This is a genomic window from Cryptosporangium minutisporangium, assembly GCF_039536245.1.
Classification (GTDB): domain Bacteria; phylum Actinomycetota; class Actinomycetes; order Mycobacteriales; family Cryptosporangiaceae; genus Cryptosporangium; species Cryptosporangium minutisporangium.
In genome coordinates this window covers 1-49,316 of the sequence record NZ_BAAAYN010000054.1, presented here as the reverse complement: position 1 = coordinate 49,316, position 49,316 = coordinate 1, and the positions used below count along the sequence as shown (strand labels likewise).

The window sequence follows — 49,316 nt, the reverse complement described above, 5'->3', positions numbered from 1 at the left end:
CCGGCGGCCGCCGCCGGCGCACCACCGCCCACCACCGCGACCCCGGCACCCGTCCGCAGCGCTGCCGCACCGGCCGACGCCGACCGGGCCAGCACCTCCTGCAGCTGCGCACCGGACTCGCGCGGGACGGTCACCCGATGGATCTCGTACCGGTGCCGTCCGCCCTGATACCCCGACTCCACCGTGGCCGACGGCGCGATCGCGGCGAGCGTGGACACCAGGCGGCGCGCGGCCGCATCGGTGTCGAACTCGGCGAGAAGGCCCGGCTCGTCCGCCGCCCAGTGCTCCGGACGGGGGTGATGCACGGTGGGGCGGGTTCCCGGCGAGCGGCAGATGCCCGGCCGCGCCGCCGTCCGGACGAGCATCGCCGCTTCGAACGGCGCCCACGCCGGATCCAGCGGTGCGCGGACCATCGCCGCGCGCACTGCGTCCACCTCCGAGCGGATCATGGTGACCTCCCAGCCCAATCGCGCTCAGCGAGCGCGTCCACGGCCACCTGCTGTCCGCACCCGGTGACGGACGGTCGACGAACCGTGGCCCGTTCTTCCGCTGACGGAGAGCATCCGCGCAGCTCGTCCGCGAAGCCGCAGATCTGAGGAACTTCTGAGGAGTCCGCTTCTGGTCGGCTAAGCACAGAAATCCCCTGGAAACAGCTGCCACTTCCGCCCCAGACCGGGTGTCACCACCGGAAACCTGGGATTAACTGCCGGGCTGCGTCTGGTTTCCGTCCCGCCGGGAGCAGCCGACGCACTAGCGTGACCGCGTGCACTCCGACGCCGGCAACAGCGGTACGCCGCTGCTCCGCAAGCTCGGCGTGCAAGCCGGCCACTCGGTGTGGCAATTCGTGACCCGCCTCGCCGATCGGTAGACCGTTGCATCCTCCCCACCACCCCGGCCGGATCGTGGTCAGCAACCTGACCAAGCGGTTCGGTGCGATCCGCGCGGTCGACGACCTCTCGTTCACGGTCGAGCCGGGCACCGTCACCGGCTTCCTCGGACCGAACGGCGCAGGCAAGACGACGACGCTGCGGATGCTCCTCGGCCTGGTCGCTCCGACGCACGGCATCGCGACGATCGGCGGCTACCGCTACGCCGACCTGACGCGGCCGCTGGAGGTCGTCGGCGCGGCGCTGGAGGCGTCCGGGTTCCACAAACGCCGCACCGGACTGGCGCACCTGCGCGTCCTCTGCGCCGCGGCCGGGTTGCCCGCGCGCCGTGCGGACGAGGTGCTCGATCTGGTCGGCATGTCCCCGGCCGCCGGCCGGCGGGTAGGCAGCTACTCGATGGGCATGCGCCAGCGGCTCGGGCTGGCGCAGGCCCTGCTCGGCGATCCCCGCGTGCTGATCCTGGACGAGCCCGCCAACGGTCTCGACCCGGCCGGGATCAGCTGGCTGCGCGAACTGCTCCGCTCCCTGGCGGCCGCGGGCAAGACCGTGCTCGTCTCGTCGCACCTGCTCAGCGAGGTCGAGCAGACCGTCGACGACGTCGTCATCATCGCGGCCGGGCGCAGCGTCCGGCAGGGTCGCGTCGCCGAGCTCAAGGCACAGGCGCACTCCGGCGTCCGGGTGCGCACACCGCACGCCGACCGGTTGGTCCGCGCCCTCCCCGGCGTGCCGGTGCGAGCCGCGGGCGAGCCCGGAGTCCTGCTGATCGAGCGCGTGCACGCCGCGGACATCGGTCGGGTGGCGCTCGCCGCGGGCGTGGAGCTGCACGAGCTGACGCCGCTCCAATCCGACCTGCAGGAGCTGTTCCTCGCCCTGACCAACGAGAAGGCCACGATCCGATGATCGCCACCGTCCGTAGCGAGCTGTTGAAGATCCGGTCGCTCGCGGTCGGCTGGGCGACCGCGATCGGCGTGCTCGTCGTGACGCTGCTCGCCCTGGCGTTCTGGTACCTGATCCTGCAGGCCCAGACGACGTCGGAATACCTGGACGACAGTCCGGCCGACGTGAAGGAGAGCGTCTACACCGCGGGTCAGTACTTCGGGCTGCTGCTCACGATGATCTTCGGAATCACGATTGTGACCAGCGAATACGCCCACCAGACGATCACCTCGACATTTCTCGCCACGCCGAAGCGGAGCCGCGTGGTACTGGCGAAAATTGTCGCCGGGCTTTTGTTCGCGCTCGTGTTCTTCGCGATCAGCTCGGTGCTGGCGGTCGGCGGCGGCACCGCGATGCTCGTCTCGCTCGGCGTCCCGGTCGGGGCCGGGCTGGGTACCGGACTCGGCGCCGTGGCCCTCAACGCGCTGGCCTACGTCGTCTGGATGATCTTCGGCGTCGGCATCGGGACGCTGATCCGCAACCAGGTCGTGGCCGTCGTCGCGGCGATCGTGCTCTACCTCGCCGAACTCGGCTCCGGCCTGGTGTTTCCGCAGCTCGCGTCCGCCCTCGACCAGGACTGGATCGCCAAACTGCAGTACTACCTGCCGGGCGGGGCCTCACGCGCGATGACGTCGCTGGTCGCCACCGACGACGCGCCGGTCTGGTGGATCGCCGCGCTCGTCCTGCTTCTCTACGGCGTGATCACGACGGCGTACGGCACGTTGATCACCGCCGCGCGCGACGTCAGCTGACGTTGCTGAACACTGAACCGATTCGGTTGAGTGACACGGTTGGGACCCGAGTGTCGTGTTGCACTCGAAATCCCTTCCGCTGACCGGGCGCGCTCGGCAGCCAACACCGCTCCGGCGTAGCCTGGGCAGTTGCGGCGGCGGGGTTACCGTGCCGCTGTGGGCTCAGTGGAACCTTCCTCTGAACTCATCCAAAACGAACGAACCGTACGCACGAGTAGCTGAGAAGAAGGCGAACACGCGGCCGTGTCGACGCAGAGCAGCACCTCATCGCAGACCGAGGATTCCCTGGCGGCCTTCGGGGCCAACGAATGGGTGGTCGAGGAGATCTATCAGCAGTATCTCGCCGACCCTGCCAGTGTCGATCCGGCCTGGCACGAGTTCTTCGCCGATTACAAGCCGACCGGCGTCGGGAGCACGAGCGGCCCGGCCACGGACGAGAACGGCACCGTGCCGACCGCCGACCGCGCGGACGGGCGGGCCGGCGGCTCGACGTCCTCCTCGAACGGGGCGGCGCCCTCTCCGGCGACGCTCGCGAGCAAGGCGGCCCCTAAGCCGGCACCGCCGAAGCCCGCTCCGAGGCCCGGACCGGCCCCGACGGCGACCTCCACTGGATCAGCCGGAGGCACGGCGGCCAAGTCGGCGCCACCCAAGCCCGCCCCGGCGAAGCCAGCTCCCGCGAAGGCGGCCGAGAAGGCACCCGAGCCGAAGGAGGCCGGGCCCGTCACCAAACCGATCCGGGGCGCGGCGGCCCGGATCGTCCAGAACATGGAGGCCTCGCTCGAGGTCCCCACCGCGACGAGCGTGCGCGCGGTCCCGGCGAAGCTGGTGTCCGACAACCGGATCGTCATCAACTCCAACCTGGCCCGCTCGCGGGGCGGGAAGGTCAGCTTCACCCACCTGATCGGCTGGGCGCTGATCAAGGCCGTCGCCAGCCACCCGGAGATGAACAACTCCTACACCGAGGTGGACGGCAAGCCGGCGCTGCTCATGCCCGACCACGTCAACCTCGGGCTCGCGATCGACCTGCAGCAGAAGGACGGCAGCCGCTCGCTCGTCGTCGCCAGCATCAAGAAGTGCGAGACGCTCGACTTCTCGCAGTTCTGGCAGGCCTACGAGGACATCGTCCGACGCGCCCGGAACGGCAAGCTGACCACCGACGACTTCGCCGGCACCACGATCAGCCTGACCAACCCCGGCGGCATCGGCACCGTGCACTCGATGCCGCGGCTCACCAAGGGCCAGGGCACGATCATCGGCGTCGGTGCGATGGAGTACCCGGCCGAGTTCTCCGGCATGTCCGAGGAGCAGCTCGCGGCGGCCGCGGTCAGCAAGATCATCACGCTGACCAGCACCTACGACCACCGGATCATCCAGGGCGCGCAGTCCGGCGAGTTCCTCAAGCGGATCCACCAGCTGCTGCTCGGCGCCGACGGCTTCTACGACGAGATCTTCGCGTCGCTGCGCATCCCGTACGAGCCGGTCCGCTGGGTCCGCGACGTCACCACGGTGCACGAGGGTGAGATCGACAAGACCTCCCGCATCCTCGAGCTGATCCACTCCTACCGGGTCCGCGGCCACCTGATGGCCGACACCGACCCGCTCGAGTACCGGCAGCGCCGCCACGCCGACCTCGACATCCTCGAGCACGGCCTGACGCTCTGGGACCTCGACCGCACGTTCCCGGTCGGCGGCTTCGCCGGTAACCGGACGATGAAGCTGCGCGAGATCCTCGGCGTGCTGCGCGACTCGTACTGCCGCCGCATCGGCGTCGAGTACATGCACATCCAGGACCCGGCGGAGCGGGCCTGGATCGCCAAGCGGGTCGAGGTCAAGCACTCCAAGCCCGACACCGTGACGCAGAAGCGCATCCTGGCCAAGCTGAACGAGGCCGAGGCGTTCGAGACGTTCCTGCAGACGAAGTACGTCGGCCAGAAGCGGTTCTCGCTCGAGGGCGCCGAGGCGGTCATCCCGCTGCTGGACGAGGTGCTCCAGGCCTCCGCCGAGGAAGACCTGGACGAGCTCGTCGTCGGTATGGCGCACCGCGGCCGGCTGAACGTGCTCACGAACATCGTCGGCAAGCCCTACGAGAAGGTCTTCAACGAGTTCGAGGGCAACATGGACCCGGAGTCCACCCAGGGCTCCGGCGACGTGAAGTACCACCTGGGCGCGGAGTCGAAGTACACGACCCCGGACGGCCAGCACACGATCAAGGTCTCGCTGACCAGCAACCCGAGTCACCTGGAAGCGGTCAACCCGGTCCTGGAGGGCATCGTCCGCGCCAAGCAGGACGTGCTCGACAAGGGGCTCGAGGGCTTCACCGTGCTGCCGGTGCTGCTCCACGGTGACGCCGCGTTCGCCGGCCAGGGTGTGGTCGCCGAGACGCTGAACCTCTCCCAGCTGCGCGGGTACCGCACCGGTGGCACCGTTCACGTCGTCGTCAACAACCAGGTCGGCTTCACCACCGCCCCGGCCTACTCGCGGTCGAGCTTCTACTCGACCGACGTGGCCCGGATGATCCAGGCGCCGATCTTCCACGTGAACGGCGACGACCCGGAGGCGTGCGTCCGGGTGGCGCGGCTGGCGTTCGAGTACCGGCAGGCGTTCCACAAGGACGTCGTCATCGACCTGGTCTGCTACCGGCGCCGGGGGCACAACGAGGGCGACGACCCCTCGATGAGCAACCCGGAGATGTACGCGATCATCGACAACAAGCGGAGCGTCCGGAAGCTCTACACCGAGGCGCTGATCGGCCGCGGCGACATCACCGTCGAAGAGGCCGAGGAAGCCCTCAAGGACTTCCAGGGCAAGCTGGAACAGGTCTTCCGCGCCACCAAGGACGCCACGCAGACGTCCCGCCGGGAGCCGAAGCTGCAGCCGAACCCGTCCGCGCAGCTCGTCGAGACCGCGGTGCCGCTCGAGCAGATCCACCGGGTCGGCGACGTGCACGTCGAGTACCCGGAAGGCTTCCACCCGCACCCGCGGGTCAAGCCGCTGATGGAGAAGCGGCGGAAGATGTCCCGCGAGGGCAACATCGACTGGGCGTTCGGCGAGATTCTCGCGCTCGGCACGCTCGTCGCGCAGGGCAAGATCGTGCGGCTGGCCGGGCAGGACTCCCGCCGGGGCACGTTCGTCCAGCGGCACTCCGTGCTCATCGACAAGGAGAACGGGTCCGAGTTCACGCCGCTCGACCTGCTCGGCGCGCGCAACGACCAGGGCACCGGCCGGTTCTTCGTGCACGACTCGCTGCTGAGCGAGTACGCCGCGATGGGGTTCGAGTACGGCTACTCGCTGGCCCAGCCGGACGCGCTGGTGCTGTGGGAGGCCCAGTTCGGCGACTTCGTCAACGGCGCGCAGACCGTCATCGACGAGTTCGTGTCCTCCGGTGAGGCGAAGTGGGGTCAGCGGTCGAGCGTCGGCCTGCTGCTCCCGCACGGCCAGGAGGGTCAGGGCCCGGACCACTCGTCCGGCCGGATCGAGCGCTTCCTGCAGATGTGCGCGGAAGACAACATGACCGTGGTCGACTGCACCACCCCGGCGAACTGGTTCCACTTGCTTCGCCGGCAGGCGCTGTCGGGCATCCACCGTCCGCTGGTCGCGTTCACGCCGAAGTCGCTGCTGCGCCACCGGGCGGCGGTGTCCTCGCTGGAGGAGTTCACCGAGGGCAGCCACTTCCAGCCGGTCATCGACGATCCCGGCTTCGAGGGCGTCAAGCCGGACCCGGCGAAGGTGAAGCGGGTGCTGCTCTGCTCCGGCAAGGTCTACTACGACCTGGCCGCGGCGCGGGCGCAGCGCAAGCTCGACGACGTCGCGATCATCCGGCTCGAGCAGCTCTACCCGCTGCCGGTCACCGAGGCGCGGGCGGCGCTCGACCGCTACCCGAACGCCGAGGACCACGTGTGGGTCCAGGAGGAGCCGGCGAACCAGGGCGCCTGGAGCTTCGTCGCGCTGAACCTGCTGGAGCAGCTCGAGGGCATCCGGCTCCGTCGGGTCTCCCGGAAGGCCGCGGCGAGCCCGGCCGTCGGGTCGAGCAAGGTGCACGAGCAGGAGCAGAAGGCGCTGATCGAGGCAGCGCTGCCGACGAAGGCCTGAGGCGTGTACTTCACCGACAAAGGCATCGAGGAGCTGGCCGAGCGTCGCGGGGAAGAGACCGTGACGCTCGGCTGGCTCGCCGAGCAACTCCGCGATTTTGTCGACCTCAACCCCGAGTTCGAGATCCCGATCGAACGCCTGGCGACCTATCTCGCGCGCTCCGACGAGGACGACGAATAGCCCGATGCGTTCCTGGCTCGCAACCTCCGCCGCACTCGTCCTGAGCATCGCTCTGGGCGGGTGCGGCCTCCTTCGGTCCGAGGACGCGGATCCCCCGGCCACCGCGTCCCCGGAGCCCTCCGCGACCGAGGCGCGCGAGGGCCGATTACTGACCGCGGCCGAGGCGGAGCGGGCACTGCCATCCATCGTGGAGATCGACGGCGCCGGATGGACGATCGACCCCGGCCTGCCGCGTACCACCACCAATAGTGGGAGTCCCTCGACTTACGTCAGCGCCACGTCGGCCGATCCACCGGTATGCCTTCCGCTGCTCGATCCGGAGGTCGACCGGAACCGGGGGCGGGCTGCGGTCAAGTCCGAGATCTCGTTCTCCAGGACGACGGCGAGCGGGACCAAGACCACGGTCACGTTCCTCGTCGAGTCTTGGCGGAACACCGCGGACACCGTCCAGCCGGAGGAGGTGGACGTGCTCGCCGGCCAGTGCGGCTCGTTCACCGGCCGAGACGCGAGCGGGGAGTACCGGTGGAAGGCCGTGCGGATGCGCCCGTTGCCACTCGGTGGCGAGCAGACCGCGTTCCGGCTGACCACGCAGGTAAAGGGCGTCACCGTGTACGTCACGACGTTCGAGGCCAAGGTCGACCGAAACGTGATCACGATGATCCACGTCGGCACGGAGTTCGACGACCCGCTCGGGACGTACTGGCCGACCCTGCAGAAGCTGTTCGGTCGGTTGGCCACCTGACGTTGTGCGTGGTGCACAAGTGGTTGCAGGGGCCTGTGCAATCTGCGATGGCAAGGTCCACTATGGTGCGCCGACATGTTCACTCGCACGAGTTTGTTAGTGGCCACTGCGGCGCTCGTCGGCGCCGCGCTGGCCGGATGCGGAAGCGAGAACGACTCCCCCGCGGAGGCCGAGGACAAGCCCGCTGCCTCCGCGTCTGCGGCGGCACCGGCCGACAAGCCGGAGGGCCGCCTGCTCACCCCCGCCGACGCGAAGGCGGCGCTTCCGACCGTCTCCGAGATGCCGGGTAAGGGCTGGACCTCCACCGCCGTCTCCACGGAGGAGAGCAGCCCGACCGTGACGCCGGCGAAGTGCGCTCCGGTGATGAACGAACTCTCCACCGACTTCGGCGGCTACAAGCCGAAGCTTGCCGCCAAGGAGGGCGTCAAGTTCACGAACCAGGCGACCGGCCAGACCGAGCTGCTGTTCGAGGTCGCGTCCTGGACCAACGAGGCCGACGCCGGACTGCCGCTCGCCGCGGCCGAGCTCGCCGACGACTGCAAGTCGTTCACCGCGACCGACGAGGGGACGACGCTCGAGTTCACCGCGGAGCGCCTCACCCCGCTGCCGATCGGTGAGAAGCAGGCCGCGGTGCGCCTGACCGCCAGCTTCCAGGGCACCAAGATTTACCTGACGGTCTTCGAGGCGAAGATCGGCCACAACTTGATCAGCATGGTTCAGACCAGCCCTGAGTCCACCGACCGCGCGAACGAGTACAAGCCCATCGTCGAATCCATCATCGCGGATCTGCAGAAGGCCGCCTGAGACCCCGGCAGCCCTGCGGCCGTCCGGGGCGACGCTCCGGACGGCCGCGCCGCGCGAATTAGTTGCATCCCGCCCCCTAACCCTCCCAGCATTTGCTCAGTAGCGTGAACGAGTGTTCACTCGCTCGGCTGCCTTAGCCGCCGTCACCTGTGCCCTGGCTCTCGCGCTCACCGGGTGCAGCAACGACTCCGATCCCGCTACCGAGCCGGCCGCCGACGGGAAGGCGTCGGCGTCCACCTCTCCCTCCCCGAGCCCCAGCGAGGCGCCGGAGGGCCGCCTGCTCACCGCCGCCGAGGCGAAGGCCGCGCTCCCCGCCGTGACCGACCTGCCCGGCAGCGGCTGGCAGGCGACTCCGATCCCTCCCGACAGCGGCGAATCCAAGGTCGAGCCAGCCTCCTGCGCCCGGCTCTGGTCCGAGACCGCGACCGACCACAGCGGCTACAAGCCGAAGATCGCGGCCGTGGAGAGCACCGGCTACGGCACCGAAGCCACCGGCTTTACCGAGGTTTTCTTCGAAGTCGCGTCCTGGACGAACGCCGCCGACAGCGGGCTGCCGATCGAGGCGAGCTCGGCCGTGGACGAGTGCGCGTCGTTCACCGTCACCGACGACGAGAGCACCGACCGGATGACCGCGCGAAAGTTGACGCCGCTCGCGCTCGGTGAGAAGCAGGCCGCGATCCAAATGTCGTTCACGGTCGAGGGGACACCGGTCTACCTGACCTGGTGCCAGTTCGCGGTGGGGCACAACCTGATCTCGGTGGCCCACGGCAGCACTGCGGCCGGCGATCCCCAGAAGACGTTGGAGCCCGCCATCCGAGGCATCCTCACTGACCTCGAGAAGGCCTGACCCCGAGCGAACGCGGATCGGGCTCGCTCCGGGAGCCCGATCCGGCTTCGCTCACGCCGTGACGACGACCTTGCCGAAGACATCGCCCGCGTGCAGGTGGGCGAACGCGTCCCGGACGTTCGCGAGCGTGAACGTCGAGTCGATGATCGGGCGCAGGCCCGTGCGTGCGCAGAGGGCGAGCAGGCCGGCCAGCTCCTCCGGCGACCCCATCGACGTCCCCAGCACCGAGATGTTGTGGAAGAACAGCCGACGCAGGTCGAGCCGCGGCAGGTGGCCCGACGTCGCTCCGGACACCACCAGCCGGCCGCCCGGCTTCAGCGACTTCTGCGAGTGGTCGAACGTCGCCTCACCCACGGTCTCGATCACGCAATCGACGCGCTCGGGCAGCCGAGCACCACTTTCCACCGCGACCGCGCCGAGCTTCTCGGCTCGCTCCCGCTTCGAGGCGTCCCGGCTCGTCGCGTACACGGTCGCGCCGAGCGCTACGCCGATCGCGACCGCCGCCGTCGCGACGCCACCGCCGGCACCCTGCACCAGGACGGACGAGCCCGGCCCCACCTGCCCGCAGGAGACCAGCATCCGGTACGCGGTGAGCCACGCCGTCGGTAGGCACGCGGCCTCGGCGAACGAGAGCTCGGCCGGCTTGGGCACCAGCGAAGCCCGCGGCACCGCGACCTTCTCGGCCAGCGTCCCGGGGAACTTCTCCGAGAGGATCGAGGTCTTCCCGGTCGCCGGGTCGGCGACCACGGGGTAGACGACGACCTCGTTACCGTCGGGGTCGCGGCCGGCGGCGTCGCAGCCGAGGATCATCGGCAGCGCGTCCTCGCCCAGGCCGACGCCCTTCAGCGACCAGAGATCGTGGTGGTTGAGAGCACTGGCGACGACGTCGACCACGACCCAGCCGTCCGGCGGGGTGGGATCCGGTACGTCTCCCACCTCGAGAGCGGAGAGCGGATCGGCGTCATCGATACGTGCGGCGTATGCGGCGAACACGACCTGACACTACCGGCGGGTAGGCTGATCGGGTTGTGAACCGTCACACGTATCGGCAGGTGCTCGGCCACTTCGCGACCGGCGTCGTCATCGTCACCGCGGCGACCGTCCCGGGCCCGGTCGGGCTGTCGATCAACTCGTTCACCGCGGTCTCGCTGGAGCCGCCGCTGGTCGGGTTCTTCCCCGCGGTGACCTCGCGGTCGTGGCCGGCGATCGAGCAGGTCGGCGCGTTCTGCGTGAACATGCTCGGGGTCGACCAGGAGCCGCTGGCCCACCGGTTCGCCGGAGCGGTAGCCGACCGATTCGCGGGCGTCGGATGGCGTCCCGCTCCGATGTCCACCGCTCCGGTGCTCGACGGCGTCATCGCCTGGATCGACTGCGCGCTGGAGTCGGTGAGTCCGGCCGGGGACCACCTGTTCGTGACCGGCCGCGTCACCGCGGCCGGGCTGCGCGCCGAGAACGACCCGCTGGTGTTCGCGCACGGCCGCTATCGCCGACTCGCGCCGGACGGCTGGGGCGGGCCGGACGGCTCGGGCTTTGCGGACGGCTAGCACTTCGGACGGCTAGGACGACGCCTGCGCGAACACCTCGGCGATGAACGGGCGCAGGACCACGGCGACGTCCTGTACCGCGCGCGACGTGTCGCCGCTGGCCACCGTGGCGTGGCTGATCGCCAGCCGGACGATCGTCTCGGCGAACACCCGCACGTCGCCCTCGGCGAGCGTCGGCCAGTGCGCGTCGATCACCGCGATCAGCCGCTCCCTCGCCACCTCGATGACCGGCAAGCTCTGGGTGGTGACCAGCGGCAGGAGGTCGCTGCTGCCGTCACCGCAGAGGATCGCCTTGACCATCAGGTTGTCGGCCGCGCCGGTGAGGAACGCGTCGAGCGCTGCCTCCACCGCCGCGTAGGGGTCGTCGGCGTTGCCCGCGACCGCGTCCTCCACCGTGCCGAGGAACCGGTCGGCCTCCCGGAGCACGTAGTGCTGCGCGAGTTCCTCGCGCGAGCCGAACAGCTGGTAGACGGTCTGCCTGCTCACCCCGGCCGCGTCGGCGACGTCCGCCATCCGGGTCTGTTGCCAGCCTCGGTCGCGCACCAGCACCTCGACCGCGTCGAGCACGGCCTCGCGCATCCCGGCGCGGGCCCGCTCGACGTACCGGCGCCGGCCCTCGGAGGAGCCGGCGCCGACGAACTCGTCCGTACTCAAGGAGTGTCCGCCGCGAGCTGACCGCCGGGCCGGGGGCCGTACCGGGCGAGCAGGCGAGCGCGGGCGGGCGCGTGCAGGTTGGCCCGGTCGAGGTCACCGTCGTAGTGGGCGATCACCCGCGGATCCATGATCCGGTGCCAGAGCGGAGGGAAGAGCGCCACGACGATCATCGTGGCATAGCCCGCCGGAAGCTGCGGCGAGGTGTCGAACGTGCGGAGGATCTGGTAGCGCCGGATCGGGTTCGCATGGTGGTCGCTGTGCCGCTGCAGTTGGTAGAGGAACATGTTGGTGACCAGCCGGTTGGAGTTCCAGCTGTGCTGCTCGTCCACCTTCTCGTAGCGCGAGCCGACGCGCTCCCGCCGCAGCCCGTAATGCTCCAGGTAGTTGACGACCTCCAGGAACGAGAAGCCGAGCACTGCCTGGGCGATCAGGAACGGGATCAGCCCGGGTCCGAACGCGACGGTGAGCGCGACGAACAGCACCAGCGTCATCACCCAGGCGTTGAGCACGTCGTTGCGCCAGGTCCAGGGGTTGCGCTTCCGTAACGTGAATCGGCTGCTCTCCAGGTGCCACGCCGATTGCAGGCTGCCCCACACCGTGCGGGGCCAGAAGCGCCAGAACGTCTCGCCCAGCCGGGAGCTGGCCGGGTCCTCCGGCGTCGCCACCCGGGTGTGGTGCCCGCGGTTGTGCTCGACGTAGAAGTGCCCGTACGCGGTCGGCGCGAGCGCGATCTTGGAGAGCCAGCGCTCCAGGTTCTCCCGCTTGTGGCCGAGTTCGTGGGCGGCGTTGATCGCGATCCCGTTGACGGTGCCGACCGAGACCAGGATGCCGAGCAGGCCGACCCAGCCGAGGTCGCCCTGTTGCCACTGCCAGGACCCGAGTACCAGCCCGCCGAGCTGGAGCGGCAGGTAGAGGTAGGTGAGCCAGCGGTAGTACCGGTCGGCCTGCAGCGTCTTCGCGGCGTCCTCCGGCGGGTTTCCGACGTCGTCACCGCCGACCATGTCGACCAGCGGGATCAGGACGAAGACCAGGCCGGGCGTGAGCCACCACCAGCCCTCGACGCCGGTCTGCGACACGATCCCGTAGCTCAAGAACGGAAGGATCGGAACCATGATGGCCGACGGCCACAGGTACCGGCGACCGTCGCGCCACGTGGCTCTGCTGGTTTCGGTCGTCATGTGGTGGGTCCTCTCCGATGAGGCGGGAGCCGGACCTCGACACCGTGCAATGGCATCGAAGCGCTGACTCGACTGTGGCAGCGATCACCCGCGCTGACAAGAGACTTGGAAATGTCAGCGGAACTGTCACGATCCGGATCTGTGTCGCTGACCGCGACAAGCGCTACTCTCCGGTACACGTGACGGCTGCCACACCCTCGGAGGGACCATGACCGCAGCGGGAAACCAGGGACCGTACGCCGCGACCGGACGCCAGCCGTCCCCTCCGTGGCTGGGCGCGCTCACCAGCGGGCTGACGTTCCTCGGTGCGGCGTGGCTACTCGCTTACACGCTGCTGGAGGTGCCGCCGCTGGAGGCACTGGGCGCCTGGAACTACGTCGGCATCGTGGGGCTGGTCGTCGTGGTCACCCTGCTGGGGAAGGTCTGGCACGGTGCCGACTACGTCCGCCCCACCCGCACGTCCAGGGTCTGAGCGCACGGCCCGCCCAGAACGACGCTGACAGGCGAGCGCGAGGCATTGAGACCACCGCGAGGTCGAGCCCAGCGGAAGCTGCCTCGCGCGGCGCCTGACAACGGCGGATCAGTGGTTCGCGGCGGCCTCGCGCTCGACAGCCAGCGCCGCTCTGGGCGGGCTCCAGGTTCGAGCAACTACTCCGCGCCTGGCGGCGCTTCAACAGCGGTCAGAGCCGGGCGACTCCGTCTTTGCGGGCCGCGGCGGCGACCGCTGCCGCGACGGCGGGCGCGACCCGGGGGTCGAACGGACTCGGGATGATGTGGTCGGCGCGCAGTTCCGACGCCACCACCGCAGCGAGCGCCTCCGCGGCCGCCAGCTTCATGCCTTCGGTGATCGCGGTCGCCCGGACGTCGAGCGCGCCACGGAAGATGCCCGGGAACGCGAGCACGTTGTTGATCTGGTTCGGATAGTCGCTGCGACCGGTGGCCACCACCGCGGCGTACTTGTGCGCGACGTCCGGGTGCACCTCGGGGTCGGGGTTGGCCATCGCGAAGATGAAGCTGTCCGGCGCCATCGTCGCCACCGCCGACTCGGGCACCTTGCCGGCGGAGAGCCCGATGAACACGTCGGCGCCCTTGAGCGCGTCCTCCAGCGAACCGGTGATGCCGTTCTTGTTGGTGATCGCGGCCAGCTCGCTCTTGACCGGGGTGAGGTTGCTGCGGCCGAGGTGGATGATGCCCTTCGAGTCGGCCACCGCGATGTCACCGACACCAGCGGCGAGCAGCATCTTCGTCACCGCGACACCGGCGGCGCCGGCCCCGGAGACGACGACCCGGAGGTCAGCGAGCGCTCGGCCGGTGAGTCTGGCCGCGTTCTGGAGCGCGGCGGTGGCGACGACCGCGGTGCCGTGCTGGTCGTCGTGGAACACTGGGATGTCCAGACGCTCGGCCAGCATCGCCTCGACCGCGAAGCACCGCGGCGCGCTGATGTCCTCCAGATTGATGCCGCCGAACGAGGGCGCCAGGCGGACGACGGTCTCGACGATCTCCTCGGGATCGGTGGTCGCGAGGCAGATCGGGATCGCGTCGATGCCGCCGAACTTCTTGAAGAGCACCGCCTTGCCCTCCATCACCGGCATCGCCGCTTTGGGGCCGATGTTGCCCAGCCCGAGCACGGCGGTGCCGTCGGTCACCACGGCGACCGTGCGGGACGCCCAGGTGAACTCGTCGAAGAGGGCCGGCTCGGCGGCGATCGCGCTGCAGACCCTGGCGACGCCGGGCGTGTACGCGATCGAGAGGTCGTCGCGGCCGGCGAGCGGGATCGTTGCGGCGATCTCCATCTTGCCGCCACGGTGAGCGGCGAAAACAGGGTCTGGGGCGGCGGCGATGTCCTCCGGGGCGGAGGGATCGATGGGTAGGGCGCTCACGGGGGCTCCTCGACTTCGGGTGTGCGGCGGCGACGACGAGCACGGCTCATCGCCCGGCAGTGCGGCATGACCCCACGGTCGTGGGTGCGGCGTCGCGTCACCCGGGGGTCGCCCGGAGATAACACAGGATTCTCGCACGGGTGAATCGATCAGGTGTACCACGTGCTGGGACTCCAGTGCGTTGTTCACTGGGTCTCGGCGAGATCCGTCCTGGTCAGAATACCGATGCGGCGGAGCGGCCAGCAGCGTGCCACAACGCGCCCGTAGACCTCGGCCGGACCGTACCGACGCGAGTCGTCGGCGACCGCCTCGTTGTCCGACGCCAGCCACCAGCCGCCACCGACCCGGCGGACGGCCCGCTTGACGACGAGCAGGTCAGGGCGGGTGGGGAACGCACCGACGACGACGTCACCCGCGCGGATGCGGCCGGTCCGGCGCACCAGGATGTGGTCGCCGTGTTTCAACGTCGGCACCATCGACGGACCGCTGACCAGGATGTGCACCCACCGCGAGCGTCCGAGCGACCGCTCCGCTGCCGTTCCGGGTTCCGACGGGGTGGGTGCGGCGCCCGGCTGGGCCATCCGTCACCACCGGCCTTCCGCTCGGAACCGTCCGGGAACCCTGCCCGCGTCGAAAGCGCGCCGCTTAACCGGGAGTAGGGTTCGGGTCGTAGTCGTTCGTCGGACGCATCATCCCACCGGAGGACTGAGACCATGCGGTTGCCGCGCTTCCTTGCGCCGCGCACTGTCGCACATGCCCACTGCGACCTGCCCTGCGGCGTCTACGACCCGGCCCAGGCCCGGATCGAGGCGCAGTCGGTGAAGGCGATCATCGAGAAGTACCAGGCCAACGAGGACCCGGTGTTCCGCACTCGGGCCATCCTCATCAAGGAGCAGCGGTCGGAGCTCGTCAAGCACCACCTGTGGGTGCTGTGGACGGACTACTTCAAGCCGCCGCACTTCGAGAAGTACCCGCAGCTGCACACCCTGTTCAACGAGGCCACCAAGCTGGCCGGCGCAGCCGGCGGCAAGGGCACGCTGGACGTCGCGGTCGCCGACCAGCTTCTCGGCAAGATCGACGAGATCGCCGAGATCTTCTGGGAGACCAAGAAGGCGTGACGCCTAGCACGGACGACACGGCGTCGGCCGCCTCCGCCTCGGTGGAGGCGGCCGACGCTGCCGTTCCGTCCGACCACTCCGCGCTCTACCTGGTTCGCCACGGGGAGACCGAGTGGTCGAAGTCGGGACAGCACACGAGCCGGACCGACCTCCCGTTGACCGAGGTCGGCGAGGCCGCAGCCGTCGCACTGCGGCCGCTGCTGGTGGAGCTGCTCGGGAACCGAGCACCGGCGCTCGCCCTCTCCAGCCCGATGAAGCGCGCCAAGCACACCGCCGAGCTGGCCGGCATCTCCGTGCAGATCGACGACGACCTGCGTGAAGTGGACTACGGCCGGTACGAGGGCATCACGACGCCGCAGATCCGCGAGCAGGACCCGGGCTGGACCGTCTGGACCGGCGCAGTACCCGACGGGGAGACCGCCGAACAGGCGGGCCACCGCGTCGACCGGGTGCTGGAGCGGGTGCGGAGTGCACTGCCGGACGGGCACGTCGTCCTCTTCGCGCACGGCCACATCCTGCGGGTGCTCACCGCCCGTTGGCTCGGACTGCCCGCCTCCGAGGGCAGGCTGTTCGCGCTGAGCACCGCGACCGTGAGCGTCCTGGACACCGAGCACGGCCGCCCGGTCGTACGTCGGTGGAACCTGCCCGCGAGCTGGTCGTGAACTTTCCTTTACGCGCGGCCTCCCCCGGCGGCGCCGAACTCGTCCGACCGACCGGCCGCTGACCCGATCCGCGACACGCCGACGCGGAAACAGACTCTACGGGCGTGTCACGCGCTTCTGTCGACACCGATCACGATTGCTACTCGCGTGTGGACTCCCCTCGGACCGTCCCGGGCCGTAAAGTGCGGGCGGGGGAACACCGCATAGCGCGACAAACACACGGTCGGAGCACGACCGTGGAAAGGTCGGGCACATGGTCGCGCTCGCGGGAGTGCGCCGCAGAGCGCGACCGTGACAAGGTCGGGCGCGGCCCCCGACGGCACACGGGGAGGGGTGGCGTGGAGGCGAGGGCAGCGCAGCACCGCGGCGGCGCCGCGGCCGGCCAGGCGTCGAGCTCGGGCGTTCTACTACCCACTCCGGACGTGCCGATCGCCGGCTACGTCCCTGGCTCGCGCGCCCCGGGCGACCCCGCCGCCGGGCTCACCACCGCGCCGAGCTCGACGGACCGGCCGGGAAGCATGGCCGCGCCCGACGCCACGGACCAACCCAGCGCCACGAAAGGGCTGAGCAGCGTGGAGGGTGGGCGTGTGGAGGGCGGCCCGGACATCGTCCTGCTGACCCTGCCGGCCAACAGCGTGTACCTCTCCGTACTGCGTACCGCCACCGCCGGTCTCGCCGCCCGCCTGCACTTCACGCTCGACGAGATCGAGGACCTGCGCATCGCGGTCGACGAGGCCTGCGCGATGTTGCTGAACGGCGAAGAGCTCCCCGACTCGGAACTGCACTGCCGTTTTACATTGACCCCGGACGAGATCGCCGTCACCGTGACGCTCCCTGGCGTCCGCCGCAGTCTGCCCCCGCAGAACACGTTCGCCTGGCAGGTGCTCACCGCCCTGACCGGCGAGGTGGACGCCGAGGTCAGCAACGACCAGCTCACCATCGGGCTGGTCAAGCGGCGGAGCCGCGCCTCGTGACCAGCGCGAGACGCCCGGGTTCCGCGAGCCGCAACCCGTCCTCGGACCCGGTGGTGCGTCCAGCCCGTCGTCGGGCCGGACGGAGCGAACCGACCCAGCACGACCCGTCCCGGGTGCCCGTTCCGGCCGGTCCGGTCGACGACCGCACCACCGACGAGGGGCCGACCGACGAGCGCCCGCCGCTGCGACGCGCGCCGCTGCGACGCCAGGCGTCGGTGGCCGACTCGACCGACTCCGGCGACACGTCCGACGTCGTGCTCACCGGGGCGGAGCGAGACCGCTACGCCTCCCATGAGCTGTTCCGGCGCCTGCAGGCCTGCGTGCCCGGCAGCCCGGAGTGGCGGACGCATCGGGACGAGCTGGTCCGCCGTCATCTGCCGCTCGCGCACTACCTGGTGCGGCGGTTCGCCGGGCGCGGCGAGCCGATGGACGACCTGATCCAGGTCGCCACGATCGGGCTGATCAAGGCCGTGGACCGCTTCGACCTCGAACGCGGGGTCGAATTCTCCACATATGCGACCCCGACCGTCGTCGGCGAAGTCAAACGCCACTTCCGCGACCGCGGCTGGGCGATCCGCGTTCCCCGGCGCATGCAGGAGCACACGCTGGCGGTCTCCCGGGCGACCGGCGACCTGTTCGGCCGACTGTCTCGGTCCCCCACGATCGCGGAGCTCGCCGGGTACACCCAGTTGACCGAGGAAGAGGTCCTGGAGGCGATCGGATCCGCGCACGCCTACACGACCGTTTCGCTCGACGTCGAGCTGGCCGACGATTCCCCCGGCGGCGCCGCCCACCCGGCGGCCGGGGATGCGCAGGCCGCACTGGAGAACGTCGAGCACCGGGCGTCGTTGCGGCCGCTGCTCAGCCGGCTCACCCCGCGCGAGCGGCAGATCCTCGCGCTCCGATTCTTCGCGAACATGACCCAATCGGAAATTGCGGCAGAGATCGGCGTCTCACAGATGCACGTGTCCCGGTTGCTCAGCCGGACGTTGGCACACTTGCGTGAGGGTCTGGGGCACGCAGAGTAGTGACCGTTTCGTGACCCCCAGTAACCGGCAGATCAGGCGTTCAGGGCCTGTCGGGACGCCGGGGCCACGATGAGCGCGACGCAGGCGACGACCGACGCACCGATCAGCCCACCGAGCACCTTCACCCAGGTATCGCTGTCGCCGGTCACCATGAAGAACACGACCGGGATCGCGCACAGCTGGAGCGCGACGGCCAATCCCCGGCCGGCCAGGCGCCGGTGGACCAGCAGCCGCCCGGCGACGAACAACGCGCCTGCCGCCACCAACGGGCCGGCGATGATCCAGGCCGCCCACTCGAGCTGGTCGGTGCCGTCGCGGATCAGGCCGACGATCTCGGCGACCGCGAGCAGGGCAACGAGCACCGCCTGAATCCAGAGCACGAGGACGCCCACGCGCAGCGTCAGCGGGCCGTCGTCCGGAGTCGCACCGGCGCCTCCCGGGCCCGACGCGTCGACTTCGGCGGCTTCGACAGCGGGGTCTGGACGGTCTGTCACAAGCTCAAGCCTACCGACAAGTAGAGTCGCCACCATGCGTGCACTTCTGGTGGTCAACCCTACCGCCACGACCACTCGGCCACGCACTCGTGAGGTGCTGGTGTCAGCGCTCTCGACCGAACTCGACCTTGAGGTCGCGGAGACCACTCACCGCGGCCACGCCATCGAACTGGGGACCCGCGCCGCCCGCGAGAAGTTCGACGTCATCGTGGCCCTGGGGGGCGACGGCACGGTCAACGAGGTGGTCAACGGGTTGCTCGTCGACGGTCCGAGCGGCGACCTGCCTGCACTCGGCGTGGTGCCCGGCGGGTCGGCGAACGTGTTCATCCGCGCACTCGGCGGGCCGCGCGATCCGGTGGACGCCACCGGACTACTCCTGGAAGCCCTCCGGGCGAACCGTCGGCGCACGATCGGGCTCGGCCGGGTCAACGATCGCTGGTTCATCTTCTGCGCGGGCTACGGCCTCGACGCGGCGGTGGTCGGCCGAGTCGAGCGGGCCCGCAGCAACGGCAAGACCGCGACGCCGGGGCTGTACGTGAGGTCGGCGGTGGCCCAGTACTTCCGCGGTCCGGAGCGGACGATGTCGAGCATCGAACTGAAACTGGACGCTCCGCCGTCGGACGGCGTCGATTCCGAGACAGAGCCGAGCGGACGCTTCGCCGCGGTGATCGTGCAGAACTGTTCACCATGGACCTATTTGGGGCCACGTCCGGTGAATCCCTGTCCGGAAGCCTCGTTCGACGCCGGTTTGGATTTCCTGGCGGCACGAGCGCTCCGGTTGCCGAGCACACTCCGGACGGTTCAGCAGATTCTTTCTTCGAAGCCCGATCCGCGCGGTCGCGAGATAGTCCGCCGCCATGACCTCTCCGGGTTCGTCCTGCGTTCGGACACCCCGCTCGCCGCACAGGTGGACGGCGACTACCTCGGTGAACTCACCGAGCTCCGGTTCGCCGGTGTGCCGCATGCGCTCCGCGTCGTGGTGTGAGACACACTCTCGTCCAACCACCGTCCGCTTATTCGGATGACCGGACGGTGTTGTCCGCGCACACCGACGGCTGGACCTTAAAAATTCCTCGTGCGTGTGCGTTTTAGGCGTTAAGAAGTGCGGAACCCCCCGCCGCATGAGCGTTCATGACAGTGAGGGGCGTTACCGACCGGATCGGCCGTAGTGGTTCAGCCGGGAACTCTCTCGCGGTTCAGGGTGGTCAACCGACAACCGTGATGCTGAGCACTTCAACACGCCATGTGTTGACGCTGAGCGGCACGGACGCGGACGGTGGTGGCGGAGCGTAACTCTCGCCGCGGTTTGGGCCTCATATGAGGGTGAAGTACACCGTTACTAGCGTATTGTCCGATCTAACCGCAGGTGAGTCGGCTCACGGCCGGTCTAAATAAGGTTCACAACCCCTTGACATAGCCGCTGTTCGTGAAAGCATTCACAAGCAACACCACACGTGAGCTCCAGTCGCCGTCAGGCTCGGTGTGGGCAAGGACGGCGACCCGAGATCAGATACAAGGAGAATTGGCATGGACTGGCGCCACCGCGCCCTCTGCCGCGACGAGGACCCCGAGCTGTTCTTCCCGATCGGGACGACCGGGCCGGCGCTGCTGCAGGTGGAAGAAGCGAAGGCCGTCTGCCGCCGCTGTTCGGTCACTGAGGCCTGCCTGCAGTGGGCGATCGAGTCGGGTCAGGACGCCGGCGTGTGGGGCGGCATGAGCGAGGACGAACGCCGGGCGCTCAAGCGTCGCAACCGGCAGCGTGCCCGCACCGCCTGAAACCTTCGCACGAGCCTGACCGGCCCGGCACCCCAGCTACGGGGGTAGCCGGGCCGGTTACGTTTCCGGCCCCGCCAGCTCCCGCGCGAAGTTCCCGCCCAGCGCACGCCCGCCGCGCCGAGCCGCGCCCGCCACCGCCGCGGCTGAGTTCCCGAAAATCCGCCCACGCGCCGCCGCCCCGAGATTGGGTTCCCGAAAGACCACCTCGGCGCCCGCCCGCAGGGGTTGGCTTCCCGAAAATCCGCCCGTACCACCGCGCGGCCCGCGCGGCGGACGCGCTGGCCTACCTCGACGGGATCAGCGGGACGATGAGGACGGCCTCGGTGCCGCCGTCGGCGCGGGGGCGGAGTTCGAGCGTTCCGTTCAACTCCCCCGTCACGAGCGTCCGAACGATCTGCAGGCCGAGCCGCTCGGAGCTGTCCAACTGGAAGTTCTCCGGCAACCCGCGGCCGTTGTCGGTGATCCGGACGTGCAGCCGGCCGCGCCACCGGTGCGCGGCGACGATGACCTCGCCGGTCTCCCCCGGGCCGTACGCGTGCTCGACCGCGTTCTGCGCCAGCTCGGTCGCGACCGTCACGAGCGGCGTGGCGATCTGCGCCGACAGCACACCGAACGAACCGACCCGCCGCACCAGCACCCGCGACTCCGGCGCCGCGACCTCGGCCACCATCGAGATCACCCGGTCGACGATCGAGTCGAAGTCCACGGTCTCGTCCAGCGACGACGCCAGCGTCTCGTGCACCAGCGCGATCGACGCGACCCGGCGCACCGACTCCTCCAGCGCAGCCCGAGCGTCGGTCGAGCCGACCCGGCGTGCCTGGAGCCGCAGGAGCGCCGCCACCGTCTGCAGGTTGTTCTTGACCCGGTGGTGGATCTCCCGGATTGTCGCGTCCTTGGTGACCAGCGCCTTGTCCCGACGACGGACGTCGGTCACATCCCGGACCAGCACCAGCGCACCGATCGGCGTGCCGTCCGGCAGCAGCGGCAGCGCCCGGATCAGCACGGTCGCGCCGCGGGCCTCGACCTCGGTGCGGCCCTTCACCTCGCCGTGGACCGCCGCCTGGATACGGGCGCAGACCTCGCCGCCGTCGAGCGGGTCGGTCGCCAGGCTCCGGGTCAGCGTTGCGAGCTCCTCGCCGACCATGTCCCCGGCCAGCCCCAGCCGTCGGTACGCCGACTGCGCGTTCGGGCTCGCGTACGTCACGACGCCCAGCGAGTTCAGCCGGACCAAGCCGTCACCGACCCGCGGCGCCGAGGCCGTCTTCTCCTCGGCCGGCGGCGGCGGGAACGTGCCACCCGCCACCATCAGGCAAAGATCGTCGGCGGCCTGCAGGTAGCTGAGCTCCAGCTGGCTCGGCACCCGCGTCGCCGCCAGGTTCGTCACCCGCCCGACGACCGCGATCACCCGATCGCCGCGGCGCACCGGGATCGCCTCCTGCCGAGCCGGGACGCCGTCGTGCCAGACCGGGTCACCCTCGCGCCAAATCCGGCGCTCGATCATCGCGGTGGAGAGCTGATCGACCACCGAGCCGGTCGCCATCTTGCCGACCATGTCGTCGTGGTAGGCGGTCGGCGCCGTCGTCGGGCGGACCTGCGCCGCACAGAGGAAGCCGCTCTCCGCGACCGGCAACCAAAGCAGAAGGTCGGCGAAGCTCAGGTCGGCGAGCAGTTGCCAGTCGCCGGCGAGACGGTGCAGGTGCTCGAGATCCTCACCGGAGAGGGAGGTGTGCTCCTCCACCAGATCCCGCAACGTCGACACGGCCCAAATATGGCACGCCCCTCCGACAGTCCCCACAGCGGCGTCACGACCGACCGCCCCAACCACCGAACAGGGCCCCGCAGCGCCCGCAGCGGCGTCACAAACCGGTCATCCGAACGGACAGTTCGCTCCGCGCCCGCGCTGATCCTCCCTTCGGAGGGTGCGCCCCTGGTCGCAGCCCGCAATCGGGAGGTGGTCCGCGCTACTGCTCGGTAATGGATCCACGCGACTCGTCCCGGCTCGCGGCAGCTTTGTGCCAGACTCCGGACCACGGGGCATAACCGCAGGCAGCGGCTATAAGGCAAGTGAGGAACCGGACGCGGAGTCTCCGTCCGGCCGAGAGGAAAGGTGCGGTGCATGTCCGGAGCACCGACGCGAACGGCCCCGCGCCGCGACATACCGCGCGCCGACCTTCCGTGAGCGATCCATTGCAGCGTCTCCGCGACGCGTACTCCGTCCGGACCGTGTCCGGACTGACCCGGCGGCTGCGACCGCGGCCGGTGGGTGGCGACGGCCTGGTCGACCTCGCCGGCAACGACTACCTCGGGCTCAGCCGCGACGAGCGGGTGGTCTCGGCGGCGGCGGCTGCGGCTCTGACCTGGGGAGCCGGCGCGACCGGATCCCGGCTGGTCACCGGCACCACGGTGCTGCACGCCGACCTGGAGGCCGCGCTGGCCCGGTTCGCCGGGGCCCCGGACGCGCTGGTCTTCTCGTCGGGGTACCTGGCCAACCTCGGCGCAGTGACCGTTCTCGGCGGCCCGGACGTGCTGGTCGTCTCGGACGCCGTCAACCACGCCTCGATCGTGGATGCCTGCCGGCTGTCCCGGTCGCGGGTGTCGATCACGCCGCACCGAGACGTCGGCGCGGTCGAACGGGCGCTGGCCGGACGGGCCGAGGAGCACGCCGTGGTGGTCACCGACGCGTTGTTCAGCGTCGACGGCGATCTCGCACCGCTCCCCGACTTGCACGCCGTGTGCCGCAACTACGGTGCCCTGCTCGTCGTCGACGAGGCGCACGCGCTGGGCGTCGTCGGGGACCGGGGCCGGGGCGCGGTGTACGCCGCGGGGCTGGCCGCCGAGCCGGACGTCGTCCGCACCGTGACCCTGTCGAAATCGCTGGGTTCGCAGGGCGGCGCCGTCCTCGGGGCGTCGGAAGTGATCCAGGAGTTGATCGACCGCGGCCGGCCGTTCATCTTCGACACCGGCCTCGCGCCGGCGTCCGCAGCCGCGGCGCTGACCGCGCTCCGGATCCTCGCGTCCACGCCGGAGCTGGTGGCCACGGTCCGCGCCCGGGCCAGCGAGTTGGCCTGGGCGGCTCGCTCGGCCGGGCTGACGGTGACCCGTCCGGACGGCGCCGTGCTGTCGGTGACGATCGGCGATCCACACGCGGCGCTGCACGCGCAGGCGATCTGCGCCGAGTTCGGACTCAAGGTGGGCTGCTTCCGCCCGCCCTCCGTCCCCGAGGGCCGCGCGTGCCTGCGACTCACCGCCCGCGCTGATCTGTCGGACGCCGAGGTCGCACTGGCCGCTCGCGCGTTCACCATGGTGGCCCGGAGCCTGCGCATCCCCTCCCGTCACTGAGCCGGAGCGTCGGGGACCGGTTCCTCAGGAAGGGCGGCGGAGACGGCGGCTCTTGCCGACCGGCTGCTCGGGCTCCGGCAGCGGCACCGACGATCGGTGCTCCTCCCTGCCGCGGTCGAGCCAGCACAGCTCCACGCCGAGCCCACCGGGCCGGTCGGCGCGCCGCACCTCGGCATGGAGCGTTCCTCCGGCGGGCACCCGGGCGGCGGTGCCCGGGTCGATCGCGGCGGCCCGACCCGTCGGATCGGCGACCAGCTCGAACCAGGCGAGCGGCGCCTCGGTGCGGCCCGTGTTGTGCGCGGTGATCGACCACCCGGCATCAGTGGGCCGACGCAGCACGGCGAAGCGCGGACCGTCCGGTGCACGCGGGGACAGGCGGTACATCACCAGGATCGTCACGACCGCGAGTACCGCCGTCACCAGGCCGATCCACGCCTCCGCGTTCATGTCGCCACCCCCACTCGACCCGGCTCCGGAACCCACGCAGCGCCGTTGCTACTCGCTACCCTCCTACCGCCGCAATTCTCTGCGATCAAGCCGCAGCAATAGTGATGCGATCGATGAGTTGCAAATAGCATGCCTGAACTATGCATCATGCACAAGGCAACTAATGACCATGAGAAATCGGGCGCCGAATTACCTCTGGCCTCGTTGATCCCACGGGGCCCGTCGGTCGCAGAAGCCCGGGTTAGACCAATTGCTTGCGGCTCAGGAACGTGAACGCGAGCCAACCGGGCAGCACGGGCAGCCAGAACGTCAGCAGGCGGAAGAGCAGAACCGACGAGATCGCGGTGGCGCCGTCGAGGCCACCCGCCGTGAGGCCGGCCGACAGCACGGCCTCGACCGCTCCGAGGCCACCGGGTGTGGGCGCCGCCGAACCCAACGCGGTCCCGGCGAGCACGACGACCGCGACGACCGACCAGGACAGCGACCCACCGAAGCCCTCGATACAGGCGCTCATCACCAGCACGGTCGCGACCGACTGCAGGATCGTTCCGAAGACCCCGGCGCCGAGGCGGGCCGGCCGGGTGAAGACGCTCGCCAGCCGCGGCGTGATCTGGGCGAGATACGGGCGGAGCCGGGCCAGCAGAAACCGCCGGCCGACCGGAATCATGAATACCGCGGCGACGATCGCCATGATGACCCCGAGCGTGATCAGCGCACTGTCCGGCACCTCGAGCGAGCGGGCTTGGTCATTCCCGGCGACCAGGCCGACGACGATGAGCAGCAGCACGGTCACCGCCACCGTTCCGAGCTGCCAGAGCGCCACCGCGGCCACCGCCGCGGCCGCTGGCACGCCCGCCTGCTGCAGGTACCGGACGTTGAGCGCCGCACCTCCGACGCCGGCCGGCGCCACCAGCCCGAGGAACGACGACGCGACCTGGACGAGGAAGGTCCGGGCGAAGCGGAGACGCTCGGCGACGAAGCCGGTGAGGGCGACGGCCGCGCCGACGAACCGCACGGCGCCGAGCAGCACGGCGACCGCGAGCCACCGCCAGTCCGCCGCGCTGATCACCGCGACCAGATCCAGGCCCGCGATCTGGTCGAGCAGGACGTAGGCGGCCGCGGTGAGCGCGACGACCGAGATGATCGTCCGCGGCCGGAGGCGTTCCAAGCGGACCGGCTCCGGCGGGGCCGTGCCGATCACGTCCAACACGCGGTCGCGGAGCGTGTCGAGCAAACCTTTGTCGCGGCGCAGCGCCTGCCGGCTCGTCCGGCCGAGCGCCACCGGTTGCAGCGCCGACACCGCCCCGGCCAGCCGCTCGGTGCCGAGCGCACGCAACGCGCTCTCGACGGCCCGGTCGACGCCGACCTTGAGCGCGAGCGTGACCAGCAGCTGCGCGAGGTCGATACGCAGGGCGGTGACCGGCGCCGCGATCAGCCCTGCGCCACTGAACCGGAGTCCGGCGCCGCCGTCCGGCGGGAACACGACGTTCTGCCCGACCAGGCCCCGGTGCGCGATCGCCCGACGGTGCAGCAGCAGCACCTGCCCCCAGACGGCGCCCAGGCGATCGTCGTCCAACTGCTCGAGCGGGATCTCGTCGAGCGAGGGACCGGGAACGTCCTCATAGGCCAGCACGACGGCGTCCGGCTCCACCGGCACCGCGGCGACCATGCCCTGCACGCGCGCGCCCGCCGCCGCCATCACAGCGCTGATCAGCGCCTCGTGCTCGACCGCGCGGCGCAGCGACACGAGGGCCTTCCGGCCGGCCGGTTCGCGGAACCGGACCGTACGCCAGACCGCCTGCAGGACACCCGCGCCTTCGTGGTCGCGATCGAGCACGTGGACGACGAGCGCGCGCCCGTCGCGGTCGACCGCGTCGAAGAACACCGGATCGTCGATGTCCAGGTGGCGAGGGCGCAGCGAAACCAACTCGACGCCGGCTCGCCGCAGCTCGGCCACGACCGCACGGGGACTGGGCCGGGACGGGTTGGTACCGGCCGCCCACCGGACGAACATGCCGACGACGCGGCCGATGAGCAGCGAGATCAGCACCGCGATCGCGGTCGCACCGAGCGTGACCTGGGCCAGTCCGAACAGCACGAAGACGACGCCGGCCAGCACGCGCAGCCGGGGTTGGCGCCCGATCTGCGCGACCGTGGCGATCGCGGCGACCCCGGCGCTGAATCCGGTGATGTCCGGGGCGGCGGCCTGGGCCGCGGTGAGCGACGCCGCGAGCGCGTCCGCGTTGCCGATCTGGCGTAGCACCGACTGCAGCGCGGCCACCCAGGCAAGGCACGCGAGGAAGGCCAGTGTGCCGTCCGCCAGAACTCGCAGTCGCCGGCGGATCAGGAGGTCGACGACGATGACGGCGGGCAGGGCGAGCATCAGCAGGCCGGAGCCGGTCGTGACGAGAACGTCGAGCGCGGTCGGGAGCGGGGCGGTGGCTGCGGTGACGTCCGCGTCGATGCCGGCCACCGTGTTCGTGGTGAAGGCACCGATCAGCATCGCGACCGCGAGGCCGGCCATCGAGACGAGGAGCCGGACCAGGTCCAGGGGGCGGTGGATGCGGCGAGGCGGTTCGGGTGCCTCGATCGTCGGCGCCCCGTCGGCGGGCGGTGGTTCGCCGCCCGGGCCGGATCCGTCCTCACGGACCGAACCGGCGACGGTGTCGTCGATGGACGGAGAGAGCCCGGTCGGCTCAGTGGGCCCCGTCAGCTCAGTGGGCCCCGTCAGCTCGGTCGGCTCCGTCGGCTCAGGGCCGGCGACGCGCTGCTGCGCGGCCGGCGACTCCGAGCGCCCCGACGTCGTCATGGCAAGGATGGTGTCATCTGCGGTCGAGGTGTTGGACCTTGACCTCGTCCAAAATCACTCTGAACACCTAAATCACTTCTGTGCCCATTGATTTACCAACGAGCCGCCCACACACGGATCGAATCCTGGTGTCACTTTGCGAGTGGGCACTTGCTGACGCACACTTGCGACGCGAGTTTTGCGAAAGCTTACGTTGCTGCTTGCGATACGCGCCGTGCATCTTGCATACTGCCTTCGGACGGGTGATGGGCAGCCCGTCGGAGGGGTGAGTGCGATGAACACTCTCTGGGCACGCAGAGGACTCCACCATGTACGCCGCGCCCTGCGGGTGCGGACCGACGCCACGCCGCCCGCCTTGCGGACGCTTCGCTTCCGGCGCGAGACGGTTTGGGTGGTGTCGGAGCTCGCGTCCTGCTCGGCGGCGCAACGCGGTCGCCTGCACGGAGGCATCGGCACCCTCCCGTCCGGGTGGGGGGATCTCGCCGGGACGACCGCCGAGCCGCCACAGCCAGGGGCCGTCGCCCTGCTCCGTCGCGTGGACCCGCCTAGGGCCCAGCGCCGACGCCGGGCTTCCTGGACGGACACCGAGCGGCTTCTCGGCACCGAACTTCCCACGGACTACCGCGAACTGATCGACGACCGCGGGCCGGGCATCGTCGCGGACGTCGTCGTGTACGGCCCCGGCGGCATCGACGGAAACCTCGACCTGGTGCCGTGGATCCAAGGCATCCGGCGTTTAGTCATCTCGCTGCGGACGATCACCTGCAACCACTTCCCACCACCGTTTCATCCAGAGCCGGGCGGCATCCTGCCCTGGGGGCTCCTGCACGGCCGGCAGATCGTCGGCTGGGCAGTCACTTCGGACGAACCCGACACCTGGCCGGTGGTCGTCATGACCACCGAACTCGACGGCCTCACACTGCACCGCACCACCGCCACCGGCTATCTGTTGGCCCGCCTGCCGGGTCCGGAGATCCAGCCACTCACCGCCGGCTGACCGGCTCACGGATCGGCTCGCGGATCATTTCGACGACCCAGCACCCGATGAGCCTCGGCCCAAAGGGGTGGGGGGCCGAGAAAAGGCCGTCTCCTCTGCGCATCCTCGTCCTGCGCAGAGGAGACGGCCGCCCTCTCAGCGCATTGCGCGATGGTTCGCCGTCACCGCCGACTCAGGGAGCTTCCGGCGAGAATTCGCCTTGCTTCGCGCCGTCCAAGAACAATTTCCAGGAGTGGGTCGGAAACGCTAATTCGACCCCTCGATCCTTGGTGTCACGAAGTCCCACTAGGCCATTGATCGGTGCGGTCGTGACCTCTACGCAGTTTCCGATAGCGCTGTACGTACTCTTGTGCCACTTCGGCTTTGCGGTCATTCGACGAATCACCTTTCGTTTGAACCGGAACCAGACTCGGCCGCGACGGTGCCTGGAGGCCATGCACGGCCGGGCCCGCCGCCGAGCCGCAGGCGATCGTTCGATCGCTGGAATTCCGAGGCGCAGTCACCGGTGCGCGCCTCCACCGCGAGCGGTCAGGTTCCCGACCACCGGCGGCCGGTCCGGGACTCAGCCCGGAAGCCCTGTGCATCCTCGTCATGCGCAGGCAGCATGCGCACCGGCCGTCGCGCAGCGGCGAGCGACCCGTCTACGTTCCGCGGATGTCTCCACTGCGGCCGCAGGCCTGACAGCTGTTGTCGGCCATCCGGTGGAGACACCCCTCAGAATGCCCCATTTCTTCCCCACGACCGCAGTACGCGGTCGCACTTGCCCGCCCCCAGACACTGCACAATTCCCACCGGCCACTCCCTTCTCCCGACCGTTTCTGCGTACTCACGGTGGGTGATCAGTGATTGTCAGCCGTGTAGTAGCCACGCCCTGGGTCACTCTTCAGTATGCATATCGGAGGGTCGGGGAGGGAGGCATTAACGCACATTCCCTCTATCCTTCTCGATTCGGACGCCGCCCACGTCACAGCACACAAATCGCGCCGCAGCCGGATCGAACACGAGGGAGCCCGGCCACAGTAGGCGGGAAGGCACCTATGCGGTCGGGCTCGGGGACCGAAGTGAGGGCTACCAGCTGGCCGAGCAGCGAGCCCGCTCCACTTCGAGTTGATCAGAGCGTCCGTCGACGCCGTTGACTGCAGCAATACCACTGAAGGCCGAGGCGGAGTAGCGGAAGTGCCCTTCACGCGGACGCACGGACCATCACCGCCCCGGCCACACGACTGGAGCGCCCGCTTAGTGGCGCGGACTCTTTAGCGAGTCGATCCAGCTAGCGAATGCGGCCGGCGGGAGACTGAGGAATGGGTCACCAGGGCGCTTGCTGTCCCGGATATCAACCCAACCAGCACGATTGCGAACTTCAACGCAGTTCCCGATGCCGCTCGCCGTGGCCTTCCGCCATGGTCCCGCAGCTTGTGTCATGGACATTTGCGTTACACCCTTCGTCAGAATTCTCGAGAAACAGGAAACACGGGGCCCGCACAGACCCATACGGACCGCAGCAGAGATGACACACCATTCGAGCGAATGATTTCGACTCCGGCACCGCTCAACGGAGCAGCAGTCCGCCCAAAGCGCTACATCGCGGTAAGACGAATCCAGAGGCGGGTTGAGCGCGAGGCCCGTGCCCGCGACCTCTGAACCCCACCTCCGGAACGAGGGCGATCCGCGAGCGTCCCGGTTGGGGAGTTCGACGGAGCCGCGTCGGACGGTGGCTGGTCACGCCACAGATCCCGACCTGCATCCGAAGCACTGAGAACGTCGCGCCACACGCGTGGCGGGGCAGGGACGCGCCGGATCCCGCGCCTCTGCCCTCCGCGAGTACGCCCTCGACGAGGAAAGCATATTGCACAACGTAGCTTGCTCACTGCTTGTTGACAAGCGCACATGACGACACTCAGTTAGGCTTTCTTGGCCGAACCGGGGATGCGGGGGCGCAAGTAGCACGGTTTGCTGAACAGTCCAGCGCGCGACGCGTGATACAGATGTACCGGTCAGCGGCGGTTTCACGCCAGATCGGCCTGCTCGCGAGGCCTTACGATTTCGTCGCCGACCATCCGTGAGCTTTCCCTCCTGCACGCGCGCCCCGTTCACTGTGGGCAACGATGACACAGAAGTGTCTAGGGGCTACCCGGCGCGCCCTTGCCGCACGGAGACTCGACTCACCCGAGCCCACGGCGCAGCGCACATTGCGCCACCCAGGGCCCACAGCGCTGCGTGCCCGTGCCGAGTGCCACCCGCGTAGCGTCGGCAATACATCCGAACCGGTGAGGTCGGCACAGATCAGCGACTCAGCGCACCTTCGCGGCGTACTCGTCCCGGAGCGCGCGCAGGAACTCGGCAGAGCGGTCGAACCCCCACGCCTCGCTGCGCACGCCGTCGAGTACGTCGTTGTAGTACCGCACGCTCTTGTCGTCGCTGAGCAGCATCGCGTCGGTGATCGCCTCGACGTAGACGATGTTCGGATCATCGGGATGCGGCAGGTCCAGCACGGTGAACGCGCCACCCATCCCGGGGTGGCCACCGGCTTCGAACGGCACGACCAGGATCTCGATGTTCTCCACGTCGGACAGCTCGAGGAGCTTGTCGATCTGGTCACGCATCACGGTCACGCGGATCTTGCCCCCGATCGGCCGGCGCAGCGCCGCCTCGTCGATGAGCGCCGTGTAGAACACCGGGTCATCCGACCGGACCAGGATCTGCTGGCGCTCCAAGCGCTGCTTGACGGCCTCGTCGAGGTCGACATCCGCGGTCCGCATGACGCGCAGCATCGCCCGCGCGTAGTCCTCGGTCTGCAGCAGGCCGGGCACGATCGACGGCTCGTAGGTCCGGATGCGCCGGGCCTCCGCCTCGAACCCGATGAAGTCCTTGAACCCCCGGACCGGGGTGCGGTCCTGCACCCGCATCCACCACGCGGTCTCCCGGGACTCCCGGCCCAACTCCAGCAGACCGTCGCGCCGCGCCTTGTCGACGACGCCGTAGACGTCGAGCAGGGCACGGAGATCGACGGTTCCCTGCTCGACGTCTACGGCGTCGTCGACAAGGCGCGGCGCGACGGTTCCCACCTTGATCGCGGTGGTCTCGATGCGGCTGACCTTGGACGGCGACCAGTCCAGCTCCTTGGCGACCTGCTCTGCCGTCATGCCGTTCATCTCGCGGAGGGAGCGGAGTTCTTGCCCCAGTCGACGGCGCCGGACCGTCGGGCTCGTGCGTGCCATTGCGGCCTCCTGCGCTGCGACAATCCCCACTCACTGGAAATGGTACTCGCAGCCGCGTTTAGTAGGTACGAAAGCCGCTAGCTGTACCGACCTGTCAGTAGCTCGCGAGCACCTCGCGCAAGAACGTCTCCGACGCGTCCCGCCCGAGCGCCTCCTGCTGTACGCCGTCGAAGACCCGGTTGTAGTAGCGCACGCTCTCCCCGTCGCTGAGCAGGACGCCGGCCAACCCCGCTTCGACATAGACGACGTCGGGGTCGTCAGGGTGCGGAAGTTCCAGGATCGTGAACGCCCCGTTCATTCCCGGGTGCAGACCATTCGCGAACGGCAGGACCCGGATCGCGACGTTCGATCGATCGGACAGCTCGAGCAGCTTCTCGATCTGTTCGCGCATCACCTGTTTCCGCCGTGCGCCGCCGGCCGGTCGTCGCAGCGCCGCCTCGTCGATGATCGCCGTGTACTTCACCGGATCGTCGCCCCGGACCAGGAGCTCCTGCCGTGTCATGCGGAGCTTGATCGCGGTCTCGAGATTCGCGTCCTTCATGTAGAGCGCGCGCATGATCGCGCGCGCGTAGGCCTCCGTTTGGAGCAGGCCCGGAACGATCGAGATTTCGTAGGCGAGAATTTGGCGAGCCTCGGCCTCGAACCCGACGAAGCCGTGGAAGCTGCCGACCGGAGTGCGGTCTTGCAGTTTCATCCACCACGCGGTCTCCCGGGACTCGCGCCCGAGCTCCAACATCCCGTGGCGGCGCTCCTCGTCCGTGACGCCGTAGACGTCCAGCAACGCGCGGAGATCGACGGTTCCCACCTTGATACCGGTCGTCTCGATCCGGCTCACCTTGGACGGGGACCAGTCCAGCTCCTTGGCGACCTGATCGACCGTCAGGCCCTTGCCCTCGCGCAGCGCCCGCAGTTCCTGTCCCAGGCGACGACGGCGCACGGTAGGACTCGTTCGCGGCATGGATGGTCGCCTCCTGCGCCAGATTCGGCCTGCACCACGGGCATCGTATAGCTGATCGCTCATTTGGTTGGTACGAAAAGGTCTGCTGGCGGCCCGGCACGCGGTGAACGGTGATGGCGACGGTCACATGTGGTGTCGAGGGACGGCTGAGGGCACCGTGCCGTCGTAGGGTGGCTCGCTGTGGGCATCGTCGCCGTCACCGGCACCTCCACCGAGGTAGGGAAGACCGTCACGACCGCGGCCATCGCGGCGCTGGCGCGATCGCGGGGCCGCTCGGTCGCCGTGATCAAACCCGCACAGACCGGTCTCCGCCCCGACGAGCCCGGCGACCTGGCCGAAGTCGAACGGCTCGCCCCGGGCGTGGTGACGTACGAGTACGCCCGGTACCCCGATCCGCTCTCCCCCGAGGCGGCAGCCCGACAGACTGGTGACCGGCCGCTCCGGCTGGCCGCGGTGGCGAAGAGCATCGCCGCGCTGGACGACGACTACGACCTCGTGCTGGTCGAAGGCGCGGGCGGGCTGCTCGTCCGATTCGGACCTGACGGCTGGACGCTCGCCGACCTGGCGTGGGCGGTTCAGGCGCCGGTGCTGCTGGTCGCGGCCGCCGGACTCGGCACGCTCAACCACACCGCGCTCACCGCGGAGGCGCTGGACGGCCGGGGCGTCCCGCTCGCGGGGTTGGTGGTCGGCAGCTGGCCGGCCGATCCCGACCTGGCCACCCGGTGCAACGTCGCCGACCTGGAGACCGTGACCGGCCGCCCGCTCGACGGCGTCCTGCCTGCCGGAGCCCCCCACGAGACCGATTTCCTCTCGGTCGCCCGCGCCGGACTGAACGACTCCTGGGGTGGGACGTTCGACGCCGCGGCGTTCCGCACCAGCATCGACCCGACCCCGGCAACGACCTCCGCCCCGCACTAGGCCCGCGCTCCCCCGGAGCAGCGGGCCCTGGACCAGGAAGAAGGTCAACCGATGACCGCGACCGCCGCCGCACCCACCGGTATCCAGGAGGACATCCTCCAGACCGCACGGGCGCAGGTACTCGACGAGGGCCGCGGCCTGACGCAAGCGCAGGCGCTCGCGTGCCTCGAGCTCCCCGACGACCGCTTGGACGAACTGCTCTCGCTCGCCCACGACGTACGGATGCGCTGGTGCGGTCCGGAGGTCGAGGTCGAGGGCATCGTGTCGCTGAAAACCGGCGGCTGCCCGGAGGACTGTCACTTCTGTTCCCAGTCCGGGCTCTTCACCTCCCCGGTACGCAGCGCGTGGCTCGACATCCCGTCGCTGGTCGAGGCGGCGAAGCAGACGGCCGCCACCGGTGCGACCGAGTTCTGCATCGTCGCCGCAGTCCGCGGGCCGGACGCCCGGCTGATGTCCCAGATGCGCGCCGGTGTCGCGGCGATCAAGGACGCCGTCGACATCAACGTCGCCGCCTCGCTCGGCATGCTCACTCAGGAGCAGGTCGACGAACTCGTCCAGATGGGCGTCCACCGCTACAACCACAACCTCGAGACCGCGCGTTCCTACTTCCCGACGGTCGTCACCACCCACAGCTGGGAAGAGCGGTGGAGCACGCTCACGATGGTCCGGGACGCCGGCATGGAGGTGTGCTGCGGCGGCATCGTCGGCATGGGTGAGACGCGAGCGCAGCGCGCGGAGTTCGCCGCGCAGCTCGCCGAGCTCGAGCCGGACGAAGTTCCGATGAACTTCCTCAACCCCCGCCCGGGGACGCCGTTCGGCGATCAGCCGGTGATGCCGGCCAACGAGGCACTGCGCACGGTCGCGACGTTCCGCCTCGCGCTGCCCCGCGCCATCCTGCGGTTCGCCGGTGGGCGTGAAATCACCCTCGGTGACCTGGCCGAACGCGGCGTGCTGGGCGGAATCAACGCGGTGATCGTCGGCAACTACCTCACGACGCTCGGGCGCCCGGCCACCGAAGATCTCGCCATGTTGGCCGACTTGAAGATGCCGATCAAGGCTCTCTCGGCGACTTTGTGACGGTCAGTCCTCCGGCCCGGTCCCGGATGTCTGGTACACAAGCGTTGTGACAACGTCGTCCCACCCGCCGCCCGTCGGCGTGATCACCATCCGCACGGCGCTCCCCGCCGAGTACGCGGAGATCGGTGAGCTCACGTTCGACGCTTACGCGGCCGATGGCCTGCTGGCCAACGATTCCGGTTACGCGGAAGAGCTGCGCGACGCCGAGCACCGGGCCAACCACTGCGATCTTCTCGTCGCCGTCGACGAGCAGGGTCGGTTGCTCGGAACGGTGACGTTCTGCCTTCCCGGTTCGCCCTACGCGGAGCTGTCCCACGAGGGCCAGGCCGAGTTCCGGATGCTCGCGGTCGCGCCCGCTCACCGCGGACGTGGCGTCGGTGCCCGCCTGGTCAGAGAGTGCCTCGATCTGGCGGCCCGGAACGGCGCGCACAGCGTCGTCCTCTCGACCAAGACGCAGATGACCAGAGCGCAGCGCCTCTACGACCGCTTCGGCTTCGAGCGGACCCCGCAACTGGATTGGGCTCCCATGCCCGACGTCGAGCTGCTCGCCTACACCAAAACGCTGTAACGACTACGGGGACGCTGTGAACGACTACTGCGCGCGCTGCGGCGAACTCCTCGGCGGCGGCGATCATGCCGGGTGCGTCCGGGCTCTCGCGCTCGAACCGCCGCGGTACTGCCCGGCCTGCCGCCGGCGCATGGTCGTCCAGGTGACTCCGGTCGGCTGGTCGGCCCGGTGCTCCCGGCACGGCTCGACGCACAGCACGGCCTGACCGTCAGCACGGTCCGACCTCGGCCGATCACCGCTCAGCTGATCACCGCGATCAGGTCGCCCTGCTGGATCACGTCGCCCTCGTGCACCGCGAGTTGGTCGACCGTCCCGCCATCCTCGGTGAGGACCGGGATCTCCATCTTCATGGATTCCAGCACCACGAGCGTGTCACCGCCCGCGACCGTGTCCCCGGGTGCCACCACGATCTGAGCGACGTTCGCCACCATGTCGGCGCGGATCTCCTCCACGGCGCTCCCCCTCCGCTTAGCGGGCCGGTCCCGGACGACCCGGGTCCCGCTCATCGTGACATGCTGGGGAGCAACGTCAACGGAAGGAGGCCGGCATGGCTCGGCGCGCTCGTAAGAAGAAGGCCCGGAAGAACAAGAAGGCGAACCACGGTCGTCGCCCCAACAGCTGACCCACGGCTGACCCAGCCGCTGGGCCGTCCGGAAACGGACGCACCCGCCGGGCGACCGGCGGGTGCGGCATCCGACTGTTCGGCCGGGCGAAGCGCCTAGGCTTCTCGTCGGACCTCGACGGTCGTCTCCTGGTAGACGGCGGTGCGCGTGCCGTCGTCGGACGTCACCACCGCCTGGCGGATCGTGGTGATCAGTCGCCGCCGCAGGCTGTCCGGCGCGACCTCGCCGCCGCAGCAGCGTGCCACCAGCGCCTTGACCTCCTGCTCGATGCCGAACTCGCGCAGGCACGGCCCGCACTCGTCCAGGTGCTCGGCGATCTTCTCCCGGCTCGGCCCATCGGTCTCCGCGTCGAGGTACAGCCATACCTCGGCCAGCACCTCGGCGCAATCGACCTCGTGTGGTCCACCACAGCTCACGACGACACCCCCTCGGGTGCGGCGCGGACGATTCCCCGGTCCAGCGCGTACTGCTCCAGCTGACGCCGCAGGTTACGTCGCCCGCGGTGCAGCCGCGACATCACGGTGCCGATCGGCGTACCCATGATGTCGGCGATCTCCTTGTAGGAGAAGCCTTCCACGTCCGCCAGGTACACGGCGAGGCGGAACTCTTCCGGCAGCGCCTGCAGCGCGTCCTTCACGTCGGAGTCCGGCAGCCGGTCCAGCGCCTCGACCTCCGCCGAGCGCAGGCCCGACGAGGAGTGCGACTCCGCCGCGGCGAGCTGCCAGTCCTCGATCTGCTCGGTCGGACTCTGCTGCGGCTGCCGCTGACGCTTGCGGTAGTTGTTGATGAAGGTGTTCGTGAGGATGCGGTAGAGCCAGGCCTTGAGGTTGGTGCCGGCCTGGAACTGGTGGAACGCCGCATACGCCTTGACGAACGCCTCTTGGACGAGGTCCTCGGCATCGGCCGGGTTACGCGTCATCCGGAGTGCCGCGGCGTAGAGCTGGTCGAGGTAGGGCAGCGCGTCGCGCTCGAACCGGGCGTTGCGCTCAGCCACCGTCTCGCCTGCCTCGGCGACGGGTGGCGCGGCCTCGGCCGGTACCACCTCGTCAGCGGCGTCCGTGCCAGGCTCTGGGTCGACGTCCGGCTGCGCGCCGGTCACGCCGTCAGGCTGGGGGGCTGTGGGCAAGTCTTCTCCCGGATGGATGGGCGTCGGGACCGAACCCGACCGGAGCGCCGATACCGGGCTCGTCATAGAGGATAGGTCGATCACGCCTCCGGCGCCGTAACCCGCATCACCGCTCACCGTAACGACGGCGTCGAGCGAATACGTATCCTGGCTGGTCGACGGCCTGAACTCCACCGCCTTCGGGTCGGACAGATCGCCGAGCACCACGGTCGGCACCGACCGTTCCGGAGCCACCACCGCCCCGGTGCGCCGGTCGGCGGTCCAGGAACTACCCGTTACGACCCGGGACATACCCTTGGTCGCCTTCTGATCCCCTACGGTCCACTCATCCCACACGCCCGGACAACACCGCGCTCCGGGCGAATGTTCCAGCGGACGTCGGGCGACCTACGATCGCCCGCATGGCAGGCCGAGGGACCCCCGCGACACAGGCACTGACAAAAGCACGCGCCGACTTCACCGTGCACGAGTACGACCACGATCCGGCGGCGGGGTCGTACGGGCTGGAAGCGGCGGAGGCGCTCGGCGTCCCACCGGAGCGTGTGTTCAAGACGCTCGTCGCCCAGGTGGACGGTGCGCTGCACGTCGCGGTGGTGCCGGTCACCGGGGGCCTGGACCTGAAGGGGCTCGCCGCGGCGGTCGGCAAGAAGCGGGCAGCGATGGCCGACCCCACGCTGGCCGAGCGGACGACCGGGTACGTCCGAGGCGGCATCAGCCCGCTCGGGCAGCGCAAGCGGCTGCCCACGGTCGTGGACGCCAGCGCGGAGAAGCACCCGACGGTGTTCGTGTCCGCCGGCCGCCGGGGTCTCGAGGTGGAGCTCTCCCCCGCCGACCTGGTCCGTCTCACCGGCGCGACCGTCGCCCCGATCGCCGCCGCCAGCTAGGCCTCCCGACTGCTCCCCTCGGACGCCGCCCAGCCGTGCGTGCGGAACCACGCGAGGACGAGTCCCGCCGCGGTGCCCGCGGCCTTCTTCAGGGTGTGGTCCGCGCCGGGGAGCACGTGCAACGTCATCTCTCCGACGATCGGGGGGACGCCGAACGCGTCACGGTCGCCGTTGAGGACCAGCGTCGGCCGGTCGGTGGGAAGCTCGTCCACCCGGGTACGGTCCGGCTTGCCGGGCGGATGCGTCGGGAACGCCAGCGCCACCACCGCCGCGGCGTCCAGCTCGGCTGCGGTGCGGCAGGCCACCCGGGCGCCGCTGGACCGACCGCCGACCAGTAGCGGCAGCTCCGGAACGAGCGGCCGCAGCGCGCGGACGACGTCCAGCCACGCTTCGTCCAGGTGATTGGCGGGAGCCGGTGCCCGTCGGCCGGCCACCCGGTAGGGCTGGGTCACGCGAGCGACCGCGACGCCGGCCGCGACCACCGCATCCGTCACCGCCGTCAGATCGGGCGCGTCCACGTCGCCACCCGCGCCGTGGCCGAGGACCAGCAGGGAGTGGAATCGACCGGACGGGGCGTCGATCCGCACCCGGGCCGGTCCGCGTCGGGTCTCGATACCCCGATCACCCGGAGGGAGCCCCCCGGCGGGCTCCTCCGGGATCAGTGGTCGTGCCGCGCGCTGTCCGCGCGTTCCGCGCGCTCCGCCCGTTCCGCCCGGGCGCGTGCGCTGGTCGCGGCCGTGAACGATGTCGGTGCGCCGGCCACTCCGGTCCGATTCCGCCATGCCACCAGCATGGCGCGTCGTTCCCGGGGCGTCGTGCCACCCCAGACCCCTTCGCAGTCGCCGGCGTTGAGCGCGGCCGCGAGGCAATCTGCCTGGACGTCACAGGAGTGGCAGAAGCTGAGCGCCGGATCCGCCGGTTCGGTGGGGAGCGGGAAGAACGTCTCCGGGTCGACGGTCCGACAGCGTCCGCGCGTGCGCCACGTCGGGTCGGCCGGTCGCGCCGCCCTCGCCGCCAGCAACCGGGGATCGCGGCTCGCCGCGAGCACCTCGTGTGGCCTCGGCAGCCTGGCCCGAGTCACGTGTCTGCTCTCCTTCCTGCACGGGTGCGTGCCTGTACCGGTGTCCCCGTGACACGGGCGCCACCCCCGGCGGAAGCGCCAGCAGTAAACCGTGTGCCACGGGCCGTGTTGAACTCGTTTCGATCTCCGGCCTCCGCCGAGGGCGACCTCAGCAGGCGCCGGTCGAAAGGAGTTCACTCGCTACGACACAGACAACGAGGCGGGGAAGGGGTCGTTACGGGGTTTCGCCGGGCGGGCGGAAAACTTCGGATCGCCCGGTCTCAGAACAACGTGTCGAGCGGTACCGGGGTCGACCGGTCGACCGCCGCCTGTAGCTGCGGGCCGTTGTTCCGGACGTTGCCGACCGCGGACCCGACCGGACGCAGCTCCATTCCGGCCAGCCACTCCGGCGACGGCGGAGCGAGCAGGGCGTCGGCGTCCACCGGGGACTCACCGAGCCACTCCGCCCACCGTTCGCGCGGCAGCAACAACGGCATCCGGTGATGCACCTCGGTCAGCGGTGCGAGCGCATCGGTGGTCACGATCGAGCAGGTCGCGACCTTCTCGTCGCCGGAACCCCAGACCTCCCAGAGCCCGGCGAAGACGCAGGACCCTCCGTCCTCCCTGGTGAGGTACCAGGCCTGCTTACCCGGACCGTCCGGCCGCGCGGACCACTCGTACCAACCGTCGGCGGGCACCAGGCACCGGCGCCGCGCGAACGCCGACCGGAACGCGGGCTTGGTCGCGACCGACTCGGCGCGGGCGTTGATCATCCGGGCGCCGACCGAGAGGTCACTGGACCACGACGGCACCAGACCCCAGCGCAGCGAATCCACGACCCGGCCGCCCCGGGACGCGGACACCCGGACGACCGGCACCTGGGTCGTCGGGGCCACGTTGTAGTCAGGCCGCAGTGGCTCGTCGAACTCTGGCCCGATCGCGTCGAACTCGGCCACCAGATCGTCCGCGCTTCGGGTGGAGGCATACCGACCGCACATGGCCGCAAGGCTACTGACGACCCCCGACATTCTCGGTCGACCGCTCCCACATCCCGGCAGCCCAACCGGCAGACTGACATCCATGCAGAACGCCCCGCTCTCCCCATCGACCCCAGCTCAGCCGTGGCCGGCCCCGCGCGCCGCCGCTCCGGTCGTCGGCACGGTCACCATGCCGGGGTCGAAGTCCGTGACGAACCGCGCGCTCCTCCTCGCGGCCCTGGCGTCCGGACCGTCCACGCTGCGCGCGCCGCTCCGCAGCCGCGACACCCTGCTGATGGCCGACGCACTACGCGCGCTGGGCGTCGGGGTGGAGGACGACGCGAACGGGTCCTGGCGGATCGTCCCGGCAACGCTGCGCGGCCCGGCGACGGTGGACTGCGGCCTCGCCGGCACCGTGATGCGGTTCCTGCCACCGGCCGCGGTGCTCGCCGACGGCCCGGTGACGCTCGACGGTGACAGCCGGGCGCGGGAACGGCCGATGGGACGCCTGATCGACGCGCTCCGGGGTCTCGGCGCGGAGATCGAGGACGACGGCCGGGCGGCGCTGCCGTTCACGGTGGCCGGACGCGGTGGACTGCCCGGCGGAAGCGTGACGATCGACGCGTCGGCGTCGTCGCAGTTCGTCTCCGGGCTGCTGCTCTCGGGCGCGCGGTACGAGAAAGGATTGGTCGTCCACCACAGCGCTGACGGTGGGCGGCCGGTTCCGAGCCTCCCGCACATCGAGATGACCGTCACGATGCTCCGCGACGCGGGCGTCAGCGTCGACGACAGCGAGCCGAACACGTGGCGGGTGGAGCCGGGGCCGATCGCGCCGCTCGACCTGGACGTCGAGCCCGACCTCTCCAACGCCGCACCGTTCCTCGCCGCCGGCCTGGTGACCGGCGGCTCCGTGACGATCACCGGCTGGCCGACCCGCACGACGCAGGCCGGCGACGCGCTGCGCGACCTGCTCGCTCGGATGGGAGCGGTGGTCACTCTGGACGACCGGGGGCTGACCGTCGCCGCCGGGCCGCGGCTGATCGGCCTCGACGCGGACCTGCACGACGTCGGCGAGTTGACCCCGGTGCTGGCGGCGCTGGCGGCCCTGGCCGAGACGCCGTCCCGGCTGCGGGGCGTCGCGCACCTCCGCGGCCACGAGACCGACCGCCTCGCCGCGCTGGTGACCGAGCTGAACAAGCTGGGCGGAAACGTCACCGAGACCGACGACGGGCTTCGGATCGAGCCGCGCCCGCTGCACGGCGGCGTGTTCGGCAGCTACCACGACCATCGGATGGCCCAAGCCGGCGCGCTGCTCGGGCTCGCGGTCGACGGCATCGCGGTGGAGAACGTCGCCACGACCGCGAAGACCATGCCGACGTTCACGGCGGTCTGGACCGAGTTGGTGAGTCAGCCCTGAGCCCGCGGCGGGAACTCGACGAGGACGACGTCCGGGTCCGTCCGGGACGTCGTTCGAAGCCGCGCACTCGGACGAGACCGAGCCACTCCGACGCCCGGGACGGCATGGTCATCGCAGTGGACCGCGGTCGGTACACGTGCTGGCTCGACGAGTCCGTCGTGACCGCGATGCGAGCCCGCGAGCTGGGCCGTAAATCAGTGGTGGTCGGCGACACCGTGGCGCTGGTGGGCGATGTGTCCGGCGGTCCGGACGCGCTGGCGCGGATCGTCCGGATCGGCGAGCGGCGCAGCGTCCTGCGGCGCACGGCCGACGACGACGATCCGTACGAACGCGTGATCGTGGCCAACGCCGACCAGCTGGTGATCGTCACCGCACTGGTCGACCCGCCGCCGCGGACCGGTTTCGTGGACCGGTGCCTGGTGGCGGCGTTCGACGCCGGGGTCGAGCCGCTGCTCTGCCTGACCAAGGGCGACCTCGCACCGCCCCGCGCTGCGGAGGAGCTGAGCCAGCACTGGGCCGCGCTCGATCTGCCGGTGGTCACCACCCGTCGGGACGCCGAGCCGACCGTTCTCGCCGAGCGGCTCACCGGACGGATGTCCGTCTTGATCGGGCACTCCGGAGTGGGCAAGTCCACGTTGGTCAATCGCCTGGTGCCGGACGCGGCCCGCGCGACCGGCGGGGTGAGCGCGGTCGGCAAGGGCCGCCACACCTCGACGTCGGCGGTCGCGCTGGCGCTGCCGGCCGGTGGCTGGGTGATCGACACCCCCGGCGTCCGGTCGTTCGGGCTGGCGCACGTCTCACCGGCGAGTCTGCTCGCCGGCTTCGAAGACCTCGCGGAGGGCGCCGACGAGTGCCCGGCCAACTGCGAGCACCGGTCCGCAGAGGAGGGGTGCGCGCTGGACGCCTGGGTAGCGGCCGGTCATGCCGGGCCGGAGCGGCTCGCCTCGTACCGCCACCTCCTCGCCAGCCGCGGCGATTTCGGCAATTTCTAACGTGGCGTAAAGACACTGGTAAGGAGCTTGTCGAACACGTCCCTACACCCCCACCCACCTCCTTAACCGGAATCAAAACCAGTGTCGTCAGCGCTTCCCCAGCGCTATCCGACGACCGGCCGATCAGGTCCCCGCCACCCGGTCCGGATGTGTTCGTGTCCCGTGCAACCGAATTACCCGCAGCGGTACAGTGCGCCCGCGGGGGGTCGTAGCGGTCGGCCCGCTCTCGCTGGAATCGCCAGCAGTGGGGGCCACCTAGAAACTAGGGACACGGACATTGGGACTCTTTTCCCGCAAGCACCCTTTCGCCATGGCGGACGTCTCGGAGCACGTCGTCGTCGCGCGTTTCCGCCTCGCACCGGGGCCGAGCGGCACCGCCACCAACCTCCACAACGTGTACGCGTTGGAGGAGCAGTTGGCGTCGGCGATCGAGACGGCCGGAGCGGGTGAGTTCGAGCCGCCGCAGTTCGGCCGCGACGAGAGCGGCCAGAACGAGCTGGTTCTCTCCGCCTACGGCCCGGACGCGAACCGGTTGTTCGCGGCGATGGAGCCCGCGCTGCGCTCGTTCCCGGCCCGACCGGCGTCGGTGCTGCTGCGCTACGGCGCGTACGACGATCCGAACGCGGCAGAACAGCTGGTTCGGCTCTGACCGGTAGCCTCCACCCCATGCCCCGCTACTCCGACGATCTGGCGTTCGCCCACGTCCTGGCCGACACCGCCGATCGGATCACCACGGCGCGCTTCAAGGCACAGGACCTCCGGGTGTCGTCGAAACCGGACATGACTCCGGTGACCGACGCCGACACCGCGGTCGAGCAGGCGCTGCGCGCGACGCTCAACCGGGCCCGCCCGCGCGACGGCATCATCGGCGAGGAGTTCGGTGAGGTCAGCGGTCACGGTGTACGGCGCTGGGTGATCGACCCGATCGACGGCACCAAGAACTTCGTCCGGGGCGTTCCGGTGTGGGCGACGTTGATCGCGCTGCTGGAGAACGACGAGCCGGTCGCCGGGATGGTGACCGCGCCGGCGCTGGGTCGCCGGTGGTGGGCGGCGAAGGGCTGCGGCGCGTACGCGGGACGGCGTCCGACGGCGGGTGCCCCGATCCGGGTGTCCGCGGTCGGCGAACTCGCCGACGCGTCACTCTCCTACTCGTCGCTGTCCGGGTGGGAAGAGCGGGGAGCGCTGGGCGACTTCCTCGACCTGACCCGATCGGTGTGGCGCACCAGGGCCTACGGCGACTTCTACAGCTACGTACTGCTGGCCGAGGGCGCGGTCGACGTCGCGTGCGAGCCCGAGGTGTCGCTCTGGGACCTGGCGGCGCTCTCGGCGATCGTCACCGAGGCCGGTGGCCGGTTCACCGATCTGTCCGGCCGGCCGGGGCCCGCGGGCGGAAGTGCGGTGGCCACCAATGGTTTGTTGCACGACGGGGTAATGAAGGTCATCGGCAGGGACTGACCCCGCTTTAGCTATTCGACCAGGGAGTTCTGGACACATGACGAGCAACGAGGCGACACCTATGGCCCGAACGGGTGTTGCGTGTGCCTCCGCGCGCGCCTGGTGAGGTGGGGGCTTATCCTCGCAGGAGTGTCCTTCGGATGGATTTTCCTGGGCGCTTCGGTCGTCGCTTACGGCGTGGCGAACTTCTTGCAGTCGGTCGCCGCTGCCCGCGTCACCGTGCACGCGAAACTCGATCCGGGTCTGTTGCTCAAGCTCGCCGGGCACCGGATCTACGTAGCCGGGCTGGTCTGCCAGCTGGGCGCGTTCCTGTTCGCGTTCCTCGCCCGGCGTGACCTTCCGCTGTTCCTGGTGCAGACGGCGGTCGCCGGTGGCCTCGGGGTCACCGTGCTGCTCGGCGTCGCGTTCCTCCGGTGGCGACATCCGGTCAGCGAGGTCGTGCTCCTCGGCGTCCTCGTACTCGGCTTGGCCGCGCTCATCGTCTCCGCCGAGGTGAGTCAGGCCAGACCGCTCAACGGCCCGGAGGTCGCGGCGCTCGCGCTGAGCGTGCCCATCGTCGGCCTGCTCGGCCGCCTCGGAGCGCGATTGCACGGGTCACCCGGCTCGGTGGCGCTCGGCGCACTGTCCGGTCTCTCGTTCGGGGCGGTGGCGATCGCCTCGCGTCCGCTGGCCAGCGCGCACTCGGCCGGCGCCTTCGTCACCGACCCGCTGCTCTACATCCTGCTGGCGCACACCGTGGTCGGGCAGCTGCTGCTCGGGCTGGCGATGCAGCGGGGCTCCACCACCGCGGCCGTCGCGTCGATGGACGCCGCGGCGGCGATTCCGCCGGCTCTGGTCGGCCTGCTCCTGCTCGGGGACCGGATCGCGCCGGGCCGGGAGTGGCTCGCCGCTATCGGGTTCGTCGCCGCACTCGGCTCGGTGCTCCTGCTGACCCGGTACGCCGAGCCGCAGCATCACGTCCGCGCCCGGTACGAGGAACGGTGTCGGCCCAGGACGGCGGCGGAGCGCAGAACGGTGCCGGCCCCGAACGGCGTACCCGTGGCTGGCGTCCCGGCGAACGGTGCGGCGCCGCGTAGCGTCCGCAACCAAAACAACGGCGCCGCGGACGCCAACGGCCGCCACCGTGCCGACCGGCCTCGGCGAGCCTCAGCTCGGTAGTTCGTACCGGAGCTGGTGGCGATCGCTCGGCAGCACGGTTCGGGTGAGCCGCACCGGACGCTCCGCGCTCCAGCCGGTTCGCAGGTGCTCGATCACCGGGACCCCGACACCGATCTCCAGCAGCCGCACCTCCGCCGGATCCGGCATCCGGCTGAGGATCTCGTCGGTGTAGCGGACCTGCCGGTGCCCCAGCGCGGCCAGCAGCGGGACGACGCTCGGCACGATCTCGGTCGGGTCGAGGACCTGGGTGTCCTTGACCAGCATCAGCGGGTAGTACGACTCCGAGAGGTGCGAGGGCGTGCCGTCGAGGTACCGCACCCGCCTGCGGACGACGAGTCGCTCGTCGGCGGGTATCTCCAGCCGAGTGGCGTACTCCGGGCCGGCCGCCACGATCGAGACTTCGATGTCCTGGGTCGGCGCCCGGCCCAGACGGTGTGCCTGGTCGGCGAAGCTGTCCGGGCCGCGTAGCCGGGTGGCGCCGAGCTCTTCCTCGACCCGGTGGGTGAGGACGAACTGCTCACGCCTGCGGACGGTACGACCGGCCCGGGCGCGGCCGGCGGAGATCAGCCCCTCGTTCGCCAGTGCCGACAACGCCATCCGCACGGTGTTGCGTGAGCACCCGTACGTCGCGGCGAGGTCCTTCTCGGTCGGCACCTGAGCACCGGGAGGCAACTCGCGCCGTTGGATCCGAGCCCGCAGATCGTTCGCGATCACCTGGTACTGCGGCTGGTCGTGATACGGGCTCGGCTCGGAACGCGCTGGTTGATCCGGACGCTGGGGCTGCTCGCCGTTCACGGCTGCCATTGCCGCCTCCACACGAACTCTCGGCGCAGAGGCTTGACCACGGCTCTGCGGCGAGGCACCATATTTGTAGGTACCTTACTTCTCTATCGTCAGGCCGATAGGGACGTTACATAACTTTACCGCGCGTCGCAGCGCTGCGAGTGGCCCTACCGGCATCCGGCTTCCCCTCTTTCCGTAGAGGAATCGTCCGCCGACCGCCCGATCCGCCACTCGGGTCCGCCCGGGCGTCGACCGCCGCAGGTGTACCTGCCGGCCGTACCGCCCGCCCAGCAGCACGAACCCGCTCCGCCCCCGCCGCACGATCCGAAGCGCACGGGGTCGACAGCAGCTTCGGACGGGAGACGTCATGATGCACGGCAGATTTCATCCCGACGACATCACCGCCGCCGCGAGGCTGCGGGTCTACCCGGTTCCGGCCACCGGGCCGAGCGCGGCCGCCGGGCCGCTGACGCCGCGTTTGCCTGCGTGGGCCGCGGCCGGACGCCGGCGCCGCACGCAGCCGAGCTTCCTCGACCGGGTCGAGACCCGGCTCTGGGCCCGCCCGGATGCCCGCATGCGGGACGCGGGCTGGGAAGTCGTACGGCTCGGACGCTGGCGCAGGCAGTACCGGCACCCCCGGCGCGTGGAAGCCGGAACGGCGGCGGCTCGGGTCCGTTACGCAGCCGAGTGCGCGGCCGAGCCGCGGGTGACTCCGCTGACCCGGCGTCCGGCGCGTACGCCGGCGCCCCCGGCACGGCGGTGGGCGGCGTGAAACGCACCCTCCTGACGATCGGGATGCTGCTGCTGATCCGGCTCACCCGCCGCCGCCGGACCGGCACACTGATCGCACTGCTCGGCGGGTACTACCTCGGTCGGCTCTGGGACGATCCGTCCTACTACGCCCGTCCCCCGCTGTGGGTGCGCACGCTCGACGGCCACTACCGCCGCCACCAGCTGTTCTGAAGCGATCGATCGCCGACGTCGCGCCCCGTCCAAGGCGGGGCGTCGCGGATCAGGGCAGAGCCGGAGGTCAGGCCCGCGCGGCGGCCTCCTCCTGGGCGGGCGGCGCAACCGGACCGGCGAGGTCCCAGTGCGGGGTGCGCATCTGCAGCTCGAGGTCGCGGTTGCGCACCTCGTCGCCGCAGTGGCGGCACACGTATAACGCATCCAGGTCTTCCCCGCAGCTGTGGGCGACCGCGGCCGGTGGCTCCCCGATCAGCCAGCGGTCGCCCCAGCTCCGCAGCGCCTGCATGACGGTCGAGAGGTCCCGGCCCGCCGGCGTCAGGTGGTACTCGTGGCGCAGCGGACGATCCGAGTAAGGGCGACGCTCGACGACGCCGGCCGCCTCCAGCCCTCGCAGCCGCGCGGCCAGCCGGTCGCGCGGCGCTCCCGTGTTCCGGGCGATCTCGTCGAACCGGTGGTTGCCCCAGAAGATCTCGCGGACCGCGAACAAGGCCCACTTCTCGCCGACCAGGGACAGGGCGGCGGCCATCGAGCACGGCCGCCCGGGGATGGTCGTCGCGTCGAACTCCAACACGTCGTCACTCACGTGAACCAGGTTGCCATGTCAAACCGACAGCGACCACCGGGCGAATACCCAGTCAATCGGTCCGAACTGCGGGAACTATCTGGTGAGGAGGCGATCGCGCTGAGTCCTGTGGCACGCTGACTGACGCCCGCTCGTCCCTCCGCCGCCCGGGAGGATCTGTGCCCGATCTCCGCGACCCGTTCCCCGCACTGGCCCGCCGTGCGTGGGAGGCCCTCGAGGTCGTCCACATCTTGAGTTACTTCGCGCCGGAGAGCCGGCAGGTGACCGACGCGCTCGGACTCAAGGGCTACTGGATGGGCTACTTCGGCTGCCGGGCAGCGCCGTTGGGCGCGGTTTCGGCCGCGACGGTGACCGCGACGTTCCACAACTTCCACCCGGCGATGGTGCAGCGGGCCGTGCCCGACGTCTGGTCCTACGCCACGCCCGAGCAGCTGATCGAGGCGCGCCTGGCCGGCGTCGACGCCGCGCTGCGGCGGCTGGCCGGTGAAAACATCGCCGAGGACCCGACCATCCGCCAGGCCACCGATCTCGCACTGGAGGCCGCCGCGGCGGTCCGCGGTCCGGAGATCTCCGGTCGGCCGCTGGCCGCCGCGAACGCCGCCCTCCCGGTCCCGGAAGAGCCGCACCTGGCGCTCTGGCACGCGCTCACGGTGCTGCGCGAGCACCGCGGCGACGGCCACGTCGCGCTCCTGGTGGCCGGTGAGATCGGCCCGGTCGAGGCGCACATCCTGTCGATCGCGTCCGGCCGGTCGTCGGCGGAGTTGCTGCGGACGGCCCGGAAGTGGTCGGACGACGACTGGGACGCCGGGGTCGAGAACCTCGTCGCCCGCGGCTGGCTCCGGGAGGACTGGACGCTCACCCCGCAGGGGACGGCGGCCCGGGAGACGCTGGAGGAGGACACCGACCGGTTGGCCACCGGCCCGTACCGCGTCCTGGGGACGGAGCGGACGGTCGAGCTGACCGAGCTGCTGACCCCGCTCGCGACGACGATCGTGGCCGCCGGCGTCCTGCCGTTCCCCAACCCGGTGGGAGTCCCGGCGCCGCGCAACGATTGACCGTTTGGTCCGAGCCCGGCCGGGAACCCGGCCTCCGATCACCTACGTGACGATCCGGCACTCCCCGCGCCCGGATCGCTTCCCTCAGGAGGTGCGGATGAGCTTCATGGACAAGGCGAAGGATCTCGCCGATAAGCATGACAAGCAGGTCGACCAGGGCCTGGAGAAAGGCGGCGACCTGGTGGACGACCGCACCGGGCAGAAGCACTCGTCGCAGATCGACAAGGGTGTGGACCTCGCCCAGGAACGCACCGGCGGCGGGGACACCAACGACCCGCGGTAGCTCCAGGGCTTCCCGATCGAACCGAGCGAGGGTGGGAACGCGTCGCCGCGTTCCCACCCTCGCTCGTCGAGAAAGTGACCCAGCGGACGCACGGCGCGGCCGGCTCGTCGGCTCACCTGACCACCTCGACGGGTCAACCCGGCCCAACCGGACGAGCCGCGGTGCTCGACCGGGTAACACTTACCCGTCTCGGCTTGTGGACCGGCCGAGAATGGCGAAGACTCGATGAGGTGATCGAGGAGACGATCGAGCTCCGGCTCGACGAGTCCGGCCTGGCAGTCGACCTTCCTGCTCCGGCGCACCCGAATGACCGCGTCGAGGGGGTGCCCTACCGTCCGGTTCAGTTCCGCGACGACGACCTACCCAGCGCCTTGGAACGCGCAGCAGCCTGGCTCCGGGAGACCGAAGCGTGGCTGTCCGAGCCGGTGGACGTCATCGCCATCCACCTGGACTACGACGACGACGAGGGCGCGCCCTATTACGAGGTCAAGTTGCTCTGCAACGAGGAAGACCTAGCCGGGGCGCCACTAGCCGTCCGCAGACGTGCGGACAAACATTAGAGCCGGTGACGAGATAGACCGCGGGCCTGCATGCTACGGTTACCGCCGTTGCAGTCTTTGGTTCGCATGAAAAGAGCGCCTGGGTTGTAATCCAGGCGCTCTTGTTTGTTCTGGCCTCCTTTTGGAGCTGGGCGAGCACGACCGCGACATGGGGCCCACGAAGTGTGGGTCCGACACTGCCCGCCAGAGGGAGAACGTGCATGGCAACCGGCACCGTCAAGTGGTTCAACGCGGAAAAGGGTTTCGGCTTCATCGCGCCGGACGGTGGAGGCCCCGATGTCTTCGCCCACTACTCAGCGATCCAGACCCAGGGCTACAAGGAGCTGACCGACGGTCAGCAGGTCGAGTTCGACGTGACGCAGGGCCAGAAGGGCCCGCAGGCGGCGAACATCCGTCCGCTCTGACCCACAGCAGCCGCTGACTAGGGCGAAGGCCAGCACGACCGAGTGCCGGCCTTCGCCTTTTTGATTGCCCGAAAGTCGTTGATCGCCCGCACCGCGCAGACGACGAAGGGGGAG

The 49,316-nt window shown here is 70.1% G+C and carries 55 protein-coding genes and 1 pseudogene; 34 read left to right on the top strand and 22 right to left on the bottom strand.

Annotated elements, in window-relative coordinates:
- Positions 1-449, bottom strand: a pseudogene (locus ABEB28_RS36215) (hypothetical protein); the annotation flags it as partial.
- Between the two features lie 423 nt (positions 450-872).
- Between ABEB28_RS36215 and ABEB28_RS36210 the strand changes: the two are divergent.
- From ABEB28_RS36210 to ABEB28_RS36180, 7 genes are all read left to right on the top strand, one after another.
- The gene (locus ABEB28_RS36210) at positions 873-1,787 is read left to right on the top strand and encodes an ABC transporter ATP-binding protein (RefSeq protein WP_345732794.1); all 915 of its coding nucleotides are present in this window, start codon (positions 873-875) and stop codon (positions 1,785-1,787) included.
- Entirely contained in the window at positions 1,784-2,575 is a 792-nt protein-coding gene (locus ABEB28_RS36205; RefSeq protein ID WP_345732793.1) for an ABC transporter permease, read from the top strand. The genes ABEB28_RS36210 and ABEB28_RS36205 overlap by 4 nt, the downstream gene beginning before the upstream one ends.
- A gap of 243 nt (positions 2,576-2,818) precedes the next feature.
- Positions 2,819-6,664, top strand: coding sequence for a multifunctional oxoglutarate decarboxylase/oxoglutarate dehydrogenase thiamine pyrophosphate-binding subunit/dihydrolipoyllysine-residue succinyltransferase subunit (locus ABEB28_RS36200; RefSeq protein ID WP_345732792.1), 3,846 nt, complete (start codon positions 2,819-2,821; stop codon positions 6,662-6,664).
- A gap of 3 nt (positions 6,665-6,667) precedes the next feature.
- A complete protein-coding gene (locus ABEB28_RS36195; RefSeq protein ID WP_345732791.1) occupies positions 6,668-6,844 on the top strand; it encodes a DUF6104 family protein in 177 nt (58 codons plus the stop codon).
- A 4-nt stretch (positions 6,845-6,848) separates the two neighbouring features.
- Positions 6,849-7,586 (top strand): hypothetical protein, encoded by a 738-nt coding sequence (locus ABEB28_RS36190; RefSeq protein ID WP_345732790.1) that lies wholly within the window; start codon positions 6,849-6,851, stop codon positions 7,584-7,586.
- Positions 7,587-7,661: 75 nt separating this feature from the next.
- Positions 7,662-8,390, top strand: a complete 729-nt coding sequence (locus ABEB28_RS36185) for a hypothetical protein (protein ID WP_345732789.1) — start codon at positions 7,662-7,664, stop codon at positions 8,388-8,390.
- Positions 8,391-8,502: 112 nt separating this feature from the next.
- Positions 8,503-9,237, top strand: coding sequence for a hypothetical protein (locus ABEB28_RS36180; RefSeq protein WP_345732788.1), 735 nt, complete (start codon positions 8,503-8,505; stop codon positions 9,235-9,237).
- Between the two features lie 51 nt (positions 9,238-9,288).
- Here the strand turns inward: ABEB28_RS36180 and ABEB28_RS36175 are convergent, their stop codons facing one another.
- Positions 9,289-10,230, bottom strand: a complete 942-nt coding sequence (locus ABEB28_RS36175; protein ID WP_345732787.1) for a zinc-binding dehydrogenase — start codon at positions 10,228-10,230, stop codon at positions 9,289-9,291.
- 35 nt (positions 10,231-10,265) lie between these two features.
- Here ABEB28_RS36175 and ABEB28_RS36170 point away from each other — a divergent pair, with 35 nt between their 5' ends.
- Complete coding sequence (locus ABEB28_RS36170; protein ID WP_345732786.1) at positions 10,266-10,781, top strand: flavin reductase family protein; 516 nt, start codon at positions 10,266-10,268, stop codon at positions 10,779-10,781.
- Between the two features lie 12 nt (positions 10,782-10,793).
- On the opposite strand, the gene ABEB28_RS36165 is transcribed toward ABEB28_RS36170, so the two are convergent.
- Together ABEB28_RS36165 and ABEB28_RS36160 are read right to left on the bottom strand one after the other, a co-directional pair.
- The gene (locus tag ABEB28_RS36165; RefSeq protein ID WP_345732785.1) at positions 10,794-11,435 is read right to left on the bottom strand and encodes a TetR/AcrR family transcriptional regulator; all 642 of its coding nucleotides are present in this window, start codon (positions 11,433-11,435) and stop codon (positions 10,794-10,796) included.
- Positions 11,432-12,613 (bottom strand): alkane 1-monooxygenase, encoded by a 1,182-nt coding sequence (locus tag ABEB28_RS36160; protein ID WP_345732784.1) that lies wholly within the window; start codon positions 12,611-12,613, stop codon positions 11,432-11,434. Before ABEB28_RS36160 ends, ABEB28_RS36165 begins: the two co-directional genes overlap by 4 nt.
- A 208-nt stretch (positions 12,614-12,821) precedes the next feature.
- On the opposite strand from ABEB28_RS36160, the gene ABEB28_RS36155 reads away from it, so the two are divergent.
- Complete coding sequence (locus ABEB28_RS36155) at positions 12,822-13,085, top strand: cell division protein CrgA (protein ID WP_345732783.1); 264 nt, start codon at positions 12,822-12,824, stop codon at positions 13,083-13,085.
- Between the two features lie 208 nt (positions 13,086-13,293).
- On the opposite strand, the gene ABEB28_RS36150 is transcribed toward ABEB28_RS36155, so the two are convergent.
- Positions 13,294-14,493: an NAD(P)-dependent malic enzyme gene (locus ABEB28_RS36150; RefSeq protein WP_345732782.1), complete on the bottom strand. Its 1,200-nt coding sequence runs from the start codon at positions 14,491-14,493 to the stop codon at positions 13,294-13,296.
- Positions 14,494-14,678: 185 nt separating this feature from the next.
- On the bottom strand, positions 14,679-15,074 hold the full coding sequence (locus ABEB28_RS36145) for a S26 family signal peptidase (RefSeq protein WP_345732781.1): 396 nt from the start codon (positions 15,072-15,074) through the stop codon (positions 14,679-14,681).
- A gap of 132 nt (positions 15,075-15,206) precedes the next feature.
- Between ABEB28_RS36145 and sodN the strand changes: the two genes are divergently transcribed.
- From sodN to ABEB28_RS36125, 4 genes are all read left to right on the top strand, one after another.
- On the top strand, positions 15,207-15,611 hold the full coding sequence (gene sodN / locus ABEB28_RS36140) for a superoxide dismutase, Ni (protein ID WP_345732780.1): 405 nt from the start codon (positions 15,207-15,209) through the stop codon (positions 15,609-15,611).
- Positions 15,612-15,652: 41 nt separating this feature from the next.
- Positions 15,653-16,273, top strand: coding sequence for a histidine phosphatase family protein (locus tag ABEB28_RS36135; RefSeq protein WP_345732799.1), 621 nt, complete (start codon positions 15,653-15,655; stop codon positions 16,271-16,273).
- Positions 16,274-16,836: 563 nt separating this feature from the next.
- Entirely contained in the window at positions 16,837-17,247 is a 411-nt protein-coding gene (locus tag ABEB28_RS36130; protein WP_376981711.1) for an ATP-binding protein, read from the top strand.
- On the top strand, positions 17,244-18,275 hold the full coding sequence (locus ABEB28_RS36125; RefSeq protein WP_345732779.1) for a SigB/SigF/SigG family RNA polymerase sigma factor: 1,032 nt from the start codon (positions 17,244-17,246) through the stop codon (positions 18,273-18,275). The genes ABEB28_RS36130 and ABEB28_RS36125 overlap by 4 nt, the downstream gene beginning before the upstream one ends.
- A 32-nt stretch (positions 18,276-18,307) precedes the next feature.
- Here the strand turns inward: ABEB28_RS36125 and ABEB28_RS36120 are convergent, their stop codons facing one another.
- On the bottom strand, positions 18,308-18,769 hold the full coding sequence (locus ABEB28_RS36120; RefSeq protein WP_345732778.1) for a hypothetical protein: 462 nt from the start codon (positions 18,767-18,769) through the stop codon (positions 18,308-18,310).
- Positions 18,770-18,803: 34 nt separating this feature from the next.
- Here ABEB28_RS36120 and ABEB28_RS36115 point away from each other — a divergent pair, with 34 nt between their 5' ends.
- Both ABEB28_RS36115 and ABEB28_RS36110 read left to right on the top strand, forming a co-directional pair.
- Complete coding sequence (locus ABEB28_RS36115) at positions 18,804-19,754, top strand: diacylglycerol/lipid kinase family protein (protein WP_345732777.1); 951 nt, start codon at positions 18,804-18,806, stop codon at positions 19,752-19,754.
- Between the two features lie 542 nt (positions 19,755-20,296).
- Positions 20,297-20,545 carry a WhiB family transcriptional regulator gene (locus ABEB28_RS36110; protein WP_345732776.1) on the top strand — a complete coding sequence of 83 codons (249 nt, stop codon included), beginning with the start codon at positions 20,297-20,299 and terminating at the stop codon, positions 20,543-20,545.
- Between the two features lie 283 nt (positions 20,546-20,828).
- Here the strand turns inward: ABEB28_RS36110 and ABEB28_RS36105 are convergent, their stop codons facing one another.
- Positions 20,829-22,304, bottom strand: coding sequence for a sensor histidine kinase (locus tag ABEB28_RS36105; protein ID WP_345732775.1), 1,476 nt, complete (start codon positions 22,302-22,304; stop codon positions 20,829-20,831).
- Positions 22,305-22,720: 416 nt separating this feature from the next.
- On the opposite strand from ABEB28_RS36105, the gene ABEB28_RS36100 reads away from it, so the two are divergent.
- Entirely contained in the window at positions 22,721-23,884 is a 1,164-nt protein-coding gene (locus tag ABEB28_RS36100) for an 8-amino-7-oxononanoate synthase (RefSeq protein WP_345732774.1), read from the top strand.
- Between the two features lie 24 nt (positions 23,885-23,908).
- Here ABEB28_RS36100 and ABEB28_RS36095 read toward each other — a convergent pair whose 3' ends face one another.
- Positions 23,909-24,331 (bottom strand): hypothetical protein, encoded by a 423-nt coding sequence (locus ABEB28_RS36095; RefSeq protein ID WP_345732773.1) that lies wholly within the window; start codon positions 24,329-24,331, stop codon positions 23,909-23,911.
- A gap of 241 nt (positions 24,332-24,572) precedes the next feature.
- Entirely contained in the window at positions 24,573-27,140 is a 2,568-nt protein-coding gene (locus ABEB28_RS36090; protein ID WP_345732772.1) for a lysylphosphatidylglycerol synthase transmembrane domain-containing protein, read from the bottom strand.
- 274 nt (positions 27,141-27,414) lie between these two features.
- On the opposite strand from ABEB28_RS36090, the gene ABEB28_RS36085 reads away from it, so the two are divergent.
- Positions 27,415-28,137: a hypothetical protein gene (locus ABEB28_RS36085; RefSeq protein ID WP_345732771.1), complete on the top strand. Its 723-nt coding sequence runs from the start codon at positions 27,415-27,417 to the stop codon at positions 28,135-28,137.
- 172 nt (positions 28,138-28,309) lie between these two features.
- Here ABEB28_RS36085 and ABEB28_RS36080 read toward each other — a convergent pair whose 3' ends face one another.
- From ABEB28_RS36080 to ABEB28_RS36065, 4 genes are all read right to left on the bottom strand, one after another.
- The gene (locus ABEB28_RS36080; protein ID WP_345732770.1) at positions 28,310-28,510 is read right to left on the bottom strand and encodes a DUF397 domain-containing protein; all 201 of its coding nucleotides are present in this window, start codon (positions 28,508-28,510) and stop codon (positions 28,310-28,312) included.
- Positions 28,511-29,373: 863 nt separating this feature from the next.
- Positions 29,374-29,559 carry a DUF397 domain-containing protein gene (locus ABEB28_RS36075; RefSeq protein WP_345732797.1) on the bottom strand — a complete coding sequence of 62 codons (186 nt, stop codon included), beginning with the start codon at positions 29,557-29,559 and terminating at the stop codon, positions 29,374-29,376.
- Positions 29,560-30,428: 869 nt separating this feature from the next.
- On the bottom strand, positions 30,429-31,355 hold the full coding sequence (locus ABEB28_RS36070) for a helix-turn-helix domain-containing protein (protein WP_345732769.1): 927 nt from the start codon (positions 31,353-31,355) through the stop codon (positions 30,429-30,431).
- Between the two features lie 94 nt (positions 31,356-31,449).
- Positions 31,450-32,292, bottom strand: coding sequence for a helix-turn-helix domain-containing protein (locus tag ABEB28_RS36065; protein ID WP_345732768.1), 843 nt, complete (start codon positions 32,290-32,292; stop codon positions 31,450-31,452).
- Positions 32,293-32,493: 201 nt separating this feature from the next.
- Between ABEB28_RS36065 and bioD the strand changes: the two genes are divergently transcribed.
- From bioD to bsaP, 4 genes are read left to right on the top strand one after another with little or no spacing between them, the layout of a single operon-like run.
- Positions 32,494-33,231, top strand: a complete 738-nt coding sequence (bioD, locus tag ABEB28_RS36060) for a dethiobiotin synthase (protein ID WP_345732767.1) — start codon at positions 32,494-32,496, stop codon at positions 33,229-33,231.
- A gap of 51 nt (positions 33,232-33,282) precedes the next feature.
- Positions 33,283-34,308, top strand: a complete 1,026-nt coding sequence (gene bioB, locus ABEB28_RS36055; RefSeq protein WP_345732766.1) for a biotin synthase BioB — start codon at positions 33,283-33,285, stop codon at positions 34,306-34,308.
- A 46-nt stretch (positions 34,309-34,354) separates the two neighbouring features.
- Entirely contained in the window at positions 34,355-34,876 is a 522-nt protein-coding gene (locus ABEB28_RS36050; protein WP_345732765.1) for a GNAT family N-acetyltransferase, read from the top strand.
- A 16-nt stretch (positions 34,877-34,892) separates the two neighbouring features.
- Positions 34,893-35,081 (top strand): biotin synthase auxiliary protein BsaP, encoded by a 189-nt coding sequence (gene bsaP / locus ABEB28_RS43380; RefSeq protein ID WP_345732764.1) that lies wholly within the window; start codon positions 34,893-34,895, stop codon positions 35,079-35,081.
- 34 nt (positions 35,082-35,115) lie between these two features.
- On the opposite strand, the gene ABEB28_RS36040 is transcribed toward bsaP, so the two are convergent.
- Positions 35,116-35,382 carry a biotin/lipoyl-binding carrier protein gene (locus ABEB28_RS36040; protein WP_345732763.1) on the bottom strand — a complete coding sequence of 89 codons (267 nt, stop codon included), beginning with the start codon at positions 35,380-35,382 and terminating at the stop codon, positions 35,116-35,118.
- A gap of 41 nt (positions 35,383-35,423) precedes the next feature.
- Here ABEB28_RS36040 and ABEB28_RS43270 point away from each other — a divergent pair, with 41 nt between their 5' ends.
- A complete protein-coding gene (locus tag ABEB28_RS43270) occupies positions 35,424-35,498 on the top strand; it encodes a 50S ribosomal protein bL37 (RefSeq protein WP_376981713.1) in 75 nt (24 codons plus the stop codon).
- A 96-nt stretch (positions 35,499-35,594) separates the two neighbouring features.
- Here the strand turns inward: ABEB28_RS43270 and rsrA are convergent, their stop codons facing one another.
- On the bottom strand, positions 35,595-35,915 hold the full coding sequence (gene rsrA, locus ABEB28_RS36035; protein ID WP_345732762.1) for a mycothiol system anti-sigma-R factor: 321 nt from the start codon (positions 35,913-35,915) through the stop codon (positions 35,595-35,597).
- Positions 35,912-36,598: a sigma-70 family RNA polymerase sigma factor gene (locus ABEB28_RS36030; RefSeq protein WP_376981707.1), complete on the bottom strand. Its 687-nt coding sequence runs from the start codon at positions 36,596-36,598 to the stop codon at positions 35,912-35,914. The genes rsrA and ABEB28_RS36030 overlap by 4 nt, the downstream gene beginning before the upstream one ends.
- A gap of 428 nt (positions 36,599-37,026) precedes the next feature.
- Here ABEB28_RS36030 and ybaK point away from each other — a divergent pair, with 428 nt between their 5' ends.
- Complete coding sequence (gene ybaK / locus ABEB28_RS36025) at positions 37,027-37,509, top strand: Cys-tRNA(Pro) deacylase (RefSeq protein WP_345732761.1); 483 nt, start codon at positions 37,027-37,029, stop codon at positions 37,507-37,509.
- Here ybaK and ABEB28_RS36020 read toward each other — a convergent pair.
- The 3 genes from ABEB28_RS36020 to ABEB28_RS36010 all read right to left on the bottom strand — a co-directional run bounded on the left by ABEB28_RS36020 (position 37,506) and on the right by ABEB28_RS36010 (position 39,567).
- Positions 37,506-38,096: an alpha/beta hydrolase family protein gene (locus tag ABEB28_RS36020; protein WP_345732760.1), complete on the bottom strand. Its 591-nt coding sequence runs from the start codon at positions 38,094-38,096 to the stop codon at positions 37,506-37,508. The two genes, ybaK and ABEB28_RS36020, sit on opposite strands and share 4 nt — an antisense overlap.
- A 71-nt stretch (positions 38,097-38,167) precedes the next feature.
- Entirely contained in the window at positions 38,168-38,590 is a 423-nt protein-coding gene (locus ABEB28_RS36015; RefSeq protein ID WP_345732759.1) for a WhiB family transcriptional regulator, read from the bottom strand.
- 260 nt (positions 38,591-38,850) lie between these two features.
- Positions 38,851-39,567 carry an SOS response-associated peptidase gene (locus ABEB28_RS36010; RefSeq protein ID WP_345732758.1) on the bottom strand — a complete coding sequence of 239 codons (717 nt, stop codon included), beginning with the start codon at positions 39,565-39,567 and terminating at the stop codon, positions 38,851-38,853.
- A gap of 82 nt (positions 39,568-39,649) precedes the next feature.
- Between ABEB28_RS36010 and aroA the strand changes: the two genes are divergently transcribed.
- The 5 genes from aroA (at position 39,650) to ABEB28_RS35985 (ending at position 44,568) form a co-directional block, all read left to right on the top strand.
- Positions 39,650-40,963 carry a 3-phosphoshikimate 1-carboxyvinyltransferase gene (gene aroA / locus ABEB28_RS36005; protein WP_345732757.1) on the top strand — a complete coding sequence of 438 codons (1,314 nt, stop codon included), beginning with the start codon at positions 39,650-39,652 and terminating at the stop codon, positions 40,961-40,963.
- A 116-nt stretch (positions 40,964-41,079) separates the two neighbouring features.
- Complete coding sequence (rsgA, locus tag ABEB28_RS36000) at positions 41,080-41,955, top strand: ribosome small subunit-dependent GTPase A (protein WP_376981709.1); 876 nt, start codon at positions 41,080-41,082, stop codon at positions 41,953-41,955.
- Positions 41,956-42,265: 310 nt separating this feature from the next.
- On the top strand, positions 42,266-42,604 hold the full coding sequence (locus ABEB28_RS35995; protein ID WP_345732756.1) for a hypothetical protein: 339 nt from the start codon (positions 42,266-42,268) through the stop codon (positions 42,602-42,604).
- Positions 42,605-42,621: 17 nt separating this feature from the next.
- A complete protein-coding gene (hisN, locus tag ABEB28_RS35990; protein WP_345732755.1) occupies positions 42,622-43,410 on the top strand; it encodes a histidinol-phosphatase in 789 nt (262 codons plus the stop codon).
- A 129-nt stretch (positions 43,411-43,539) separates the two neighbouring features.
- Complete coding sequence (locus tag ABEB28_RS35985; RefSeq protein WP_345732754.1) at positions 43,540-44,568, top strand: hypothetical protein; 1,029 nt, start codon at positions 43,540-43,542, stop codon at positions 44,566-44,568.
- On the opposite strand, the gene ABEB28_RS35980 is transcribed toward ABEB28_RS35985, so the two are convergent.
- Positions 44,557-45,372, bottom strand: a complete 816-nt coding sequence (locus tag ABEB28_RS35980; protein ID WP_345732753.1) for a GntR family transcriptional regulator — start codon at positions 45,370-45,372, stop codon at positions 44,557-44,559. The two genes, ABEB28_RS35985 and ABEB28_RS35980, sit on opposite strands and share 12 nt — an antisense overlap.
- 346 nt (positions 45,373-45,718) lie before the next feature.
- On the opposite strand from ABEB28_RS35980, the gene ABEB28_RS35975 reads away from it, so the two are divergent.
- Together ABEB28_RS35975 and ABEB28_RS35970 are read left to right on the top strand one after the other, a co-directional pair.
- Positions 45,719-46,123, top strand: coding sequence for a hypothetical protein (locus tag ABEB28_RS35975; RefSeq protein ID WP_345732752.1), 405 nt, complete (start codon positions 45,719-45,721; stop codon positions 46,121-46,123).
- Positions 46,120-46,314 (top strand): hypothetical protein, encoded by a 195-nt coding sequence (locus ABEB28_RS35970; protein WP_345732751.1) that lies wholly within the window; start codon positions 46,120-46,122, stop codon positions 46,312-46,314. The genes ABEB28_RS35975 and ABEB28_RS35970 overlap by 4 nt, the downstream gene beginning before the upstream one ends.
- 67 nt (positions 46,315-46,381) lie before the next feature.
- Here the strand turns inward: ABEB28_RS35970 and ABEB28_RS35965 are convergent, their stop codons facing one another.
- Positions 46,382-46,900, bottom strand: coding sequence for a winged helix-turn-helix transcriptional regulator (locus ABEB28_RS35965; protein ID WP_345732750.1), 519 nt, complete (start codon positions 46,898-46,900; stop codon positions 46,382-46,384).
- A 158-nt stretch (positions 46,901-47,058) separates the two neighbouring features.
- Between ABEB28_RS35965 and ABEB28_RS35960 the strand changes: the two genes are divergently transcribed.
- The 4 genes from ABEB28_RS35960 to ABEB28_RS35945 all read left to right on the top strand — a co-directional run bounded on the left by ABEB28_RS35960 (position 47,059) and on the right by ABEB28_RS35945 (position 49,202).
- A complete protein-coding gene (locus tag ABEB28_RS35960) occupies positions 47,059-47,955 on the top strand; it encodes an SCO6745 family protein (RefSeq protein ID WP_345732749.1) in 897 nt (298 codons plus the stop codon).
- A 97-nt stretch (positions 47,956-48,052) separates the two neighbouring features.
- The gene (locus tag ABEB28_RS35955) at positions 48,053-48,238 is read left to right on the top strand and encodes an antitoxin (protein ID WP_345732748.1); all 186 of its coding nucleotides are present in this window, start codon (positions 48,053-48,055) and stop codon (positions 48,236-48,238) included.
- A gap of 230 nt (positions 48,239-48,468) precedes the next feature.
- Entirely contained in the window at positions 48,469-48,798 is a 330-nt protein-coding gene (locus ABEB28_RS35950; protein WP_345732747.1) for a hypothetical protein, read from the top strand.
- Between the two features lie 200 nt (positions 48,799-48,998).
- A complete protein-coding gene (locus tag ABEB28_RS35945; RefSeq protein ID WP_345732746.1) occupies positions 48,999-49,202 on the top strand; it encodes a cold-shock protein in 204 nt (67 codons plus the stop codon).
- Positions 49,203-49,316 lie beyond the last annotated feature (114 nt).

Coding starts and splice junctions, on each gene's coding strand:
- ABEB28_RS36010 (WP_345732758.1), bottom strand. CDS start 39,567: ATGTGCGGTCGGTATGCCTCCACCCGAAGCGCGGACGATCTGGTGGCC.
- ABEB28_RS36145 (WP_345732781.1), bottom strand. CDS start 15,074: ATGGCCCAGCCGGGCGCCGCACCCACCCCGTCGGAACCCGGAACGGCA.
- sodN (WP_345732780.1), top strand. CDS start 15,207: ATGCGGTTGCCGCGCTTCCTTGCGCCGCGCACTGTCGCACATGCCCAC.
- aroA (WP_345732757.1), top strand. CDS start 39,650: ATGCAGAACGCCCCGCTCTCCCCATCGACCCCAGCTCAGCCGTGGCCG.
- ABEB28_RS35955 (WP_345732748.1), top strand. CDS start 48,053: ATGAGCTTCATGGACAAGGCGAAGGATCTCGCCGATAAGCATGACAAG.
- ABEB28_RS35975 (WP_345732752.1), top strand. CDS start 45,719: ATGATGCACGGCAGATTTCATCCCGACGACATCACCGCCGCCGCGAGG.
- ABEB28_RS36190 (WP_345732790.1), top strand. CDS start 6,849: ATGCGTTCCTGGCTCGCAACCTCCGCCGCACTCGTCCTGAGCATCGCT.
- ABEB28_RS35980 (WP_345732753.1), bottom strand. CDS start 45,372: ATGGCAGCCGTGAACGGCGAGCAGCCCCAGCGTCCGGATCAACCAGCG.
- ABEB28_RS36160 (WP_345732784.1), bottom strand. CDS start 12,613: ATGACGACCGAAACCAGCAGAGCCACGTGGCGCGACGGTCGCCGGTAC.
- ABEB28_RS36090 (WP_345732772.1), bottom strand. CDS start 27,140: ATGACGACGTCGGGGCGCTCGGAGTCGCCGGCCGCGCAGCAGCGCGTC.
- ABEB28_RS36110 (WP_345732776.1), top strand. CDS start 20,297: ATGGACTGGCGCCACCGCGCCCTCTGCCGCGACGAGGACCCCGAGCTG.
- bioB (WP_345732766.1), top strand. CDS start 33,283: ATGACCGCGACCGCCGCCGCACCCACCGGTATCCAGGAGGACATCCTC.
- ybaK (WP_345732761.1), top strand. CDS start 37,027: ATGGCAGGCCGAGGGACCCCCGCGACACAGGCACTGACAAAAGCACGC.
- ABEB28_RS36080 (WP_345732770.1), bottom strand. CDS start 28,510: ATGACCGCAAAGCCGAAGTGGCACAAGAGTACGTACAGCGCTATCGGA.
- ABEB28_RS36040 (WP_345732763.1), bottom strand. CDS start 35,382: ATGAGCGGGACCCGGGTCGTCCGGGACCGGCCCGCTAAGCGGAGGGGG.
- ABEB28_RS36075 (WP_345732797.1), bottom strand. CDS start 29,559: ATGACACAAGCTGCGGGACCATGGCGGAAGGCCACGGCGAGCGGCATC.
- hisN (WP_345732755.1), top strand. CDS start 42,622: ATGCCCCGCTACTCCGACGATCTGGCGTTCGCCCACGTCCTGGCCGAC.
- ABEB28_RS36095 (WP_345732773.1), bottom strand. CDS start 24,331: ATGAACGCGGAGGCGTGGATCGGCCTGGTGACGGCGGTACTCGCGGTC.
- ABEB28_RS36155 (WP_345732783.1), top strand. CDS start 12,822: ATGACCGCAGCGGGAAACCAGGGACCGTACGCCGCGACCGGACGCCAG.
- ABEB28_RS35995 (WP_345732756.1), top strand. CDS start 42,266: ATGGCGGACGTCTCGGAGCACGTCGTCGTCGCGCGTTTCCGCCTCGCA.
- ABEB28_RS36205 (WP_345732793.1), top strand. CDS start 1,784: ATGATCGCCACCGTCCGTAGCGAGCTGTTGAAGATCCGGTCGCTCGCG.
- ABEB28_RS36115 (WP_345732777.1), top strand. CDS start 18,804: ATGCGTGCACTTCTGGTGGTCAACCCTACCGCCACGACCACTCGGCCA.
- ABEB28_RS35945 (WP_345732746.1), top strand. CDS start 48,999: ATGGCAACCGGCACCGTCAAGTGGTTCAACGCGGAAAAGGGTTTCGGC.
- ABEB28_RS36085 (WP_345732771.1), top strand. CDS start 27,415: ATGAACACTCTCTGGGCACGCAGAGGACTCCACCATGTACGCCGCGCC.
- ABEB28_RS36070 (WP_345732769.1), bottom strand. CDS start 31,355: ATGGCACGCACGAGCCCGACGGTCCGGCGCCGTCGACTGGGGCAAGAA.
- ABEB28_RS36185 (WP_345732789.1), top strand. CDS start 7,662: ATGTTCACTCGCACGAGTTTGTTAGTGGCCACTGCGGCGCTCGTCGGC.